General features: G+C 69.5%; 52 protein-coding genes (2 of these 52 cut by a window edge). 28 read left to right on the top strand and 24 right to left on the bottom strand.

Annotated elements, in window-relative coordinates:
* The 3 genes from ABD743_RS06165 to ABD743_RS06155 form a co-directional block, all read left to right on the top strand.
* Positions 1-85, top strand: the 3' portion of a protein-coding gene (locus ABD743_RS06165) for a TetR/AcrR family transcriptional regulator (RefSeq protein WP_344719706.1). 545 nt of this gene lie to the left of the window's left edge; only the last 85 of its 630 coding nucleotides appear in the window; the start codon falls outside the window, past its left edge; its stop codon occupies positions 83-85.
* Positions 86-457: 372 nt separating this feature from the next.
* Positions 458-1750, top strand: a complete 1293-nt coding sequence (locus tag ABD743_RS06160) for an MFS transporter (RefSeq protein ID WP_344719704.1) — start codon at positions 458-460, stop codon at positions 1748-1750.
* Between the two features lie 87 nt (positions 1751-1837).
* Entirely contained in the window at positions 1838-2431 is a 594-nt protein-coding gene (locus ABD743_RS06155) for a GtrA family protein (protein ID WP_344719702.1), read from the top strand.
* A 3-nt stretch (positions 2432-2434) separates the two neighbouring features.
* Here ABD743_RS06155 and ABD743_RS06150 read toward each other — a convergent pair whose 3' ends face one another.
* The 4 genes from ABD743_RS06150 to ABD743_RS06135 all read right to left on the bottom strand — a co-directional run bounded on the left by ABD743_RS06150 (position 2435) and on the right by ABD743_RS06135 (position 5786).
* Entirely contained in the window at positions 2435-3358 is a 924-nt protein-coding gene (locus ABD743_RS06150; protein ID WP_344719700.1) for an ABC transporter substrate-binding protein, read from the bottom strand.
* Between the two features lie 178 nt (positions 3359-3536).
* Positions 3537-4304 (bottom strand): SDR family oxidoreductase, encoded by a 768-nt coding sequence (locus ABD743_RS06145; RefSeq protein WP_344719698.1) that lies wholly within the window; start codon positions 4302-4304, stop codon positions 3537-3539.
* An 11-nt stretch (positions 4305-4315) separates the two neighbouring features.
* Positions 4316-5023, bottom strand: a complete 708-nt coding sequence (locus tag ABD743_RS06140; RefSeq protein ID WP_344719696.1) for a GNAT family N-acetyltransferase — start codon at positions 5021-5023, stop codon at positions 4316-4318.
* A 235-nt stretch (positions 5024-5258) separates the two neighbouring features.
* Positions 5259-5786: a winged helix-turn-helix transcriptional regulator gene (locus ABD743_RS06135; protein WP_344719694.1), complete on the bottom strand. Its 528-nt coding sequence runs from the start codon at positions 5784-5786 to the stop codon at positions 5259-5261.
* 58 nt (positions 5787-5844) lie between these two features.
* On the opposite strand from ABD743_RS06135, the gene ABD743_RS06130 reads away from it, so the two are divergent.
* Entirely contained in the window at positions 5845-6549 is a 705-nt protein-coding gene (locus ABD743_RS06130; RefSeq protein ID WP_344719693.1) for a Crp/Fnr family transcriptional regulator, read from the top strand.
* On the opposite strand, the gene ABD743_RS06125 is transcribed toward ABD743_RS06130, so the two are convergent.
* Entirely contained in the window at positions 6550-7575 is a 1026-nt protein-coding gene (locus ABD743_RS06125; RefSeq protein ID WP_344719691.1) for an NADP-dependent oxidoreductase, read from the bottom strand.
* Between the two features lie 371 nt (positions 7576-7946).
* Here ABD743_RS06125 and ABD743_RS06120 point away from each other — a divergent pair, with 371 nt between their 5' ends.
* The 7 genes from ABD743_RS06120 (at position 7947) to ABD743_RS06090 (ending at position 15777) form a co-directional block, all read left to right on the top strand.
* Positions 7947-8711, top strand: a complete 765-nt coding sequence (locus ABD743_RS06120) for a hypothetical protein (protein WP_344719690.1) — start codon at positions 7947-7949, stop codon at positions 8709-8711.
* Positions 8711-9628: a haloalkane dehalogenase gene (locus ABD743_RS06115; RefSeq protein WP_344719688.1), complete on the top strand. Its 918-nt coding sequence runs from the start codon at positions 8711-8713 to the stop codon at positions 9626-9628. Before ABD743_RS06120 ends, ABD743_RS06115 begins: the two co-directional genes overlap by 1 nt.
* Before the next feature lie 71 nt (positions 9629-9699).
* The gene (locus ABD743_RS06110; protein ID WP_344719686.1) at positions 9700-10608 is read left to right on the top strand and encodes an NmrA family NAD(P)-binding protein; all 909 of its coding nucleotides are present in this window, start codon (positions 9700-9702) and stop codon (positions 10606-10608) included.
* A gap of 68 nt (positions 10609-10676) precedes the next feature.
* Positions 10677-12539 carry an asparagine synthase (glutamine-hydrolyzing) gene (gene asnB, locus ABD743_RS06105; protein WP_344719684.1) on the top strand — a complete coding sequence of 621 codons (1863 nt, stop codon included), beginning with the start codon at positions 10677-10679 and terminating at the stop codon, positions 12537-12539.
* A 405-nt stretch (positions 12540-12944) separates the two neighbouring features.
* Positions 12945-13931, top strand: coding sequence for a 2,3-diaminopropionate biosynthesis protein SbnA (gene sbnA, locus ABD743_RS06100; RefSeq protein ID WP_344719682.1), 987 nt, complete (start codon positions 12945-12947; stop codon positions 13929-13931).
* A gap of 334 nt (positions 13932-14265) precedes the next feature.
* Positions 14266-14754, top strand: a complete 489-nt coding sequence (locus ABD743_RS06095) for a universal stress protein (protein WP_344719680.1) — start codon at positions 14266-14268, stop codon at positions 14752-14754.
* 180 nt (positions 14755-14934) lie between these two features.
* Positions 14935-15777 carry an SDR family NAD(P)-dependent oxidoreductase gene (locus tag ABD743_RS06090; RefSeq protein WP_344719679.1) on the top strand — a complete coding sequence of 281 codons (843 nt, stop codon included), beginning with the start codon at positions 14935-14937 and terminating at the stop codon, positions 15775-15777.
* 20 nt (positions 15778-15797) lie between these two features.
* Here ABD743_RS06090 and ABD743_RS06085 read toward each other — a convergent pair whose 3' ends face one another.
* The gene (locus tag ABD743_RS06085) at positions 15798-16229 is read right to left on the bottom strand and encodes an Ohr family peroxiredoxin (protein ID WP_344719677.1); all 432 of its coding nucleotides are present in this window, start codon (positions 16227-16229) and stop codon (positions 15798-15800) included.
* A gap of 243 nt (positions 16230-16472) precedes the next feature.
* Between ABD743_RS06085 and ABD743_RS06080 the strand changes: the two genes are divergently transcribed.
* Entirely contained in the window at positions 16473-17957 is a 1485-nt protein-coding gene (locus tag ABD743_RS06080; RefSeq protein ID WP_344719675.1) for a GMC family oxidoreductase, read from the top strand.
* 63 nt (positions 17958-18020) lie between these two features.
* Here the strand turns inward: ABD743_RS06080 and ABD743_RS06075 are convergent, their stop codons facing one another.
* From ABD743_RS06075 to ABD743_RS06060, 4 genes are all read right to left on the bottom strand, one after another.
* Positions 18021-18920, bottom strand: coding sequence for an alpha/beta fold hydrolase (locus ABD743_RS06075; protein ID WP_379659358.1), 900 nt, complete (start codon positions 18918-18920; stop codon positions 18021-18023).
* Between the two features lie 273 nt (positions 18921-19193).
* Positions 19194-21950, bottom strand: a complete 2757-nt coding sequence (locus tag ABD743_RS06070) for an ATP-binding protein (RefSeq protein ID WP_344719672.1) — start codon at positions 21948-21950, stop codon at positions 19194-19196.
* A 192-nt stretch (positions 21951-22142) separates the two neighbouring features.
* A complete protein-coding gene (locus ABD743_RS06065) occupies positions 22143-25112 on the bottom strand; it encodes an AAA family ATPase (protein ID WP_344719670.1) in 2970 nt (989 codons plus the stop codon).
* A gap of 58 nt (positions 25113-25170) precedes the next feature.
* A complete protein-coding gene (locus ABD743_RS06060; RefSeq protein ID WP_344719668.1) occupies positions 25171-25359 on the bottom strand; it encodes a hypothetical protein in 189 nt (62 codons plus the stop codon).
* A 53-nt stretch (positions 25360-25412) separates the two neighbouring features.
* On the opposite strand from ABD743_RS06060, the gene ABD743_RS06055 reads away from it, so the two are divergent.
* Entirely contained in the window at positions 25413-28127 is a 2715-nt protein-coding gene (locus tag ABD743_RS06055; protein WP_344719666.1) for an AAA family ATPase, read from the top strand.
* 44 nt (positions 28128-28171) lie between these two features.
* Here ABD743_RS06055 and ABD743_RS06050 read toward each other — a convergent pair whose 3' ends face one another.
* The gene (locus ABD743_RS06050; protein WP_344719664.1) at positions 28172-28771 is read right to left on the bottom strand and encodes a TetR/AcrR family transcriptional regulator; all 600 of its coding nucleotides are present in this window, start codon (positions 28769-28771) and stop codon (positions 28172-28174) included.
* Positions 28772-28795: 24 nt separating this feature from the next.
* On the opposite strand from ABD743_RS06050, the gene ABD743_RS06045 reads away from it, so the two are divergent.
* From ABD743_RS06045 to ABD743_RS06035, 3 genes are read left to right on the top strand one after another with little or no spacing between them, the layout of a single operon-like run.
* Positions 28796-29767, top strand: a complete 972-nt coding sequence (locus tag ABD743_RS06045) for a nuclear transport factor 2 family protein (RefSeq protein WP_344719662.1) — start codon at positions 28796-28798, stop codon at positions 29765-29767.
* The gene (locus ABD743_RS06040) at positions 29764-30279 is read left to right on the top strand and encodes a cupin domain-containing protein (RefSeq protein ID WP_344719660.1); all 516 of its coding nucleotides are present in this window, start codon (positions 29764-29766) and stop codon (positions 30277-30279) included. The genes ABD743_RS06045 and ABD743_RS06040 overlap by 4 nt, the downstream gene beginning before the upstream one ends.
* Positions 30276-30866 (top strand): GNAT family N-acetyltransferase, encoded by a 591-nt coding sequence (locus tag ABD743_RS06035; RefSeq protein WP_344719658.1) that lies wholly within the window; start codon positions 30276-30278, stop codon positions 30864-30866. Before ABD743_RS06040 ends, ABD743_RS06035 begins: the two co-directional genes overlap by 4 nt.
* Here the strand turns inward: ABD743_RS06035 and ABD743_RS06030 are convergent.
* The 3 genes from ABD743_RS06030 to fmdA all read right to left on the bottom strand — a co-directional run bounded on the left by ABD743_RS06030 (position 30841) and on the right by fmdA (position 33644).
* Entirely contained in the window at positions 30841-31716 is an 876-nt protein-coding gene (locus tag ABD743_RS06030; protein ID WP_344719656.1) for an alpha/beta fold hydrolase, read from the bottom strand. The genes ABD743_RS06035 and ABD743_RS06030 overlap by 26 nt on opposite strands.
* Positions 31713-32153 (bottom strand): helix-turn-helix domain-containing protein, encoded by a 441-nt coding sequence (locus ABD743_RS06025; RefSeq protein ID WP_344719654.1) that lies wholly within the window; start codon positions 32151-32153, stop codon positions 31713-31715. Before ABD743_RS06025 ends, ABD743_RS06030 begins: the two co-directional genes overlap by 4 nt.
* Positions 32154-32390: 237 nt before the next feature.
* Positions 32391-33644, bottom strand: a complete 1254-nt coding sequence (fmdA, locus tag ABD743_RS06020; protein ID WP_344719652.1) for a formamidase — start codon at positions 33642-33644, stop codon at positions 32391-32393.
* Between the two features lie 466 nt (positions 33645-34110).
* On the opposite strand from fmdA, the gene ABD743_RS06015 reads away from it, so the two are divergent.
* Genes ABD743_RS06015 through ABD743_RS06005 form a run of 3 tightly spaced genes read left to right on the top strand, consistent with a single transcriptional unit; the run spans position 34111 to position 37741 of the window.
* On the top strand, positions 34111-35550 hold the full coding sequence (locus ABD743_RS06015; RefSeq protein ID WP_344719650.1) for a GntP family permease: 1440 nt from the start codon (positions 34111-34113) through the stop codon (positions 35548-35550).
* Positions 35551-35558: 8 nt separating this feature from the next.
* Positions 35559-36806 carry a CaiB/BaiF CoA transferase family protein gene (locus ABD743_RS06010; protein ID WP_344719648.1) on the top strand — a complete coding sequence of 416 codons (1248 nt, stop codon included), beginning with the start codon at positions 35559-35561 and terminating at the stop codon, positions 36804-36806.
* Positions 36803-37741, top strand: a complete 939-nt coding sequence (locus ABD743_RS06005) for a hydroxymethylglutaryl-CoA lyase (protein ID WP_344719646.1) — start codon at positions 36803-36805, stop codon at positions 37739-37741. The genes ABD743_RS06010 and ABD743_RS06005 overlap by 4 nt, the downstream gene beginning before the upstream one ends.
* Before the next feature lie 3 nt (positions 37742-37744).
* On the opposite strand, the gene ABD743_RS06000 is transcribed toward ABD743_RS06005, so the two are convergent.
* Complete coding sequence (locus ABD743_RS06000) at positions 37745-38530, bottom strand: IclR family transcriptional regulator (RefSeq protein ID WP_344719644.1); 786 nt, start codon at positions 38528-38530, stop codon at positions 37745-37747.
* A gap of 249 nt (positions 38531-38779) precedes the next feature.
* On the opposite strand from ABD743_RS06000, the gene ABD743_RS05995 reads away from it, so the two are divergent.
* A complete protein-coding gene (locus ABD743_RS05995) occupies positions 38780-39385 on the top strand; it encodes a hypothetical protein (protein WP_344719642.1) in 606 nt (201 codons plus the stop codon).
* Between the two features lie 28 nt (positions 39386-39413).
* Here ABD743_RS05995 and ABD743_RS05990 read toward each other — a convergent pair whose 3' ends face one another.
* Both ABD743_RS05990 and ABD743_RS05985 read right to left on the bottom strand, forming a co-directional pair.
* Positions 39414-40676: an MFS transporter gene (locus ABD743_RS05990; RefSeq protein WP_344719640.1), complete on the bottom strand. Its 1263-nt coding sequence runs from the start codon at positions 40674-40676 to the stop codon at positions 39414-39416.
* A gap of 46 nt (positions 40677-40722) precedes the next feature.
* Positions 40723-41268, bottom strand: a complete 546-nt coding sequence (locus ABD743_RS05985; protein ID WP_344719638.1) for a Chromate resistance protein ChrB — start codon at positions 41266-41268, stop codon at positions 40723-40725.
* Between the two features lie 197 nt (positions 41269-41465).
* On the opposite strand from ABD743_RS05985, the gene ABD743_RS05980 reads away from it, so the two are divergent.
* Complete coding sequence (locus ABD743_RS05980) at positions 41466-43154, top strand: carboxylesterase/lipase family protein (protein ID WP_344719636.1); 1689 nt, start codon at positions 41466-41468, stop codon at positions 43152-43154.
* Between the two features lie 311 nt (positions 43155-43465).
* Positions 43466-44836 (top strand): MFS transporter, encoded by a 1371-nt coding sequence (locus tag ABD743_RS05975; RefSeq protein WP_344719634.1) that lies wholly within the window; start codon positions 43466-43468, stop codon positions 44834-44836.
* A gap of 13 nt (positions 44837-44849) precedes the next feature.
* Here ABD743_RS05975 and ABD743_RS05970 read toward each other — a convergent pair whose 3' ends face one another.
* The 7 genes from ABD743_RS05970 to ABD743_RS05940 all read right to left on the bottom strand — a co-directional run bounded on the left by ABD743_RS05970 (position 44850) and on the right by ABD743_RS05940 (position 51984).
* Entirely contained in the window at positions 44850-45803 is a 954-nt protein-coding gene (locus ABD743_RS05970) for a helix-turn-helix domain-containing protein (RefSeq protein ID WP_344719632.1), read from the bottom strand.
* Positions 45804-45912: 109 nt separating this feature from the next.
* Positions 45913-47469 (bottom strand): AMP-binding protein, encoded by a 1557-nt coding sequence (locus tag ABD743_RS05965; protein WP_344719630.1) that lies wholly within the window; start codon positions 47467-47469, stop codon positions 45913-45915.
* Positions 47469-48125 (bottom strand): nitroreductase family protein, encoded by a 657-nt coding sequence (locus ABD743_RS05960; RefSeq protein WP_344719629.1) that lies wholly within the window; start codon positions 48123-48125, stop codon positions 47469-47471. Before ABD743_RS05960 ends, ABD743_RS05965 begins: the two co-directional genes overlap by 1 nt.
* Before the next feature lie 73 nt (positions 48126-48198).
* Positions 48199-49317 (bottom strand): 3,4-dihydroxy-2-butanone-4-phosphate synthase, encoded by a 1119-nt coding sequence (locus ABD743_RS05955; RefSeq protein ID WP_344719627.1) that lies wholly within the window; start codon positions 49315-49317, stop codon positions 48199-48201.
* Positions 49314-49925, bottom strand: coding sequence for an NADPH-dependent FMN reductase (locus tag ABD743_RS05950; RefSeq protein ID WP_344719625.1), 612 nt, complete (start codon positions 49923-49925; stop codon positions 49314-49316). Before ABD743_RS05950 ends, ABD743_RS05955 begins: the two co-directional genes overlap by 4 nt.
* On the bottom strand, positions 49922-50725 hold the full coding sequence (locus ABD743_RS05945; RefSeq protein ID WP_344719623.1) for an alpha/beta fold hydrolase: 804 nt from the start codon (positions 50723-50725) through the stop codon (positions 49922-49924). Before ABD743_RS05945 ends, ABD743_RS05950 begins: the two co-directional genes overlap by 4 nt.
* Before the next feature lie 5 nt (positions 50726-50730).
* Entirely contained in the window at positions 50731-51984 is a 1254-nt protein-coding gene (locus ABD743_RS05940) for an LLM class flavin-dependent oxidoreductase (RefSeq protein WP_344719621.1), read from the bottom strand.
* Positions 51985-52327: 343 nt separating this feature from the next.
* Here ABD743_RS05940 and ABD743_RS05935 point away from each other — a divergent pair, with 343 nt between their 5' ends.
* The 6 genes in view from ABD743_RS05935 to ABD743_RS05910 are tightly spaced (at most 42 nt apart) and all read left to right on the top strand, a layout consistent with a single transcriptional unit that may run on beyond the window.
* Positions 52328-53272, top strand: a complete 945-nt coding sequence (locus tag ABD743_RS05935) for an ABC transporter permease (RefSeq protein WP_344719620.1) — start codon at positions 52328-52330, stop codon at positions 53270-53272.
* Entirely contained in the window at positions 53269-54234 is a 966-nt protein-coding gene (locus ABD743_RS05930) for an ABC transporter permease (RefSeq protein WP_344719618.1), read from the top strand. Before ABD743_RS05935 ends, ABD743_RS05930 begins: the two co-directional genes overlap by 4 nt.
* Complete coding sequence (locus ABD743_RS05925) at positions 54231-55274, top strand: ABC transporter ATP-binding protein (protein ID WP_344719616.1); 1044 nt, start codon at positions 54231-54233, stop codon at positions 55272-55274. Before ABD743_RS05930 ends, ABD743_RS05925 begins: the two co-directional genes overlap by 4 nt.
* A complete protein-coding gene (locus ABD743_RS05920) occupies positions 55271-56320 on the top strand; it encodes an ABC transporter ATP-binding protein (protein ID WP_344719614.1) in 1050 nt (349 codons plus the stop codon). Before ABD743_RS05925 ends, ABD743_RS05920 begins: the two co-directional genes overlap by 4 nt.
* Entirely contained in the window at positions 56317-57360 is a 1044-nt protein-coding gene (locus tag ABD743_RS05915; RefSeq protein WP_344719612.1) for a zinc-dependent alcohol dehydrogenase, read from the top strand. Before ABD743_RS05920 ends, ABD743_RS05915 begins: the two co-directional genes overlap by 4 nt.
* A gap of 42 nt (positions 57361-57402) precedes the next feature.
* Positions 57403-57671, top strand: the 5' end (the start) of a protein-coding gene (locus tag ABD743_RS05910; protein WP_344719610.1) for an SDR family NAD(P)-dependent oxidoreductase. 529 nt of this gene lie beyond the right edge of the window; only the first 269 of its 798 coding nucleotides appear in the window; its start codon is at positions 57403-57405; the stop codon falls past the right edge of the window.

Raw genomic sequence — 57671 nt, 5'->3', positions numbered from 1 at the left:
CGGGCGTACCCCGGAGGAGGTCGCTGTCGTGTCGGCGCACGTCATCGAAGCCTCGCTGGCCGCAGCCCTGGCGGCATTGCGCTGATTCGGCTGCTCGGCCCGTTCGATCCCATACCGTAGGACCGCGCGCGCCCAACGGGTCGATTCGGGTGCAACGAAACGGCGTTTTGCGTATTCCGTGACGGTTTCCGGGCGACTCCGGCAGGCACTCCCCGCCGGCAACGGGGCGCACGCCACATGCACATATCACCACAATATGGCGCCGATCCGCCGGCTCCGTCATCATGGCCGGAAGTCTTCACCGGCGTGCCGCCGGTAGCATTCGTCGACGTCAGCGCAAGCGCCGGCGCAGGACCGATTCGGTCCCCACCGAAAAACCCACAACACGTCAAGGCGGCGAAATCGTGCACCAGCAGCGACCGCTCACGCGGCCCGGCCATCTCGGAGGAGTGTGTTGATGACCAGCGCCACCGTCGACGCCCCGTCACAAAGCAGAATCGCGGTCGCCAGCTTCATCGGCACGGCGATCGAGTTCTACGATTTTTACATCTACGGCACCGCCGCCGCGCTCGTGTTCGGCACCCTCTTCTTCCCCTCGTTCTCCGCGACGGCCGGCACCCTCGCCGCGCTGGCCACGTTCGCGGTGGGCTTCATCGCCCGCCCGCTGGGCGCGATCCTGTTCGGCCACTTCGGCGACCGGCTCGGCCGCAAACGGATGCTGATCACCTCATTGCTGGTCATGGGCATCTCCACGGTCCTGATCGGCTGCGTGCCCTCGTTCGCCGCGATCGGGGTGGCCGCCCCGATTCTGCTCGCGGTGCTGCGTTTCCTGCAGGGCATCGGGCTGGGCGGAGAGTGGGGCGGGGCCGTCCTACTGGCCACCGAGTACGCCCCCGCCGGCAAGCGCGGGCTCTACTCGGCATACCCCCAGCTCGGCCCGGCCATCGGATTCGCGCTGGGCAACTTCTTGTACCTGGTGCTGAGCGCGAGCATGAGCCCTGAGTCGTTCACGTCCTGGGGCTGGCGTATTCCGTTCTGGGCATCGGCAGTGCTGCTGGTGGTGGGCTTCTACATCCGCATGCGGATCGCGGAGACCCCGGTGTTCCGCGCGGCGGTGGTGCAGGCCCACCAGCAAGCCCGGGTGCCGTTCCTCGAGCTGCTGCGGCGCCAACCGGTGGTGCTCATCCTCGCCACGCTGTCGTTCATCCTGGCGTTTACGATGTTCTACACGATCACCACCTTCTGTCTGACCTACGCCACCACCCAGCTGCACGTCGACAAGACCACGATGCTGACCGAGGCAATCGTGGCGTCACTGTTGATGGGTGCGGCGACGCTGTGGTTCGCCGCGGTCTCCGATCGCGTGGGCCGACGCAAGCTGTGCATCACCGCGGCGGTGCTCTCCGGGATCTGGGCCTTCCCGCTCTTCTGGCTGATCCAGACCCGGCAGCCGATACTGATCGGGATCGCGATGACGGTCGGGCTGGTGTGCTTCGCACTGCTGTACGGCCCGATGGGCGCCTACTTCCCGGAGCTGTTCCGCGTGCGCTACCGCTACTCCGGCTCCTCCTTCGCCTACAGCGCCGCCGGAATCATCGGTGGAGGCATCAGCCCGCTGATCGCCACCGACGTGCTCGCCCGCACCCACGCGACGACGGGGGTGTCCTGGTATCTGATCGGGATCGCCGTGCTGTGTCTGGTCTGTCTGTTGTTCATGGCCGAGACCCGCACCGCTGACTTCACCGAGTAGGTCCCCCGTCGTGTATTCCGAGAAGTTCACCCCTGGTCCATACCGCATTTCCGCTTCACACAGGGATCGCGCACTACCAAGGGCCACATGACGACCACCCACCGCCGGAGACGCCGTCGCCGGGGCGAACCCCGGGCCCGCCCAGAGGCGCCTGCTCAGGGCGTACCAGCGCAGCCCGGCGTCGCCGCCGGTGATGGTGGGGCCGAAACCGGCGACTCCGGGATCGCGCTCCGGTTCGCGCGGATGTGCGCCACCGTCGCAGCCGTTCTCCCCTTCGGTCTGTCGCGGGTGGTCGACCCCACCTTCATCGGATTTGCCCTGATCAACGGCTTCACCTTCGGCGTGGACCTCTTGCTCCTGACCGCGATGCACGGCGGGCTCGGCTGGCCGATCGAGGTGTCGATAGCCCTCGGGTACGCGGCGGCATTCGGTCTCGGCTTCGTGCTCAACCGCACCCTGAACTTCCGGTCCCACGCCCCGGCCGGTCGCCAGGTTCTGCTCTATGTACTTGTGGTCGCGTTCAACTTCGGAGTGATCCTGCTCGGCGTCGGGGCGGGGCTCGCGGCCCTGGGAGTGGAGTACCACCTCGCGCGCATCGCAGCGGGGGTCTGCGAGGGGGTCTTCATGTACTGCGCCATGCGTTGGGTCGTGTTCCGCAGGCAGGCCAACGCCCCGGCGTGACCCTCAGCCGAGCCCGCTCTGCGCCAGCCAGCCCTTGGCCACCACCGCGGGATCAGGCTTGTCCGGGGCGGCCAGCCGACGATTCAGGTCGATCAGCGACTGCGTGGTCAACTTCGCCGACACCGCGTTGAGCTCCTGCTTCACCGCGTCCGTCACCTTCGAGGAGTTGATCAACGGCACCACGTTCTGCGCGGCGAAGTTGTTCTTCGGATCAGCCAAGGCCACCAGGCCATCGGACTCCACCGACGGATCCGTCGTGAACACATCGGCGGCCTGCACCGTGCCCCCCGTCAACGCCGACAACGTCAACGGCCCACCGGCGTCCAACGCCCTGTACGAATGGAACGAGCACCCGTAGTTCTTCTGCAACCCAGGAATACCGTCCGAACGCGTCTGAAACTCGGACGAACCGCCGAACGCCAGCTCACCACAGTGCGGCGCGAGGTCCGCGATCGACGTCACGTGCAGGCGCTGCGCCAGATCTCGGCTCACCACCACCGAGTCCTTGTCCTGCGCCTCCGACTCGTCCAGCACCGTCAACGGCGCAGGCACCGCCTTCACCAACGCCGCATACACGTCCCCCGCCGCCGTCTGCGGCGCAGAACGATCCAGATACTGCAACAGATTGCCGCTGTACTCCGGAATCAGGTCGATCGACCCGTCCTCCAGCGCCGGGATGTAGGTCTCCCGGCTGCCCAGGTTCAGATGCCGCTCGACCCTCACCCCCTTCGCCTCCAGCGCCTGCGCGTAGATCTCCGCCACCAGTGTGCTCTCGGTGAAATTCGCCGACCCGATCCGGATCGTGTCGCCCGGTGTCGCGGACGCGCCGCCTGCTCCGTTGCCCAGTGGGTCCGCTCCGCCACCGCAGGCGGCCAAGGTCAATGCCGCGACCGCGGTGGCGGCGAGCGTGGCCAGAACGCGTCTCATGAGTCAACTCCAGTCATCACACAGGCCCAGCCGACAGTTCTCATCGCGTGTTCCGTGCAGCCGCTGCCACAATTATGCCGCCCCGGGTGCAGGCAGCGTAAAGTTGTCGCGAATTGTGGGATGACGTGGAAAATACTCCCGAAACAGCAGGAATGCAGTCATTGCTGCACGAAGGTGGCTACCAGTCGAGCTCGGCCAGCATGAACGGTTCGCTCTCGGGCGCCTCCTTGCGGGCCTTCAGCGCTCGTTCGGCGGGGGCGCCGGCAGGCACACGCAACGGAGGCTCGGCCCGCTCGATCGTGTCGGCTACGACGGCGGCGACTTCTTCGACGGTGATGACCTCGCCGCGTAGGGCGCCGAGTTGGTGATACAGCGGGAGGTAGGGATCGTCGTCCGCGAAAAGCACCTTTGCCTGCTCGGCGCCGTTGGTGGACACCGCTCCGGGTTGCACGATGCTCACCTTGATGCCGAAATGGCCCGTTTCGATGGCCAAGCCCTCAGCGATCGCCTCCAGCGCCCACTTGCTGGACCCGTAGGAGCCGATGATCGGCAACACCAGTCGTCCTTGGATGCTGGAGACGAAGACGAGGCGGCCCGATCCCCGTTTCCGCATCGCCGGGAGAACGCCCTGCGCGACTCGGAGCGCCCCCAGGGTGTTGAGCTGGTAGAGCCGCTCGACCTCCGCGAGCGGAACGCTCTCCAGCGGCGCGCGGAGCGTCGCACCCGCGTTACTGACGAGCACGTCGATCTCGCCGGCGTCCTTGATGGCCTGATCGACGCTGTCCTGATCGGTGACGTCGAGGCGCAGGCGCTGGTCCACGGGGAGGTCGGCCAGGGTCTCCGGTCGGCGGGCGGTGGCGATCACCCGATGGCCGCGGCTCGCCAGTTCGACGGCGATGGCTCGGCCGATTCCTTTGGACGCGCCGGTGATGAGCACGGACGGCATGGTGATTCTCCTCAATGCACGACGGGCGGGCGGGTCAGGACGATATTTTCCGTGCGAAGGCGAAGTCGGAATCCCAGCGACTCGTACAGCCGGATGGCGTTCGTATTGGACGTGAGCACGTGCAGGAATGACGTCTCGCCGCGGTCGCGGATGCCGGCTGCGACAGCCAGTAGCAGACGTGTCCCCAGCCTCTGCCCTCGCCATCCCGGATCGGTGCAGACCCCGCTGATTTCCGTCCAACCCGGCGGGTGGAGGCGTTCACCGGCCATTGCCACCAGACGACCGTTCCGGCGGATTCCCAGGTAGGTCCCCATCTCGATCGTGCGTGGCAGGAACGGCCCGGGCTTGGTGCGTTCTGCCAATTCCAGCATCTCCGGAACGTCCGCCTGGTCGAGGCGGACGGCCTCCTCCTCCGGCGCGGCGGCGATCCCGTCGTCGACGAATTGCAGCAGGGGGACGCGCATCACGACCTCCCAGCCGTCCGGCGGCTCGATCGCAGGTCCGCTCAGGGTGACCCGGGTATCGGGACCGGCGAGTGCTGCGATGTCCGCCCAGTCGGCGTCGTCAGGGCACTGCGGCAGCGCCATGAACGGTGACATGTCGACCGGGTAGCGCAGCGCGTTGCCACGTCGCTGCGCGAGGTGGGCATGCGGTCCGATCAACGCCGAGTAGATCGAATTGTCCAACGGGTGTGACGGCAAAGCGCTGTCCTCACTCATGTCTTCAGCGCGAGCTGGCTTTCACAGTCATAGTTAGTACTCTATGCGACCTGGATTGCCCAGAGAACAGACAGGTTGGTGATGTGGATGACACGACGCGGTCGGCTCAAGGCGAACGCCAGAAGCTCAGAGATACGAGACCGCATTGCGCTGCACCAGGACGGATCCGGAGTGAGCACTGGAGGCGCAATGGGATGCCGACGACTTCGGGTGGCGCGATGCGTTTCCGGCTTCGTCAGCCGCGCGGGGTCGTGAGCGGTTCGAGAAGCCGCCTCGGAGTGTTGAGAATGGCAGACACGCGATCAGGATCAGAGTCGCTCGGCGTGAAACCGGGGCCGGGTTCGATGCGGATCTCCGGGACCGGGATGACCGAACCACACTGCCGACAGCGCCCCTCGTCGTCGAGCAGGCCGCCGTCGTGGTCATGGCGCAGGGCACGCTTCATGCCGGCCGGGGAGTAGAAAGCGTCGCCCCAGCTCATCAGGGAGCGCACGACCGGCCACAGGGCGATGCCCTTGTCGGTCAGCCGATACTCGACACCGCCGGCCGTGTCGTCGCGGGTGAGCACGCCCTCCTGTACCAGGGCCTTCAATCGGCTGGTCAGGACGGCGCGGGGGATCCCGAGCTGGGTGGCGAAGTCGCCGAACCGGCGCACCCCGTAGAACGCGTCGCGGACGATGAGGAGCGTCCACCGCTCTCCCACGACCTCCAACGCTCGTGCCAGCGAACAGTTGCGGTCCGCATAGGTGCTGGGTAGTGCCATGAATCCGATCCTACCTCGTTAGTTCACTCACTGAACCACTGCGTGCTACCGTCGGTCAGTGACCAACCAACGTGGGTCGCTGGAGGCGTGGCGACACAGCCATCTTGCCGAGCTTCCGGACGCCGTCCGGTCGACGATGCTCGCGGAAGCCTTCGTTGACACGGTCCCGGCGGGGAACCTCATCGGCGATACCGAGCGCCCAACTCTCGGCCTGATCCACTCCGGTCTCACCCGCGTCGTGCTCAGTGGGCCCGACGGGCGGACGGCCACGGTGCGGTACGCGGGCGCCGGCCAGATTCTCGGGCTGACATCGGTGATCGCCAACGGATGCCCGTGGTTGGGCTATGCGATCACCGAATGTGAGATCACGTTCCTCAACCCGGAGACTCTCCGTCGCTTCGGCCAGACCGACGCGAGGGTCGCGTGGTCGTTGGCCAGGCAGACGGCCAGGGTGTGTTACGAGTCCATCGACACGCTGGGCGCCAACGTGTTCGGCACGATCGATCAGCGCGTGAGCCGGCACCTGTTGGAGTTGGCCGTCCGGCAACCGGAGGGGCTGGTCGTGCTGGCCGGCCAGCACGAGCTCGCGCAGTCCGTCGGATCGGTGCGAGAGGTGGTCGCACGATCCCTCCGTGCGCTGCGCGAGCGCGGTGCGCTGCGCCGGTTGCCGAAGGGCGGCCTGCTGATCGTCAGACCCGAGGTGCTCGAAGGCATCGCCGGCGGCCAGGACAGTTCGAGGACGCCGGCGGATCATCAGCGGTGATCAGTCACTGCCCAGCCTGATCAGCACCTTTCCGTTGTTGCTGCCACTCAGCAGCACCTGGATCCCCTCCGGCGCGGCCTTCAGCCCGTCGAGGATGTGTTCCTGGCAGCGCAGTTCACCCCGCCGGACCCTGGGCAGGAGGTCGGCCTCGATCTCGGCGAACCGGTCCTTGTGGTCCATGTAGATGAAGCCCTCCATCCGCACCCTGTTGGGCAGCAGGTGGAACCAGTTGTACAGCGGGACCGGGCCGCGGCTTTTGTCGTAGCGGGACACCGCACCGCACAGGACGACCCGGGCGTTCACGGCCATGTGGGGAAGCAACGCGTCGAGGATCGCCCCGCCGACATTGTCGAACAGGACATCGACCCGATCAGGGGCCAGCTCCGCGATGGCCGCGGCGACGTCCTGCTCCCTGTAGTTCACGCACCCGACCGCGCCCAGCTCACGCACGAACGCGCACTTCTGCGGGGTGCCGGCGACCCCGACCACGCGGGCACCGGCGGCCACCGCGAGCTGCACCGCGATGGAGCCGACGGCGCCGGCCGCAGCGGTGACGACCACCGTCTCGTCCGGCTCGGGCTGCCCGATGTCGTGCAGGCCGAGCCATGCCGTCTGACCGGAGATGCCCAGCACGTGCAGCGCGGCTTGCAGCGGCACGCCGTCCGGCACCTTGCTCAGGGTCGAGCCGTGGACCACCGCGTCCTCCTGCCAGCCCACCAGCCCTGACACCCGATCGCCGACGGCGAAGTCCTTGTGCCGCGACCCGGTGACGATGCCGGAGCCGAGTGCGCGCATCGCCCCTCCCAGCGGTGACGGCGGCAGGTAGTTGCGCACGTCGTTCATCCAGCCGCGGGTCGCGACGTCCAGCGACAACCACTCGACCTTCACCAGCACCTGACCGTCCTCGATCGGAGGCACCGGCGCGTCGTCCTCGTAGCGCAACACCCCGTCCTCGATCGGCCCGGTCGTCGTAGCGGGCCGGGCGGCGAGGACGTAGCGCCGGGTGCGCGTCAGGTTCGTCGACATATGGCTTTCCTCAGAGCTCCTCACATTCTTCGCGTGGCGCGGTTGTCAACGCCCGGCGCAGTCTCCGCCCCTACGGGAGAGACCGCAGTGACTTTGGTAGTACGGGCCCACGTAATTGCCCGAAAGAGACATTCACACCATTCCGCCAGCTGGTTCACTCACTGAACCATGCCGTGCTACGCTCGGGCTAGTTCACTGATTGAACCAACCTGGTACGCCCCGGCGTTGCCGCAACCAGATCTTGTCTGCGAGGTAGCGCCGGCATCACATCAAGCTTGAGGAGACTCTGCGATGGCTCATGCGGGGAAACGTCATCGGCGACAATGCTGCCGCCCGGTCCGAGTAGTCCGACAGGCCGAGGAGCCGGCTTCGTGAGCGAGGCGCAGGAAACCGGACTGCTGGATCTGGTGCTGGAAGCGCACGGCGGACGCGAGCAGTGGAGCAGGGCCACGACGGTTCGCGCCCGGCTCCACATGGTCGGTCCGACCTGGACGGCGCTCGGCCAGGCGAAGACATTCGCCGGAGTGGACGTCGCGGTCGAGGTGCATGAGCAACGCACGGTGTTCACCGGTTTCACCGGCCCCGGAATACGCGGGGTGTACACGCCCGACCGTGTCGCCATCGAGGACGAGGGCGGCGCCGTCCTGCGGGAGCGCCACGCGCCGCGGGAGTCCTTCCCGGTCCGGGGTGACGACACCCGTTGGGATTCGCTGCACGCCTTGTACTTCGGCGGTTACGGCATGTGGAACTACCTCACCACCCCGTACCTGCTGACGGTGTCCGGCGTCCGGACCGAGGAACTGGAGCCGTGGCAGGCGGACGGCGATCGGTGGCGGCGGCTCCGGGTGACCTTTCCCCCGCACATCGCCACCCACAGCACCGAGCAGGTTTTCTCCTACGACGAATCGGGACTGCTGCGCAGGCTCGACTACGCGCCCTACGTGATGGGCAGCCGGCAGGCCGTCCACCGCACCGAAGCGCACCGAACCGCGTCCGGCCTGGTGTTCCCGACGCACCGTTACGTACTGCCCGTCGAAGACGGCCGCACGGGACCCGAGCCGGTCATCATCGTCGACTTCAGCGACATCACCGTCGAATTCTCCCAGGAACCGCAGTCGTCCCGAGGAGAGCAATGATGAACACGCGTCCCTACGCCGAGAAGAAGTTCGCCGAGATCAACGGGCTACGGATGGCCTACCTCGACGAGGGTGAGGGCGATCCGATCGTTTTTCAGCACGGCAACCCGACCTCGGCCTACCTGTGGCGGAACGTCATGCCACATCTGAAGGGGCTCGGACGGCTGATCGCCTGCGATCTCGCCGGGATGGGCGACTCGGACAAACTGGTGCCCTCCGGTCCGGATCGCTACTCCTATCAGGAGCAGCGGGAATACCTGTTCGCGCTGTGGGACCGTATCGGCATTGGCGAGAATGCCGTGTTCGTCGTGCACGACTGGGGTTCGGCGCTCGGCTTCGACTGGGCGTTCCAGCATCAGGACCGGGTGGCCGGGATCGCCTACATGGAAGCCATCGTGGCCCCCATGAGATGGGACGACTGGCGGGACGACCCGCGGCGGACATTCCAGGGTTTCCGCTCCCCAGCCGGTGAATCGATGGTGCTCGCCGACAACCTGTTCGTCGAGGAGGTGTTGCCGACGGCGGTCCTCCGGGACCTGAGCGAGGAGGAGATGGCGGTCTACCGCGCGCCCTACCTCACCCCGGGCGAGAGCCGCCGACCCACGCTGAGCTGGCCGCGCCAACTCCCGATCGAGGGCGAACCCGCAGAGGTCGTGCGGATCGTCGAGGAATACGGCCGGTGGCTGGCCACGTCCACGGTGCCCAAACTGTTCATCAACGCAGAACCTGGCGCGATCCTGATCCGCAGCCAGCGCGAGTTCTGCCGAACCTGGGCCAACCAGACCGAAGTGACAGTGCCAGGCGTGCACTTCGTCCAGGAGGACAGTCCGGATCTGATCGGTGCCGCGGTCGCCGATTTCGTCCGCGGCATCCGCAGCACCGGACCGACCGACGGACCGGGCATTCAGGCCCGTTAGCCCGATGAGGAGCACCCCGAGGCGCAGCTCGCCCGTGGATCTCAACCGGTAGTTCGATGAGAGGTGTTCAGATGACCGACGATGACAGGCTGTTCCTGGTAACCGGCGCGACCGGCAGGACCGGAGGCGGCGCGATCAAACTGCTGCTCGAGCGCGGTCACCGCGCCCGGGCGATGGTGCATCGGGAGGACGAACGCTCCCGCGCGCTGGCCGAGGCCGGCGCCGAGATCGTCGTGGCCGACCTGCACGACCTCAACGGCGTGACCACCGCCCTGCAAGGCGTCACCGGCGCCTACTTCTGCCACCCGATCCTTCCGGGCCTGGTGGAGTCGACCGTCATCTTCGCCCAGGCGGCGACCGAGGCCGGCGTTCGGTCCGTTGTCAACATGTCCCAGATCTCCGCCCGCCGCGAGGCGGGCAGCAACGCCGCCCGGCAACACTGGCTGTGCGAGCGCCTGCTGGACCGGACCACCCTGCTCACCGCCCATGTGCGGCCGACGTTCTTCGCCGAGTGGCTCACGTTGTGGTGGGAGAAGCGGGATGGTGAGGGTTACCTCCGGCTCCCGTTCGGCGAGGGCCGGCACGCCCCGATCGCCGCAGCCGACCAGTCCCGCGTGATCGCCGCGCTGCTGCTCGACCCCGAGCCGCACGACCGCGCGGTCTACACCCTGCACGGTCCGGTCGAGCAGAACCACCACGACATCGCCAAGGCCATGTCCGGCGTGCTCGGCCATCCGGTGCACTACGAGCCGATCAGTGTCGAGGAGTTCGCCAGGGCGATGCTCGAGCGCGGGCTGGACGAGCATCTCGTCCAGCACCTGAGCAACGTCGCCGTCGACTACCAGAACGGCGTGTTCGCCGGCACGAACGACGTCGTCGAGAAGGTTGGGGGGCGCCCCCCGCTGTCGGTCGAACAATTCGTCGCCGAGAATCGCTCCTCCTTCGAGACCAGCGGGCCCAACTTCGTTCCCGGCTCCTGATTCCGATCATTATCGGTCTCTACCTGATCGGCGTCTGCTTATCACTACTACGTTAGGAGCGACTGCGTATGTGCGGCATATGTGGATGGGTGTCCTTCGATCGCGATCTGGGCGCGCCGGACGCTCGTCGAGAGCTGGCCGGGATGACCGCGACGATGGCCTGCCGGGGCCCGGATGACGAGGGCATGTGGGTCGACGGGCCGGTGGGATTGGGGCATCGGCGGTTGGCGGTCATCGACATCGAGGGTGGCCGGCAGCCGATGACGCTGACCGAGGACGGGCGCACCGCGCTGGCGTTGGTCTACAGCGGCGAGGCCTACAACTACCGCGAACTCCGGGAGCGCCTGGCCGCAGCGGGCCGGCGCTTCGAGACGAGCAGTGACACCGAGGTGGTGGTGCAGGCGCATCGGGAGTGGGGCCGACGCGACCCGCGTGATGCGGTACGGGAGCTGAACGGGATGTTCGCCTACGCGCTGTGGGACGCCGCGGCGCGGGAGTTGATCCTCGTGCGCGACCGGTTGGGGATCAAACCGCTGTATTACTACCCCACCGAGCACGGGGTGCTGTTCGGCTCCGAGCCGAAGGCGATCCTGGCCAACACCGGCGCCGAGCGCGTGATGGATCTCGACGGGTTGCGGCGCACACTCGGGTTCGTCGCCGACCCGCACAACGCGGTGTTCCGCGGAATGCGCGAGGTGCCGCCCGGCTTCGTCGTGCGCGTGAGTCGCGACGGCATTCAGGAGCTGCGCTACTGGCAGCTCGCCGATACCGGGCACACCGACGACGTGCCGACCACCGTGCGGCACGTACGCGAACTGCTCGACGACACGATCCAGCGGCAGCTGATCTCCGATGTGCCGCTGTGCACGTTGCTGTCGGGCGGGCTGGACTCTTCGGCCCTGACCGCGCTGGCCGCGCGCTTCAGCCCGGAACGCATCCGCTCGTTCGCGGTGGATTTCGTGGGCTACACCGACAATTTCAAGCCCGGCGCGGGGCGTGGCACACCGGATGCCCCGTACGTGCAGGATGTGGCGAAGTTCGTCGGCACCGACCACACCGACATCACGCTGTCCACCAGCGAGCTCGCCGACCCGGACGTGCGGGCGGCGGTGCGCCACGCGCGCGATGTTCCGATCACCATGGGCGACATCGACAGCTCGCTGTATCTGCTGTCCCGGGCGATCAGGCAGCGCTCGACGGTGGCGCTGTCAGGCGAGTCGGCCGACGAGGTCTTCGGCGGCTACCCGATGTTCCACGACCCCGCCTACGTCAAGGCCGACACCTTCCCCTGGCTCGGCGGCGTCGCAGTGCGCACGGAGACGACCCAGCGGCTGCTCGACCCGGGACTGGTCGGCAAGCTCGACCTCGCCGGCTACATCGACGACCTGTACCGCACGGCGCTGGCCGAGGTACCCGAGCTGACCGGTCCGGCCGCGGACGATCCGCACGAGCGGCGGATGCGGGAGATCTGTCACCTGTTCCTGACCCGGTTCCTGCCCAACCTGCTCGACCGCAAGGACCGGATGAGCATGGCCGTGGGGCTGGAGGTGCGGGTGCCCTTCTGCGATCACCGGCTCGTCGAGTACGTGTTCGGCACGCCGTGGGCCCACAAGACCTTCGACGGGCGCGAGAAGAGCCTGCTGCGGGCCGCCACCGCCGATGTACTGCCCCAGTCGGTCGTGCAGCGGGTCAAGAGCCCGTACCCGTCCACGCAGGACCCCGGCTACGACCAGATGCTGCACGACGGCTTCGCCGCGCTGCTGATGAAGCGCGACTCGGCGGTAGCGCCGCTGCTGGACGCCCATGCAGCCGAGTCGGCGCTCACCGCGCCTCCGACGGACGCGGTGTTCGGCGGCATCAGGCTCGCGCTGGAACAGATCCTGACGCTCGAGTCCTTCCTGAGCGAGTACGGCGTGACCGTCTCCATCTGAGCGGGCAATCGAAGGCCCATGGGAAGCTCGGCATCTGGCTTCCCATGGGCCTGACTCGCTAAAGTCTGTTCCCGGTCGGGTAAACGGTTTGACCGACGCTATGGACCGAACCGATTCGACCAACGGGTCAGATCGGTACAACGGCGATGATCGGCGTATAAAACCGGCCCATTGATACAACCAGAACATCTGACAAGTTCTCGCTCACAGTTCCCCATCAGTCACAACGGCTGCAGCGACCGGCTCGGCCCGGTTCCCGTATTCGCTGTCGTGTTCGCCACACATCCCGTGGCTTCGGCCGGAAAACCCGGAGGGAATCTCCGGCGGGTTGAACCGGTTGCGCGGGATAGTCGTTGAAACCAGCAGGCGCCAAGCCGCCAGCCAGCATTGACGAGGGGGACCCAGATGCCAGTCATTTCCGCTCCTCACCAGTTCAACGAAGACGAGCTCTATGTCGACGTGAAGTCCATCTTCGGTCAGCCGCTCTTCTTGAAGTGTGAGGGATTTAACTTCGCCGGTTCGGTGAAGGTGAAGGCGGCCACCGAGATGGTCGAGGCAGCGGAGCGCGACGGGATACTGCGCCCCGGATCGATTCTCATCGAGTCCTCATCGGGCAACCTCGGTGTGGCGTTGAGCATGCTCGCGGCCAGCAAGGGCTACCGGTTCATCTGCGTCACCGACTCACGCTGCAACCTCGCCACCCGACGACTGATGGAAGCCCTGGGCAGCCAGGTACACATCATCACCGAACCCCACCCCACCACCGGCTACCTCGGCGCCCGCATCGACTACGTCCGCGCGCTGTGCGCCTCCGACGACCGGTACGTGTGGTTCAACCAGTACACCAACCCGGCCAACTGGGGCGCGCACTACCGCCGCACCGCCCCTGCGATCGCCCGCCAGTTCCCCCAGCTCGACGTGTTGTTCGTCGGCGCCGGCACCACCGGCACCCTCATGGGCTGCGCCCGCTTCTTCAAAGAATGGCACCGCCCCGTGCGCATCGTCGCGGTCGACACCGTCGGCTCGGTGTCCTTCGGTGGCCCCACCGGACGCCGGATGATCCCCGGCCTGGGCATGGGTGTGCGGCCGCCGCTGCTGGACGAGTCCTACGTCGACGACGTGGTCATGGTCGAGGAAGCAGACACCGTCCGCACCTGCCACCAACTGGCCAAACGCGGCTTCCTCTTCGGCGGCTCCACCGGCACGCAGGTCACCGGAGCAGTCCGCTGGCTCGAACAACACGGCACACCCGACATGACCGCCGTGACCCTCGCCCCCGACATGGGCGAGCGCTACCTCGACACCGTCTACCAGACCAACTGGGTGCAGGAACTCTACGGCGACGACGCACTCCGGACCGACGAGCTCGACACGCTTTCCTCGGTTGCCTGACCTCACGCGCCACGACGGCGCGCATGGGGAACGTGTTCGGGAAAGCGGCGCGCGGCGGCCCCGCAACCCGTCAGCAACGAAGCACCGCCGATCTCGCGAATTGATCTCCTCACACGCATTCTGAGCGCGCCGATCCGCTCCGCATCGATGGAGCGGTCGGCCCGTAGCGCCGTTCACATGGTGGGGCCGGTACGGGAGTGCTGGCCGAGGCCCGTAGCTGCAACACCCGGTCACGTCGACCGAGGCCCGGGCAACCGTCGTCGATTCGGCGCCACGATCGTGGGCCGAACTGCCCGAACCCGGTTGCCCCGACCGCTTCGGGGAACCCCGCTGCATGCCCTCTCGTCCGGTCGTGATCGCCTTCGACGGCTCCCCCGCCGCCCTGCGTGCCCTGCAGGAGGCCGCGGAGCTCCTGGCCCCACGACCCGGTCTCGTCGTTGTGGTGTGGGAAGCGGGTGTCGCCTACGACTACGCCACGCTCCCGAGCACCGGTCTCGACCTCCCGCCGGCACAGTTCGACCTGCGGTCGGCCGCGAAGCTGGACGAGGCCGTCTACTCCGGCGCCCGCGAGCTGGCGCGGAAGGGCGCGGGGATCGCCACCTCACTCGGGATGCCGGCCGACGGGACGGCCGTCGCCGACGAACTGACCGTGGGCGAAACGCTCGTCCGGATGGCGCGTGATGCCGACGCCGCCGCGCTCGTGGTCGGCCGGCACGGGCACAGCGCCCTGCGGGACGCACTGCTGGGGGGCACGACGAAGTACCTACTTCGCAACACCCCGTGCCCGCTGCTCGTCGGACGGCACGCCGAGAACGACACGTGACCTGCGCCGCCTCACGGTGCGCTCGCGTCAGCCGGATGTCCGAAAGACGGCAGCACGACGCCCACCGTCTCGTCCATCGGTCGACGAAAGCCCGGTGCCGCAGCCGGACAAGGGGTGACGGCGGCACCGGTCTCCTGATCCGATGTCCGTCGAAGGCGGCCGCGGTGAAGGAGATGCGTTGTGACAGAGCTGTCCGACTCGATCGTGCTCGTCACCGGGGCTGCCCGAGGCATCGGGCGAGCCCTGACGAACGGGTTCCTGCGCGAGCGCGCCGCCGTCATCGCCGTGGACAGTGATCCGGGAGGCGCGGAGCCGTTCGACGAGCCCGACGCCCGCCGAATCCTGACCATCGCCGCTGACATCACCGACAGCAACAGCATCGCGGCGGCGCGGGACGCCGCGCTCGACCGGTTCGGCCGCGTCGACGTGGTCATCAGCAATGCCGCGCTGCGTCAGCGGAGCTTGTTCGAGCCCACCGGACTGTCCACTGTGCTCGACGCGAGCGACGCCGACTGGCGGGCGATGTTCGAGGTCAACGTGCTTGGAACCCTCACCGTCATCCGCCGGTTCGTTCCGCTGCTGATCGAGGCGGGCGGCGGGAGCATCATCGCCGTCGGCACGAGCGGCGCGATGACACAGACGGTGGCGCCGGGTGTGTGGCAGGCCTCCCGTTCGGCGGGGCTGAACCAGCCCTACGAGGCGTCCAAGTCCGCGCTTGCCAGCATGATCCTCTCCCTCGCCGAGGAGTTGCGCGGCCACGACATCGCGGCGAACGTCCTGATTCCCGGTCCGACGATGACGACGGGTTCGGGCGAGATGGCCGCCGCGCGCGCTGCCACCGGGTTCGTGAACCCGCCGTATCTGCGCCCCGACCACATCGTCCCGGCAGCGTTGCATCTCGCCGCGCAGCGCGGCATGACCGGGCGGACGGCCTCAGCGATCGACGCCGTCGCCTGGAACGTCGAGCACGGGCTCGGAGGCCCGGAACTCTGGCACGCGGACACCGCACCGGAGCACCGCTGAAGCCCGCCAGCGCAAGAAACTCAGACGACGGTCGCGTCGATGGTGACCGGAACGTTGTCGCGGGTGGCCTTCGAGTACGGGCAGATCTGGTGGGCGCCCGCGCCGAGCTCATCTGCGGTCTGCTGGTCGACGCCGCTGAGCTCGATGTGCAGCGCGGCGCTGAGCACGAACTCGTCCAGTTGCTTGTCGTGGTGCAGGGTGACGTCCGCGATCACCGACAGGTTCTGCACGGGCACCTTCTTCTGTGCGGCGGCGCGCTTGACCGCTCCGAGGAAGCACGACGCCCACCCTGCGGCGAGAAGCTGCTCCGGATTGGTGGCACCGCCGGCTCCGCCCATCGCCTTCGGAATGGCGAGAGTGACGTCGAGAAGACCGTCATCGGACAGGGCACGGCCTCCGTTGCGACCCTCTCCGGTGGCGGTGACGACAGCCGTGTACGTGGTCTCGGTCACGGTGAATTTCCTTCTTTGTCTTGTTGTTCCGGGGAGCGGGCCTTTCCGACAGTAGGCAGAACCGACCGGTACGGCGCCCGTCGAATGACGCTGTCGGTGTAAGGCCCCGTACGACGTGACGTACACCGACAGCGGAACCCGGCAGTTGCGGGCGCGAGCCCATCTGCATCTACGGTGCACCGGTGCCCGTGCAGCCGAAGACGCGAGGCACCAGATGCGAGCTGTGGGGGCGGGTGCGCATTGATGTCGACTTATGACTACATCGTGGTGGGCGGCGGCACAGCAGGATGTGTGATTTCTGCACGCTTGTCGTCGAATCCGGATTCGCGCGTACTCCTCGTGGAAGCCGGCGCTCGTCACCCGTTGCCCGAGATGGCCACACCGCCTGCCTGGATCACGCTGCGGGGAGGCTCGGCCGACTGGAACAGCGTCACCGTCGAGCAATCGGGCACCGGCACGGTTCTTCAGATCCCGCGTGGACGTGCAGTGGGCGGTTCTTCGAGCATCAACGGGATGGTTTTCGCACGGGGGCACCGCTCGAGTTATGACGCCTGGACGGCCTCGGGAGCGCCGGGGTGGGGATTCGACGACCTGCTGCCGTTCTTCCGTCGCAGCGAGAGCGCGGCGGGGCGTGCGGCGGACGTTCGGGGGGTGGACGGACCGATGGTCGTCGCGCCGGCGGAACAGCCTCACCCGCTCGCCGCCGCCGGGTTGGAGGCCGCCCTGGAGGCCGGGCACCTGAAGGCCACCGACATCAGTGGTGGACTGGAACAAGGATTCGGCTGGACCGACCTGAACATCGTCGGGGGTGCACGGCAGAGCGTGGCGGACGCCTACCTCCGGCCCGTCGCTGACCGGCCCAATCTCGACGTCGTCACCGACGCTCTGGTACATCGGATCCGAGTCGACAACGGGACGTGCGTGGGAGTCGACTACACCGACGACGGCCGGCAGGTCTCGGCTGCCTGCTCAGGCGAGGTCGTGCTCACCGCCGGAGCCATCGGGACGGCCCAGTTGCTGCTCCTGTCCGGCATCGGGCCGCAGGCGCACCTGCAATCGGTCGGGATCGCTGTCGTCGTGGATCTCCCGGGCGTCGGCGAGAACCTGCACGACCACCCGCTTTCCGGGGTGGTCTACAGCGCCGGCCGTCCGGTCCCGGTGGGCGTCAACAACCACATCGAGGTGCTCGGCCTGATGCGCAGCGCCGCCGACGTGGACGCTCCTGACCTGCAAGCCTTCTTCGTGACACCGCTGCCCGGTGTCGACGACCAGTACATGATCGCGTTCTCCGCGATGGCGCCCCGCAGTCGCGGGTCGGTGCGGCTGGTAAGCGCACGGCCCGACGCGGCGCCGTTGCTGGATCCGAACTACCTCGGCGACAGCGCTGACCTCGAGATGATGGTCACCGGACTCCGGCTGGCCAGGGAGATCGGAAACCAGAGTGCGCTGGTCAGCTGGCGCGACGCCGAGGTGGCGCCGGGCCCGGACGCCGACGGCTCCAGCCCGCGCGACTACCTGCGGGCCACTACGCATTCCTACTACCACCCCGTGGGCACCTGCCGGATCGGTAGCGACGAGATGTCCGTCGTCGACACCGACCTGCGCGTTCGGGGAATCAGCCGCCTTCGTGTCGCGGATGCCTCTGTGATGCCCTCGATTCCCTCGGCCAACACCCTCGCCACCGTCGTGGCCATAGCCGAGCGGGCAGCGAGCCTGATGCAGGATTGACCGTGTCGCCGCACATCAGGGTCGCCGCTGATCAGGGTCGCCGCTGATCAGGGTCGCCGCTGATCAGGAACGATCGACGTCGATGATCGCTTGGGCGAACTCCTGCGGGGCCTCCTGAGGCACGTTGTGCCCGATGCCCTTCAGCACCCGGTGCGAATACTTGCCGGAGAACTGTTTGCGGTACGCGGCCCCGTCCGCGGCGGCACCATCGAAATCACTGGCGATCGTGATCGTCGGCACCGTGATGACCGGAGCTCCGGCGAGTTTCTGCTCGAGTGCGTCGTACTGCGGGTCGCCCTTGGCGAGGCTCAGCCGCCATCGGTAGTTGTGGATGACGATGCCGACGTGATCCGGGTTGCTGAAGGATGCCGCGGTGCGCTCGAACGTGGCGTCATCGAAGTTCCACGTGGGCGAGGCGTTCTTCCAGATCAACTTGTTGAAGTCGTGCCTGTTCCTGCTGTAGCCGCTCACACCGCGATCCGTGGCGAAGTAGTACTGGTACCACCATCCCAACTCGGCTGCCGGCGGCAACGGCTCCAGGTTCGCCTTGAGACTGGTGATCAGATAACCGCTCACGGACACGAGTGCCCTGCAGCGCTCCGGCCAGAGCGCTGCCATCACACAGGCTGTCCGCGATCCCCAGTCGAAACCGCCGAGGATCGCCCTGTCGATCCCGAGGGCGTCCATGAGGGCGATGATGTCGACGGCTACGGCCGCCTGCTGCCCGTTGCGGAACGTCGCCGGGGAGAGGAAGGACGTCGATCCGTAGCCACGCAGGTAGGGGACGATCACCCGGTAGCCTGCCGACGCCAGCACAGGGGCGACATCCACGTAGCTGTAGATGTCGTAGGGCCAGCCGTGCAGAAGAACGACCGCAGGGCCGTCGGCGGGGCCTAATTCTGCATATCCGATGTTCAGAACTCCGGCGTCCACCTGCTTCAACGAACTGAACGACGTATGCATCGGCGGGTTCGGCGGCGTCGGTCGTGCCGCTGCGCAACCGGTGACCGACGCAATCGACGCGGACGTCACTGCTGCCGCGACCGCCCGCGAAAACGCTCTCCTACTCAGCACCCGAACCCCGATCCGCCGGTCCCCACGGCGATACGCAATTACCACTCCCACCTCCCGATGTCATCGACCCGGAAATGGTCTGAATTCGGCGCGTGACACCCGAGCGACCATAGGTACGGGTCAGCCGGATTCGCTACCGTCAGATGACGCTGTCGGTGTACGTCACCGCGCCGCCGTCGACGCGTCAGGGGCTTCGGCGGACGGCCGGAGCGCAGCCCCGAGCTCGGCGCGAGAGCTGATACCGAGCTTGGGGAAGATTCGGTGCAGGTGCGTGCTCACCGTCCGGTGAGACAGATAGAGCCGTTGGCCGATCTCCCGGTTGGTCAGCCCGTCGGCGGCCAGCTGGGCGATGCTCAGCTCGTGCGCGGTGAGCTGGTCGCGGGCGTTCGGACTGCGGTTCGGGCTCGCCTCGCCCGAAGCACGGAGCTCCCCACGTGCCCGCTCGCTCCACGGGATCACCCCGACGGCGTCGAACGTCTCGCGGGCTGCCCGCAGGTGCACACGGGACTCGGCCGCGCGCCGCTGACGCCGTAGCCACTCCCCGAAGGCGAGCAGGACACGCCCGCGCTCGAGCGGCCATCCGGTGAGGTCGGCACCGAGTGCAGCCTTGAACAGATCCTCGGCCTCGTCACCCTGCGCGAGAACGGCCCGCACGTAGCGCAGGCCGATGTGCAGCGCCGGTGACGACGTCGTCGGTGCGAACGTCTCCAGCTCGCGCAGGATCTCGCGCATCGCGTCGGTCTGACCGGTGCGGATGGCCGCCTCCGCCAGCTCCGCGATGGCGTAGCAGTGCAGGGCGAGCTGGTAGGCCGGGTCGGCGGGGTCGTGCATCCGCCGCAGGTCCGCGAAGGCGTCGGCGTAGCGGCCTTCGCCGAATGCCGTCAGGCCGCGCGCCACCTGCACCGTGGCCAGCACCGGACGGGCCCCTGCTGCCAGACCCACCTGCTCTGCCTCCGCAGCCAGGACAGTGGCCGACTCATAGGTGCCGCGCAGCGCCGCGATCTCGGCTTCGACGGCCCTGGCCAGCCCGTACATGAACGGCTGATCGGTCTCCTGGGCGAGCCTTCCGGCCTCCTCCGCCGCGGGCAGCGCCACCGCGAGGTCACCCAGGCGCACCGAACTCCACGCCTGGACCGCCAGCGCCCTGGTCAGCAACCCGAGCCTGCCCTGCGCGCGCAAGCCGGACAGCGCGGCGGCGGAGAACCGTGCCGACAGGTCGAACGCCCCCACCTGCAACGCGGCACTGCCGAGAAAACGCTGCACCTGAGGATCCCCACCGGTGCGGCCTGCCAGTTCGCGCAGGGCCGCCACGACCGTCCCGCCGCGCTCGATCGGAGCGACGTACGCCGAGATCGCCACCATCCGGGGGTCGGCGTCGTCGATGGGCAGTCGGTCCGCCACGGCCACGATGTGCTCACGGGCCGCGGAACCCGGCTCCGTCCAGAAACACCGCATCCCGGCACCCCAGAGAATGCGCGTGGCCAGATCGACATCTCCGTCGGTGGCGACCGCCTCGGCGAGGGTGGCGAGCTCCAGCGGTCCGGCGAAGCCATCGCGCATCCCGTCGTCGAAGCTGCTGCGCAGCCAGGTGGCCCGGGCACGTTGCTGCGCTGTGAGTTCCAACGTCGAGACCTGACCCAGCAACTGTTCCACGACGTCCTTCCGGCCGGACTCGACCGCGAGGTCGGCTGCCCGCAGAAGCCGTTCGGCACGGCGGGCCGGTGCGTCACTCAGCCACGCCGAGCGCTCCAGGGCCGCGACCGCACCGGCCACTCCACCTCGGCGTTGTGCCCGGTCAGCGGCCTGCTCCAGCTCGAAGGCGACGCTCTCGTCCGTGCCCGCCGTGGCGGCCGCCCGGTGCCACGCCCGTCGGTCCGGTTGCCCGCACAAGGTCTCGGCCAACGCCCGATGGGCCGCCTGCCGCTCGCCTGCGTCGGCGGCCTGCGGGATCGCCGAGCGCATCAGCGGGTGCCGGAAGGTCAGCGTGCTCGGACCGAGCTCGATCAGCCGGCCTTCGACAGCGGGAGTCAGAACCGCAACGCCGACGGCGGTTCCGAGAGCCGATGACGTGGCATCCAGCGTCTCGGCGAGGGAGCCGCTGTCGTTGAGCGCGGCGATCAGCAGGCTCGTGCGGGTGTCGCCGGGTAGCCCCGCCACCCGGGCGGTGAATGCCCGTTCGAGGCGCGCGGTCAGCGGCAGGACGGCCGGCAGCATTGCATCGGCACCACCCAGGCACAGCACGGCAGCGGGCAGTTCGGTCAGCGCCAGCGGATTGCCTGCTGCCTCGTTCAGCAGCCGCGACCGTACGGCCGGCGCGAGGCCGGGAGCGGCCGCGTCGAGAAGCGCGGCCGCGGTGTCCTCCGGGAGCCGCTCGACCCGCATCGACGGCAGGCCGGCGTCATCGAGTCGCGACGAGGCACCGTCACGCGTGGTCGCGATCAACACGATGGGCTCGGACTCGAGACGGCGCGCCACGAAGGCGAGTACGTCGGTGCTGGACCGGTCCAGCCAGTGGGCGTCCTCGGCGATCAGCACCAGCGGTGAGTGGGCAGCCGCTTCGGCCAGCAGGTTCAGGACGGCCAGCCCGACGAGGTAGACGTCCGGCACTGCCTCATCCGCGAGCCCCAGCGCGGCGCGGAGTGCATCGCTCTGCGGGCCAGGGAGGGCGCTGATACCGGCACGGATCGGGCGCAGGAGCTGGTGCAACCCGCCGTAGGGCAGATGTTGCTCGCACTCCACCCCGGTGGTGGCGAGCATGCGCATGCCCGAGCTGGCGACGCGCCGGCACGCCTCGCTGAGCAGAGCCGACTTTCCGATGCCGGCCTCCCCCCGGACGATCAGTGCGCCGCCCCGCTTCCCCACCCCGTCGATCAGCTCGGCCAGGCACCTCGTCTCCACTTCGCGCCCGAAAAGCGGCATTCGCCCGCACTCCTACCTGTCGGTTCATCCACTGACCGCCGCACGATGCGGTGCGCGTTTTCGTCAACCGTACCGCCGCCGTGAAACAAGGCGACGACCGACGATGAACGTCGACAGAAAAATGAATCAATCCGTTCGTTCTCACGCGCTTCACAACGATCGTTCAGGTAGGCCACTTCGACGAATCAGCCGCTATGCCGACTCCTCTGCTCCCGCACATCCGGTGCGGTCGAGGGCATTGCGCAGTTGCGCTCGGTTCGCGATGCCGAGACGTGGATAAATGCGGTACAGGTGGGACCCCACCGTCCGGTGCGACAGATAGAGGCGCTCGGCGATCTGCCGATTCGTGAGGCCGTCCGCGGCGAGCGTCGCAATCTGAAGTTCCTGGGCGGAGAGCTGCCCACTGATCCCCACTGTTCGCCGGGAGCTGGCCTCCCCCGTCGCTCGCAGCTCCGCGCGAGCCTCGTCGGCCCACGGTCTGACCCCGAGCTCGTCGAAGACGTTGCGGGCCCGCCGCAGCGGCTCCTTGGCGTCCAACGGTCGCCGTCGGCGCCGCAGGCGCTTGCCGTGATGCAGTTGCAGGCGGGCGCGGTACAGGGACCAGCCGCCGACTTCGCCGAGGAGAGCCTCCTGGTACCGGTCGTCCTCCTCCGTTTCCGGGGCGAGGACGGCCGCCGTGTAGCTCGTCGCGAGGATCAGCATCGGCGTGGACAGCCGGCGGGCCAACGCCGGCAGGTCCCCGAGCAGCTCCCGGGCCTGCGCTGTGTTGCCGGAGGCGACGGCGGCATCGGCGAGATCCGGTGCGAGCCACCAGCGGATGACCGGGTGGTAGCAGTCCTGGTCGACGTCGAAGGTGGCAGCCAGGTGCTCGAACGCCTCGGTGGGACGCCCGTCGAGCATGGCGAGCAGGCCGCGCGCGTGCCTGGCTCCGGCGAGGATGTAGCGCATCCCCGGCACCAACCTGCTGGATGCGATGTTCTCGAGCTGCCGCTGTGCGGTGTGCTGGTCTCCCCGCAGTGCACTGACCAGCGCGATGTTGATTCGGGTGGCGGCTGCGGTGAAGTGCTCGCCGTTCTCCCGGGCGATGCCGTGGGCCTCCTCGGACTCGGCGTGGGCCCGGTCCAGGTCGCCGAGCCAGATCCGCACGTATGCGTTCGCTCCGAGCATCCTGGCGAGCATTCCGGTGCGCTCCTGGATCCGGCACACGTCGGCTGCCCGCTTGAGCTGGTCGACGCATCGCGGGAAGTCACCGAGGACCAGGTGCGCGCTGCCCAGCAACCGCAGGCCGTCGGCGTCGAGTTCCCGGCCGTTCAACCTCTCGAGACGATCAAGGACATCCCGTCCACAGCGCTCGGGCGAGGCGTAGGCGAGAACGGCGAGTGCCAGGGGGTTCTGCTCGACGGAGTCGAGCGCCTCGGCCTGCGCGACGATCTCGGAACGCGCCGACGGCGACGCGCCCTGGAAGAAGCATCGCGTGGCGGCGCGCCACAACAGGCTGCCCGCCAGTTCGTGCTCACCCGCCCCGCTCGCTGTGCCCGCGGCCCGTGTCAGCTGTGCGATCCACCTGTCGCCGTCGTGCGGATCGAACGCCACGGCCTCGGCGACGTTCAGCAGGCGCGCGCGCCCGACCGTGCTCAGCTCGCCCGGGTCGGCCTCGTCGAGCAGCGCTCTGGCCTCCCGGTGGGCGCCGACCTCGGTGGCCAGTTCGGCGGCACGCACGAGCAGGGCGCTTCGGCGTTCCGTATCCGAGGCGAGTGCGGCCGCACGCTGCAGGGCGGTCAGTGCGACCGTCGCCGCCTGCCGCCCACTCGCCGCGCAGGCCAACTGCTCCAGCTCCTCCGCCAGCTGGTCGTCCGGGCCGAGCGCGGCGGCGGCCCTGTGCCAGATCGCCTGTTTGGGACGCCGGCGCATCGCCGTGGCGAGCGCCCGATGGGCGGCAAGCCGGTCATGGAGGCCTGCGGTCGAGTAGATCGCCGACCGCATCAGCGGATGCGAGAAGCGAAGACCGGCATCGGCGTACTCGACGATGCCGACGTCGACGGCCTGTTGCACGGCGTCGGTGGTCACCGGCTCCGGTGAGATCATCGACGCTGCGTCCATGACGACCCCGAGGCCGCACGCGGTGTCGGCCGCGAGGGTGAGCAGGAAGGCGCGCGCGTCCGCGGAGAGTTCCCGGAGGCGCCCTGCGAAGGTCCGTTCCAGGCGTTCGGTGAGCGGGGCGACGCTCCAGTTGCCAGGCAGCAGCGTTCGTGCGCTCGGGTTCGTCCGAGGAAGCTCGATGAGCGCCAGCGGGTGTCCTGCGGCTTGCGTGAGGATGTGAGTCCGCGCGCCGGCGTCGAGGTCGGGGGCCTGTGCGGTCAGGAGCCGTTCTGCGTCGTCCGGCGAGAGCCGGGACAGCGCGCGCTCGGGTAGGCCGCTGCGCCCGAGCGGTTCCCCGTGGCCGGACCGGGCCGCGACCGCCGCGAAGATCCGGTGGCCCCCGAGCCTGCGTGCGACGAAGCCGAGCACCTCGGCACTCGGTTCGTCCAGCCACTGGGCATCGTCGACGAGAAGCAGAACGGGCCCCGCTGCGGCTGCCTCCGCAAGCAGTTCGAGCGTGGCGAGCGCAACCGTGAACTTGTCCTCCTGCATCGCCTCGACGCGGAAGGCACCGAGCAGCGCCCGACGCTGGGCTGGGCTCAGCCGCTCCAGCAGTCCCGCGAGGGGGTACAGCAGCTGGTGCAGCGCGGCGTACGGGAACCGGTCCTCCGCCTCCACGCCAGTGGATACCAGCGTCGACATGCCGCGGAGCTCCGCCTCGGCCCGCAACGTCCGCAGGAGCTCGGTCTTGCCGATTCCCGGCTCACCGCGGATGACCAGCGCAGAGCCCTGACCGGCCACCGCAGAGTCGAGCGTGCAACGCAGCGCGGCGAGCTCCGCGGCACGTCCGACGAACGCGGTGCCGTGATCCCGCACCGTCGACCAGCCGGCCGCGCGCCCGTCCTCCGGCGCCACCGTCGGGCATGCCGCTGTCGCTCGGAACGTCCGGCCCTCGTCGAGCGCCTCGGCAGCGGATCGGGGCCACCTGGCGTCGTCCACCTGCCCGTCGGGTGCGCAGCCACCGGCATCGACGGCGGTGAGAATCGCACGATGCCGGCCCGGCTCGCTGGACTTCGACGACATTGGTGAGCTCCCGACTGTGGACGGCGACGATGCGTCCGGCACCGGGGCCGCGGTCCCCTCACGCGGACTTCGGCCCCGTGACGAACTGTCGCGCGTTCCGGCTCGCCTCGACCCCGGGCGACTCACGGGCAGACACCCTTGAGCCCTGGTGGCACCCGGGCCACGGGACCTCGCGCACCGTCGCGACGTTCTGCTGCGCGTGCCGGCACGCCGCGAGTTCGGGGATGGCGCCCGGATCGTCGCTCACGGATACTCCCCCGATGGTGCGACGAAGGCAGGCCCCGGTGACGGTGTAGCCCGGTGTTGCGAGACCGGCGCAGCGAACGTGAGGCGCTCGATCAGCTCGTCGAGGCTGTTCGGGTCGGCGAGGGCCGGGCACTCGTACTGCGGGGTGAACCGGGTGTAGGCAAAACGGCGCTCCTGGAGTACCTGGTCAGGCAAGCATCGGACTGCCGAATGGCCTACGCCACGGGGATTCAGTCGGAGATGGAGCTGGCCTTCGCCGGGCTTCATCAGCTGTGCACCCCGATGCTCGACCTGCTCGACCGCCTTCCTTCGCCACAAGGCGATGCGCTCTCCACGGTTTTCGGGCTCAGTGGCGGGGATCCGCCGGATCGATTCCTGGTCGGGCTGGCCGTGCTGGGCCTGTTGGCCGAGGCCGCCGGCGAACGACCACTGATCTGTGTGGTGGATGACGCCCAGTGGCTCGACCGCGCCTCGGCACAGGCGCTGGCGTTCGCCGCCCGCCGTCTGGTGGCGGAGTCCGTGGGGGTCGTCTTCGCGGCCCGTGACGGCGAGGTAGCGGAGTTGGCGGGCCTGGCGCAGCTGGTGGTAGACGGGCTGCCCGATGCCGAAGCGCGGGAGCTGCTGCGCTCGACGCTGCGCGGGCCGCTCGACGAGCGCGTGCGCGACCGGATCGTCGCCGAGACCAGAGGCAATCCGCTGGCCTTGCTGGAGCTGCCGCACGGGTTGACACCGGCGCAGCTGGCAGGCGGTGTCGTCGTGAGCGGCACCGGGACGCTCGCAGGTCAGATCGAGGAGAACTACCGGCGACGCCTCGCGGCACTTCCGGCCGAGACTCAGCGGCTCGTGCTGGTCGCCGCGGCCGAACCGCTGGGCGATCCCGTGCTGCTGTGGCGCGCCGCAACGCAGCTGAGCATCAGCGCCGAGTCCGCGGCACCGGCAGCATGCGCCGGGTTGCTCGAGATCGGATCCCGGGTGCGGTTTCACCACCCATTGGTCCGCTCGGCGATCTACCGAGCGGCGGCACCCGAGGAACGGCGGATCGCGCACCGTGCACTGGCGGACGTCACCGATCCGGAGGCCGATTTCGATCGTCGCGCCTGGCATGCCGCGCAGGCCACAGCGGGACCGGACGAGAACGTCGCCGCCGACCTGGAGCACTCGGCGGGGCGCGCGCAGGCACGCGGCGGGCTCGCCGCGGCCGCCGCCTACCTGGAACGAGCCGCCGAGCTGACCGCCGACCCGGACCGTCGGGTGCAGCGGGCGCTGGCCGCGGCGCGGGCCACGCACCTGGCCGGGGCACCCGACGCGGCGCTCAAACTGCTGTCCCTGGCCGAGGCGTGCCCGCTGACCAAGCTCCAACGCGCCCGGGTGGACCTGCAACGCGCCCAGATCGCCTTCACCCTCAACCGCGGCAGAGAAGCCCCGCCCCTGCTGCTGCAGGCCGCGAAACAACTCGAGCAACTCGACGTCGAACTGGCCGGCCAGACCTACCTGGACACCCTGCTCGCAGCCATGTTCGCCGGCGCGCTCGCCGGCGGCGTCAGCGTGCAGGAAGCCGCCCACGCCGCCCGTGCCGCCTCGCCCACGACGCGGACCTCGCGCGCGCCCGATCTGCTTCTCGAGGGCTTGGCGCTGCGGTTCAACGACGGCTACACCTCAGCGGCACCAACACTGAAACAAGCACTCCGCGCCTTCCGCAACAACGACCTCTCCCCACAAGAAGGACTGCGCTGGCTCTGGCACGCCTGCATCACCGCCGCCCACCTCTGGGACTACGACACCTGGGAACTACTCGCCACCCGCTTCGTCCACACCGCACGCGACGCAGGCGCCCTGACCATGCTCCCGCTCGCCCTCAGCCAACGCATCGGCGTACACGTCCTCCTCGGCCAACTGACCGACGCCACCTCGTTGCGCGAGGAACTGAACTCGATCACCGACGCAACCGGGCACCCGCCACCGCCCATCGCCATCCTGCTGCTCGCCGCATGGCAAGGCCACGAACCCGAAGCACGGCAACTGATCGAGACCACCACCACCGAGGTGCTGCAACGCGGCGAGGGCGACGGGCTGGTCAAAGCCCAATGGGCCGCAGCACTTCTCGACAACAGCCTCTGCCACTACGAGGACGCACTCACCGCGGCCCAGCAAGCCGCCGATCAACCGCCGGTGCTGGGCGTGGCCCCCTGGGCGGCGCTGGCCGAACTCGTCGAAGCCGCCACCCGCTGCGGCACACCCGAACGCGCCACCCACGCATTCCGCCAACTCGCCGACGTCACGCGCGCCAGCGGCACCGACTGGGCACTGGGCATCCAGGCCCGCTCCCGTGCTCTGCTGAGCTGCGGTCGCGACGCCGAGCGCGCCTACTGCGAGGCGATCGACCGGCTCGGGCGCACCCGCGTCCGCGGCGAACTCGCCCGCGCCAAGCTCGTCTACGGCGAATGGCTACGCCGGGAAGGCCGACGGCTGGACGCACGCGAACAGCTACGCGCCGCCCACGAAACGTTCACCGCGATCGGCGCCACGGCCTTCGCCCAGCGCACCGCCACCGAACTGCGGGCCACCGGCGAGTCACCGCGCAAACGCACGGTCGAGACCAGCACGGAGCTCACCCCGCAGGAGGCCCAGATCGCGGGTCTGGTCCGCGAGGGACTCTCCAACCCCGAGATCGGTGCCCGCCTGTTCATCAGCCCACGTACCGTCGAATGGCACCTGGGGCGGATCTTCTCCAAGCTCGACATCACCTCGCGCAAGCAGCTCTCCCGCTGAGCGCGGTGGCGGCTGCCGGCTCGTAGGGCCGTACGCTCCTCGGCTCAGTCGCCCCGCAAGCCGGCGAGCATGGCGCCGATGGTTGCGAGTGCGTCGGCGCGGGCCTGGTCGGGGTCGTCGGCCTCAGCGACCTGGATCGCGGCCTCACCGGCGAGCGCGCAACAGAGCCGCGCGAGCAGGCTCACCGAGGCAGGTGCGATCTCTCCCGCGTCGACGAGGTCGTCGAGCAGGCGTTCGAGCAACACCGCGGTGTACTGGTGGTCGAGCTCGCGCCAGCGGCGCCACCCCAGCGCGACCGGCCCCTCCTCGAGGACGATCCGGCGAAACCGCGTCTCGGTGGCGAGTTCGAGGAACCGTTCCAGGGCGGCGCGGGCCGCCTCGCTCGGTGACTCGCAGGCCTCGGCTCTGGCCGTCACCTGCTGGACGGCGGCGGTCTCGACGCGCTCGAAGACCGCACGGAACAGTGCCTCCTTGTCGGCGAAGTGCCGATAGACCGCGCCCTTGGTGAACCGTGCCGCTGCGCCCACGGCGTCGATCGACGTCGCGCGGAATCCTTCGCTCACGAAGAGCGCCTCCGCCGCGACCAAGATCGACTCCTTGGTCTGCTGGACGTACTCGAGGCGCTGGGACTTGACATCCGGCATGAAACCGACAGTACCGTAGATACTGTGAGTATCGCGGATACCAGCGCCACCGTCCCGTCAGCGGTACATCGGCAGGTGGTCGGCCTATTCGCCGCCGGCTGGCGGCAACCGGACCCCCACGCGTGGGACGAGCTCCTGGCCGACGACGTCGACCTGCACCAGCCACTCATGGCCGACGGCGTCGGCCGAGTGCACTGGCAACAGGAGTTCGCCCGGCTCCAGGCGTTCCTGCCCGATCTGCGCGGTGAGATCGCCGGGTGGGCCGCCAGCGACGACACGATCTACGTCGACGTCCACTGCGTCGCGACCGCCGGTGGCCTGCCCCTGCAGTTTCGAGCGCTCGATCGGCTCACCGTCACCCCCGACGGCACCGTCACCCGACGGGACTCCTTCTTCGACCCCACCCCACTCGTCCGTGCACTGCTCATGCGGCCGGCGGCCTGGGCCGCGTGGTGGCGCTCGGGTGTAGCTCCGTTCGCCGGCCGCCGGACACTAGTCGGCCGACACGCGATCAACGGCGGCGACGAACCGGCCCGAACGACCACGCCCGCCGGCAGGACAGAACTCCGGCGACCGCGGCCCCTGTGGCTCGGCGTCATTCGCGGTTGCGTCGGCGTGACCACCCTGGCTCGCCCCAGGCTGGCCTACCGGTGCCTCGGATCGCACGGCGAGCCGTCGGCCGGAGGTTTCCTCGCGCGTGCGTTCGGGGCTCGTGAGCTCGCCATCGCGCTGGCCACCCTGAGCTCGGACCCACGTACCGCCCGGGTCGGCGTCCGGCTCGGGATGGTCGCCGACGCGGCCGACGTCGCCTCGATCCTGCTCGGACGGCGGCGGCGCGGTCTCCCGGCCGGGGCCGCGCTCGTGATCGGTGGCGCCGCCGCACTCTTCGCCACAGCCGGTGCAGCCGTCCTCGCCGACGGTGACATCATCGAGCACCGCGGGCGGCGGCGCGAAGATCGACTCCAGCGACCTCGACAGGAGACCGAGCGGTCATGACCTTCTCCGAGCAAGCATCCAGCCGGAGGTTGCAGATGCCGACCGGCGAGGTGATCGACATCGTCCGCTCGGGCAGGGACAACGGCGGCGCCGCGTTCGAGGTCGAGGCGCTCCTGCCTCCACGGCTCAGCGGACCACCGCCGCACCGGCACCGCCGCGAGATCGAGACCTTCGAGGTTCTCGACGGCGTACTGCGGGTCCGCGTCGGCAACGAGACCCGTGACCTGCAGACGGGCGAGTCCGTGACCGTCAGCCCGTGGACCCTTCACGCGTTCGCCAACCCGAGCGACCGGCCGACCCGCATCCGCACCGTCGAAACCCCTGCCGGCCAACTGGAAGACCAGTTCCGCGTCATGGCGACCGCCGGCCGCCTCCTGCCACTGATTCGGCTCGCCCGGATCAACGTCGCCCACGAGCTCAGCTTCCACATCCATGGCATTCCCGACCCGATCCAGCGGGTGCTGTGGCGCGCTCTCGCCACACTCCCCTCCCGGCACGGGAAGCTGTCGTGACGCGCCCGGACAGCTCGCGGCAACGACCCGACCGCGAGGACATGGATGCGCTGCGTCAGGTGCGTACCCACGACCATGCGGTCCTGGTTCGCGCGATCCAGAACTGGTGGGGCGACTCGCGCACCCCGCAGGAGGCAGAGCAGCTCTCCTTGCTGCTGCCCAGGCTGTTCGTGGAGTTCTTCCGCGAAACCAGCTTCGTCGTCGAACGTGGCGATGCGCTCGCAGGCTTCCTCATCGGGCTGCACCCGACCAGCGACCCGGAGGAGGCCTACATCCACTTCGTCGGCGTGAACCCGAACCTCCGACGCGCCGGTGTCGCCCGCCGCCTCTACGCCACGTTCTTCGAACGGGCGCTCGCCGCGGGACGCCGCCACATCCGGGCCATCACCTCACCGGCCAACTCCGGCTCGATCTCGTTCCACCGCGCAATGGGGTTCGCACTCGAACCCAGTGACTACGAGATCGACGGTGTGCCGGTGCACCGCGACTATGACGGGCCGGGGCAGGACCGGGTATGCCTGCGCCTCACCCTGAGCGCGCCGGACTCCGGTCCAGCAGGTATCACGCGTGTTGCTCCCCCTGGATGACACTCGTCAGGAACTCCAGTTCCGCCCGCTGCGCGGGAATGAAATGGCCGACTCCAGGGAGCAGCCGCACCGTCGCGTGCGGTACGGCGCCGTCGAGCCGCCGCTTGGTCTCGGCGGAATCGACCATGACGTCCAGTTCCCCGACGAGTACGTGCACGGGCATGGTCAGCCGTCGTAACGCGTCGTCGTCGAACACGGGAAGCTCGTCCATGCGGTAGCGGTAGTTCTCCGCAACGAGCATCACCTGCTCGATAATCTCCGCGGCGACCGCGGGTTGCATGGTCGACAACCCTGAGCCGAGCACACCTGTCACCGACTTGCGCCGGCCCCACCGGCCGAGAGGGTTCAGCAGAAGGGCCTTGAGCAGGACTCCCTTCTTCTGCCTGCCGATACCCGAGGGGCACGACAACGCCAGGCGTTCCACCCTGCCGGGCCGCCGCGTGGCGTAGTCCAACGCGAGCCAGCCACCAAGGGAGATCCCCATGATCCGGACCTGCTCCAGCTCGAGGAAATCAAGTACCGCGTCCAGCCACACCGCATACCTGTCCGAGTCCATCGGCGGCCGGGACGGCGCGCTGAGGCCGGGCTCCCCGATCATGTCGACGGCGTACACCCGGAAATGCGTGGCGAGTTCGGGGATGCTGCCAATCCATTGCGCCGAGTTGCCTCCGGAGCCATGGAGCAGCACCAGCGCAGGTGCGGTTGCCGGGCCGGATGCGATGACGAATGTCTCGCCCTCGCGCGTGGGCACGCGGAACTGTTCGTTCTCGACCGGCCAGTGCTCCAGCGTCGTCAGATAGCGCTCGCGGAGCAGGCGGGCCCCGGCTTCGGACCGATAGATCTCACTCATGTTTCCGGCTCCTCGATCACTGCGCTGATCAGCCCGAAGATGTCCGCGCTCGTGGACAAACTGCCGAGCACGACGATCTTCAGGTGGGCGCGCTCTTCGTCGTAGACGATGTTCAGGCGCAACTGCCCGTCGCCGTCGCGGCGATGGGCAGTTGCGGTAGTCAGCACGGTGCTCACGCGACTGACCGTCTCGGGGCTGATCGCATCGATCTCCACGATGCTCGACACCCCGACATGGCGACGGCGGATGACCGTGTCGCGGACGGCGGGCTCGGCGGGCCGCCCGGTGAACGCCTCGAGGTCCGCGCGCGCAATGCGGTACTGCTTGCCGATCCGCACGGCCGTCAGCCGGCCGTCGCGGATGTAGTTGCGCACCGTACGCACGTGCAGACCCAGCCGGTCGGCGACTTCCTCCGCCGTGAACAACTCCTGCGTCACGCAAACGACCGTATCAGACGCCAAGCTTCCCTACATCAGCAGACGATAGGGATGTTTACGGAATTTTAGGGCCAGCCCAGCCGGGCGAAGAGGCTCAGTGACGCGGCAACGGGAGCAGTGGAGCCGGACGGCCGCCCACCACCGCCCTGGTCGAGATCCCCGGCCAGGGGCATCTCGCACACAAGCCTGTCCCGACCCCGGCCGGAGCCGGAGTCGGGACAGAAGGTCGATCGCGTGTCAGAAGCTGGCCTTGGGCACTCCGCGGCCAGGATCGACCTGGTGCGGCCCGCCCTTGCCCGGGCTGACGTCGAAGTCGAAGATCGCGGTCGGGATGTAGACGGTCGAGCACGAGTTCGGGATGTCGACGACACCGGAGAGCCGGCCCTCGATCGGCGCAGCGCCCAGAATCATGTAGGCCTGTTCCGGCGTGTAGCCGAACTTGACCAGATAGTCGATCGCATGCAGGCAGGCCCGCTGGTAGGACAGTTGCGCGTCCAGGTAGTGCTGCTTGCCCTCCAGCGTCACCGAGGTGCCGGAGAAGGCCAGCCATTCGCTGAACTGCGGATCCGTGGTGCCAGGCATGAAGATCGCGTTCTCGGAGACACCGTAGGTCTGCATTCCACCCTTGATCAGGTCGACCCCGAGATCCATGAAGCCACCCATTTCGATAGCCCCACAGAAAGTGATCTCCCCGTCACCCTGGGAGAAATGCAGATCGCCCATCGACAACTTTGCACCATTGACGAAGACGGGGTAGAAGACCCGGGTTCCCTTGGTGAAGTTCTTGATGTCCTGGTTGCCACCGTTCTCCCGCGGCGGCGCAGTGCGGGCGGCCTCACGGGCGACCCGGTTGAACTCGTCACCCTCCAGCGTCCCGAGGATGGCCGAGTCGGGCAGGGGCGGCAGCGCGAGCGGTGGTACCCGGGTCGGGTTGGTATCGATGAGCTCCTGCTCACGCGCGTTCCACGTGGCGAGCAGGTTCGCCGAGGGTGCGGTACCCATCAGTCCGGGGTGGACGATGCCGACGAACGAGACACCCGGAATGTGCCGGGAGGTCGCCACGCCACCGCGGAAGTCCCAGATCACCTTGTAGGCGTCGGGGAACTGCTCGGTCAGGAACCCGCCCCCGTTCTGCGTGGCGAAGATTCCGGTGTAGCCCCAGCCCTGCCCTGCGAGCGGCCCGGAGTCCTCCTGCGGCACGGGGCCGACGTCGAGGATGTCCACCATCAGCAGGTCTCCGGGCTCCGCGCCCTCCACCTCGATCGGCCCGGACAGCACGTGCACGCCCGGCAACGGCGCGTTCAGTACGTCGTCGGCGGAATCGTCGTTGTGGATCGCGCCGTCGAACCACTCCCGGCAGTCCACCCTGAACGTATCCCCGGGCTTGACATGTACGTGCGCGGGGATGTCGGGGTGCCATCGGTTGTGACCGACGATCTGCTGATCGGTGAAGCTCTTGCTGTTGTCCAGCGGGAACACGACCTTGGGCATTGGATCTCTCCGTAATCTCCGATTCGCTGAAGAGAAATGAACGTGTCCGTGACTCCGTGGACGCCGAGATGGCACGGACCACGGAGTGGATCACGTCGGCCATCGCAACGCTCCGATGGTCACACGCCCGTTGCCCGTGACCGGCTCCGCGGGCTGGCCGCACACGGGCAGCGGCGGCCTTTCGTCCACACAGGCTTCTCCGCACGACTCCGCCGGGCCTCACCCGATCCAGGTGAAATCAACCGATCATCAGAGCGGCCCATCCAGCGGCCGGGCCCGATTGCTGCTCACGAACGGCCCGATCCCACCGGATCGTCCGGTACGCCGAGTCTGTCCTGCAGGGCACTCACCACAGCGGGTACCCCGCTTGTTGCCCACATCGTGGATGTGTGTTCATATGGCGAACCTGACGACCGACTCCCCGCACTCGCTCGATGGCGAGCGACACCCGGATGGGATACCACCCTTGTCCGACACCGCGATCATCATCAACACGGCCGTCGCCGTACTCGCAGCTGTCCTGCTCATCGTCCGGTTCCGGCTCAACCCGGTGATCTCGTTGATCATCGGGGCCGCCTACCTGGGGCTGAGCACGGGAATGGGCGCCGAAGGCACCGTCAAGGCGATCACCACCGGGTTCGGCGAGATCATGGCCGAAGTCGGGCTCCTGATCGCGTTCGGTGTGCTGACAGGCGCCATGCTGCAGGAGGCCGGAGCGATCCAGCGACTGGTCAGCACGCTGCTGAGGACGTTCGGCCCCAAACGCATGCCGTACGCGCTGTCCCTCACCCTCGCCACGGCCCTGCAGTCGATCTTCCTCGACGTCCTGCTCGTGATCTCGGCGCCGCTGGCCCGCAACCTCGCGCCGCGGATCGGCAGCGTGGGCACGGCCCGGATGGCGACCGCACTCGCGATCGGCCTCGAGTGCGGGATCGTGCTGATGGTCCCCGGCGTCGGGACCGTCGCGCTCGCCGGTCTGCTCGGCGTGCCGCTGGGCAGGATGCTGATCTTCGGGCTGATCCTGATCATCCCCACCGTCGCTCTGTCCGTCGCGATCATGTCCTTCGTGTTCCGGCACGGTTGGTGGGACGTGGCGAAGGACGAGCAGCCGGGCATGTTCGGCGACGAGGCCACCGGTGCTCAGTCCGAGGCGCACGGCCAGGAGCGGACCCAGGAGCAGACCCAGCCGACGGAATCCGTGCAGCAGGCCGGCGGCGCCACGCAGACCGCGCTGGAACCGCCCGAGGTGCAGGAACGCCGTCACATCTCGCTGATCGTGCTGTTCATGCCGCTGATCGGGGCGCTCCTGCTGATCGGCGCCGGTGCCGTGCTCGACGTCGCAGGCATCGAGAACCCGGTCGTCACGTTCGTCGCCGACCCGGTCATCGCGCTGCTCGCCGGGCTGATCGGCACGAGCCTCGTCACCCGTTACTCAGTGGGTCGCAAGCGGGTGGAGCGGTCGATCGCCACGGGGTTCCGCGAGAGCGGACAGATCCTGATCCTCACCGGGGTGGGCGGCTCCCTGGCCGCCACCATCTCCGCTGCGGGGCTGGGCGACATCCTCGGGAAGTACTTCACGGCCAGCACAGCAGCTCCGTTGCTCGTGGTGTGGGTGATCGCGGCCGCCCTCCACATCGCCGTCGGTTCGGTGAGCATCTCGGCCATCACGGCGGCCGGCATCCTCGCGCCGGTGGCGCCCGCGATCGGGCTCGATCCCGTGCTGATCGCACTCGCTGCCGGCGCGGGCTCGCTGTTCGCCGTGCATGTCACGAGCAACACGTTCTGGCTACTGCAGTCCCTCATGGGGCAGTCGACACGAGGAACATTGAAGACGTGCTCCGTCGGGGTGTCCGTCGCCTCCGTCGTCGCCATCCTGCTGATCCAACCGCTGGCACTCATCGTCTAGGAGTACTCGTGAACGACGGCCCGATCCGGCCCCTGGACGGGGTCCGCGTACTCGAGCTGGGCAACTACATCGCGGCGCCGACCGCCGGCAGGCTGCTGGCCGACTTCGGCGCCGAGGTGATCAAGATCGAGCGGCCGGGGACGGGCGACGAAGTGCGCAACTGGCGCTTGTACGCGGGTACGACGTCGATGCTGTACCGAACGCTCAACCGCAACAAGAAGTCGGTCGTGCTCGATCTGAAGACGGCGACGGGCCGGGACACCGTTCTCGACCTGGTGCGCCACTGCGACGTCCTGCTGGAGAACTTCCGTCCGGGCACGCTGGAGAAATGGGGACTCGGGCCCGACGAGCTGAACGCCGCGAACCCCGACCTGGTCATCTCGCGCATCTCGGCGTTCGGCCAGACCGGCCCGCTCGCCGAGCGACCCGGTTTCGCCGCCGTTGCCGAGGCCATGGGCGGCTTGCGCGAGCTCGTGGGGGAACCGGACCGACCGCCGGTACGTGTCGGGGTCTCGATCGGTGACTCGATCGCCGGTCTCTACGCGGCGTTCGGTGCGGTGATGGCGCTGTACCGGCGCGAGGCAGGCCGCTCAGGACGCGCGACCGGCCGGGCACCCCTGACCGAACGCGTGATCGACGTGGCGCTCAACGAGGCGGTGCTGTCGATGATGGAGTCGCTGGTGCCCGACCACCTGGCCTACGGCGTGAACCGGAGCCGGGTCGGTGGCCGGATGGAGGGCATCGCCCCGTCCAACGCCTACCTGTGCGGCGACGGCTCCAGCGCCATCATCGCCGGCAACGGAGACGCCATCTTCCAGCGCCTGATGGCGACGATCGGGCGACCGGACCTGGCCGACGACCCGTCGTTGAGCAGCAACGCCGGCCGCTGGGCCCGCCGTGACGAGCTGGATGCCGCAATCGGCGACTGGACGGCCACGCGGCCGCGCGCCGAGGTGCTCGAGCTGCTCGACAGGGCCGGGGTGCCGGCCGGGCCGAGCTACACGGCGGCCGACATCTGCGGCGACGAGCAGTACCGCGCCCGCAACATGATCCAGTTCCTCCCGGTGGACACCGGTGGGGACGAACCGCGCGAGGTCGGCTTCCCGGGGATCGTCCCCGTGATCGGCGACGTCTCGCTGCCGGTCCGGACGCTCGGACCGGACCTCGGCGAGCACACATCCGAGGTGCTCGCCGGTCTACTCGGAATGACCGATGAGGAGATCGCGGCGATCACCGCGGGAGAGGAGCAGTCATGACCGACACGACGTCGCAGGAGGTCATACTGCGGGACGTCACCCTGCGCGACGGGCTGCAGCTCACCGGCAAGCTGCTGTCCACCGAGCGCAAGGTGGAGATCGTCCGGGAGCTGCTGCGGCTCGGCGTCCCCAGCCTCGAGATCGGCTCGATGGCCCGGCCGGATCTGGTCCCACCGATGGCCAACACCCTCGATGTGGTCGAAGCCCTGAGCGCCGACGAGCTCGCCAAGTGCTGGATCTGGGTCGCCACGCCCCGGCACGTGGAACGGGCCGTTGCCGCGGGCGCACTCAACGTCCAGTACTGCTTCTCGGCCTCCGACGCGCACAACCAGGCCAACATCGGCCGCAGCACCGAGGCGAGCCTGGAAGCCATGCCCGCCGCCGTCGAGACGGCTCTCGCGGCCGGCGGCCGGATCCAGCTCTGCATCGCGACGTCGTTCACCTGCCCGTTCGACGGGCCGGTGCCGGAGGAGCGGGTGCTCGCCATCGCGCGGGACGCCCGCGCCGAGGGCACCGAGGACATCGTGCTCTGCGACACGCTCGGCCAGGCGATTCCCGCCCAGGTCACGAGCCTCGTCTCCCGGGTGCGGGAGGAGACACCGGCCCGCCGGATCATCTACCACGGGCACGACACGTGGGGACTGGGCGTGGCCAACACGCTGGCCGCGATCACCGCGGGCGCTTCGGTGGTCGACGGGTCGCTCGGCGGGCTCGGCGGCTGCCCGTTCGCACCGGGCGCGAGCGGGAACACCTCGTCCGAGGACATCGTCTTCGCGACCCGGCCGTCGTGGCTCACGCCGAGCGGCCTCGCCCGGATGGTCGGGCTCTCCGAGGACCTGCTCTCCGAACTCGGCGAGCCGAACCGGTCGAAGACCGCGCAGGGCGTGCGATCGACGGCGTCGGCGTTCGAATGGGTGGCCGGGCCGCGGCTCTAGCACTCAGCTCGGGTAGCGCCCGCCGAGGGTCCTGGTCAGCTTCTCGGCGCTCCCGACCAGCAGGTCCACCCACTCCTCACACGTGGCCAGCGGCATCCGGATCGTCGGTCCACTGATCGACAGCGCCCCGACGAGTTCTGCGGCGGAGTTGAACACCGGGGCCGACAACCCGGACGAGCCGTCCTCCCGCTCGGCCGTGGTGATGGCGAACCCGTCGCTGCGCGTCTGCCGGATCAGCTCCCGCAAGAGTTCCGGGCTCGTGACCGTGGTGTCGGTGATCGGCTCCAAGGGCCGCGCCAGCACGGCCTCGGCGAGCTCGGGGTTCCAGGCGAGCAACACCCGGCCCGCCGAACCGGCGTGCAACGGGAGGATCTTGCCGACGTACATGTCACGCCGCAGGACGTGCCGGGTGTCGGCGACCGCCACGCAGACCCGGAACCCCTGCTCCTCACGAAAGAAGCAGCTCGTCTCCCCCGTGGCGTCGCGCATCTCGCGCAGCACCGGGTTGACGATCGTCAGCACGTCGACGCCCTTGACCGCGGGGGCCGCCCAGTACGCCATGCGCACGCCGATCCGGATCTGGTCGCCGACGCGGTCCAGCAGCCCCTGCGCCACCATGTTCGTCACCAGCCGCTGGACCGTCGAGGTCGGCAGGCCGGTGGCCTGCTGGATCTCACTGAACGTCAGTGCGGGGCGGGCGAGGGAGAACGCGTCGAGGATCTCGGTGATCTTGCCGAGCACCAGCAGCGGCGTGTGCCTCGACGAGCCAGAACCCTCGTCCACGGACATGGTCGAGAATCTAGACCGTGCAGTGCCCGGGCTCACGTCACCCGGCTCGGTTGCATGTCAAGAGGGCGTCGTGACGGCGAGACGTGGCGATAACGCTTGCCGGACCGCCAGAACGGGAATGGCAAGACCATACGGCCCGCGCCCGCTCATCGTTTCATGCCGCCTCGGCGCCCGGGCACGGGTCCGGAAGACCGATGCACGTGCACGTAGCCGCCCCTCGCGGGCGGACCGAGAAGGGACGTGACCAGGATGACCGATACCGTGACGCGCACGGCGACACGCGCCACCGGCGGTGCGCGAAAGGCCGCCGGAGGGGCCGGAAGTCGTGTCGCGGGCGAGGTTGCGCGCAAGGCGATGAGCGATGCCGGCACCAAGGTGCTCGGCACCGTGGTCGACATGGCCATCGCGCGGGTCGACAGGGTCGCGAACCGGCTCGAGGACTTCGCGGAGAGCGGGGGCACCGGGCTCCGCGAGGCCCTGACAGGCAAACCGAAGCAGCAGAAGAAACCCCGTACGACCGGCACGGCGATGCGAGCGCGGATGGGTGCGGCGTTCAGTCTCGTCGTCGCCCGCGCCATGGCGCTGTTGCAGTTCCTGCAGCGTCTGGCGATGCAACTGCTCGAGGCGCTGCAGCGGCTCGCCGGCCGACGCCGCACGGCGCCCGCAAAGAAGAAGCAGACTGCCGACGCGGAGGACGCTCAACCCGAGGCCGCGAGTGAGAACGGCGGACCGCGCAAGCGCCCGGAGAGCCGCGGGGAACGCCCCCCACGCACACAGCGCCGTACCAGGCCGGAATCCCAGGCGGAGCGGACCCGCTCCCGGCCGCGCCGCCGTCCGGCGGGAGGCAGCGCATAGTCCGCATAGTCGCTGCCGTGAACTCTGACTACGAGCGGATCCGCTGACGTCCGCCGCGCCCGATCGCGGCCACCCCGATCGCAGCGAGGACGACGGCGAACCCGCCCAGCCCTCCGGCAACCGTGGCGGCAGACGCGAGAGCCCCGACGAGCAGCGGGCCGCCCCCGTCTCCCAGCTCGCGCCCGACCTCGGCCGACCCCATCGTCTGGCCCAGCCGCTCGGGACGTGACCCGGCGGCGAGGTCGGCGAAGGCGACCGGCGTGATCGTCCCGACGCCCAGGCCGACCGCGACCGCGGCGGGGATCAGACCGCCGAGGCCGGGCACCGTCGCGGCGATGACGAACCCGGCCACGGTCAGCGCGAACCCCGCTGCCATCGCCTGCCGCGAGCTCAACCGGCCGCGGTCGTGGGCCCGGCCCGCCCGCGGCTGAACCAGCGTCGAGGCCAGCGCCAGGCAGGCCACGACCGCACCGGTGGCCACCGGGGACAGACCGCTGCTCACCCCGAGCACCGGGAAGAATCCCACCCCGACGGACAAGGCGGCTGTCGTCGCCGCAAGGGCCGACGTCGGCCGCAGGAAACCGGGCTCGAGCAGCCTGCGCCCGAGGTCGGCCAGGGTCTGCCGGCGCCGCGGCAACGGGTCGACCACCGGAACCGCGACGGCGGCCCAGATCGCCACGGCGACCGCCACCGCGCCGAGAGTGGCGAACAGCGCCGCAAGTCCGCCGAAGGTGATGATCACGCCGCCCAGCAGCGGCCCGGCGGTGTACCCGATGCCTTTCCATGCGCCGTAGGACCCGAAGACCCGGCCGCGTCTCGTCGGGCCGACCAGCCTGCCGACCATCGCCCCGGCCGCCGGGGAGAACGCCGAGGCGGCCGCCCCCTGGCCGAGACGCACCACCACCAGCGCCACGATCGACCCGGAAGCGGAGCTCACGAGGCCCAGCAGGTCGACCACGACGAACGCACCGGAGACCAGCGCGAACACCGCGAGGCCGCCGAGCAGAACCGGGCGTGGTCCCCACCGGTCCGCCAGCGACCCGAACACGGGCTTCAGCACCACCTCTGCGATGTCGTAGACGGCGAGTGCGACTCCGAGAGCGAAGAACGACACCTTCGCCGACCCGAACTGCGTGCCGAGGCTCGCGGCGACCGCGTGCGCCCCGAACGCGGTGACGAACCCCGCGCTGTACAGCGGCGCCAGCACGCGGAACGAGGTCACCTCGGCGGTCGCCACCGGCGCGACACCCGGTGACGGCCGTTGCGGGCCGGATGCAGGTACGTCGTTCATCAGGTTCCTGGTCTCCTCGTCCGGCCGAATGCGGCGATCTCGCGGATCAGATCTGGTGGAGGGCGGCGAAGACCTGCTCGGTGTACTCCTCCAGCCGCTCCGCGCAGTGCTTGAGCTGCTGGTCGGCCTCGGCGCTGTTCGGCGCGCCGAAGACGTCCCGGGTACGGATGTCGCGGTGCCAACGGCGGAGCCGCTCGAGGCTTTGTTCCTCTTCCTCCAGCTCGGCCAGGGTGAACTTGCGGGTGCGGATCTCCTTGTCGATCTCGGCGTCGAACTTCCTGCAGTCGGCCAGGAACTCCACCCACTCGGCTGTCCGATCAGCGGTGAACAACGCCACCAGACGGGCGCGGTCCTGTTCCGTGCGACCGGCCCCCACGACGGCGACCGCCTCACCGTCGCCTCGCTCCGCCATGTCCCGCACGCGATCGACGGCAGCGTTCATCGTCTGGACGTCCGGCAGGGCCCAGCACGCCTGCCCGATCGACAGGGCACCAGCCCGCCGCAGCTCGCGCCAGATGGCGACGCGGTGCCGTGACGGCTGCGCAGGCACGCGAACCGACAAGACCAGCCACTGATGCTCCGGCGCCGTCACAGCCAGGAATGTAGCAGCTGTTACATGGCTGAAGGAGAGCCGTCCGGTCGCTGTTCATGCAGCGTGCAGCAGGTGCGCCCGGCCGAGGTGGGGTGCACCCGACCTCATATCCGGAGGGGCTCTGCATGCCTTTCGCCGTCGCAGAACGCGATCGTTCTGAGGCGCCGGATTCGGTCGGGACGAAGGAGAGCAGGGACATGAGCAGCAGGACACGGTCGACGCGGTCGCGGACAGCCCGGTCGCTGGTGGCGGTGGCAGCCGGGGTGGCGGTCGCGGCGAGCGTCGCTTTCGTGGCAATGACGCCGGCGGTCGCCGCCTCCGATGAGCCAGGACGAGTGGCAGCGACGGCGGAGATCGCGCCTGGGGACTCCGCGCTGGTGCGGACGGAGGACGGCGTCGTGCGCGGCACGGTGACCGACACCTACCGCTCGTTCCAGGGCATCCCGTATGCGGCGCCACCGGTGGGCGAGCGCCGCTGGGGATCGCCGCAGCGGCCGGAGTCGTGGCCAGGGGTCCGGGAGGCGACCACCCCGGCGAGCCCGTGCGCGCAGGCGGGCGACTTCATCGGCGACGTGCCGAGCACCCAGGAGGACTGCCTCTACCTCAACGTGACGACGCCACGCGACGCCACCGCCGACGCGAAGCCGAAACCGGTGATGGTCTGGATCCACGGTGGTGGGTTCACGTGGGGCTCCGGTGGGATCTACGGGGCGGAGCGGCTGGCCGCGAAGGGTGACGTCGTGGTGGTGACGTTCAACTACCGCCTCGGGGTGTTCGGCTTCATGGCCCATCCGGCCCTGGACTCCGGGCCCGCGGAGCACCTGTCGGGCAACCTCGGGATCGAGGACCAGCAGGCGGTTCTGCAGTGGGTGCGCGACAACGCCGCCGCGTTCGGCGGCGACCCGGACAACGTCACGATCTTCGGCGAGTCCGCGGGTGGCATGAGTGGCTGTGCGCACCTGAGCGCTCCGGGATCGGCCGGGCTGTTCGAGCGCGTGATCATCCAGAGTGGACCGTGCACGCTGCGCTGGCAGTTCCCGGACACGTGGCGGGCGAAGCCGCGGGCGCAGGCCGAGGCGCAGGGCATCGAGCTGGCCACCGCGGCGGGGTGCGCGGATCCGGCCACCGCGGCCGAGTGCCTGCGGTCGAAGACGACCGAGGAGCTGCTGGCGGCCGACGGTGGTCAGCATGGTTTCGGACCCAGTTACGGCGGCGGTGTCATCCCCGAGGACCCCGCCCGGCAGCTGGCGGCAGGGGCGACGGCGGACGTTCCGGTGATGCACGGCATCACGCGTGACGAGCATGTGACGTTCCAGGCGGGCATCGACACGATGATGGGGCCGGTGGCTCCGGCGGACTATCCGGCGGTGCTCGGGCAGTACCTCGGCGTCGACGCTGCCACCGCCGACCGCGTGGCGCGCGAATACCCGCTCTCCGACTACGCGGGCTCGACGAGCTGGGCGACGGCGAACGTGCTGACCGACTGGGGATGGGGATGCCCGGCCACTGACGTCAACCGGCAGCTGTCCCGGGCGAACCCGACGTTCGCGTACGAGTTCAGCGACCGGACGGCCCCGTGGTTCGCCGGGCCGGACGTTCCGGCCTACCCCACCGGTGCCTTCCATGCCGGCGAGCTGCAGTACCTGTTCTCCGGCGCCTACGCGCGCGCCGAGCTGTCACCGGAGCAGCAACTGCTGTCCGACCGGATGATCGGCTACTGGACGCAGTTCGCTCGCAGCGGTGACCCGAACGGCAACGGCCTTCCGGAGTGGCCGAGTTACGACGAGGGCGGTCACGTGCAGTCACTCGCGGCCGGGCCCGAGGACGTGAGCGGCGTGGACATGGACCGCGAGCACCGCTGCGGCTTCTGGCGCTCCGTCTCCTGATCGTTCGGCGAACCCCCCGCCACGCCCGCGCACCTCGCAATCGCCGAGGTCGCGGGCGCGTCGGCGCGCGGAACATCGCGGCGGGCCTACCCCACCGTCGACATTCACCACCGCTTGACCACCCCATGAAGAGGTCGCTATAAAAAGAGCCCATCTGAATGCTGAATATGGTGTGCTCATTCGACGTCCGCGCAGAGTGTCGATCTGCCGCAGGCCGGCTTCTACCGGCCGTTCGTCCCACCGGGTCCATTGATCTTTCCCGTCCGGGGGCACTACTCGGTGGCCACGCTCTCAGGAACGGAAGCAACGGCATGGATCTTTCTGATCGGACACTGGCCGAGGTACCACGCCTCACGGTTCGGGACGTCAGGATCGCGACGTGGATCTGCTTCTTTGCGTGGACCTTCGCCGTCTACGATTTCGTGCTCTTCGGCAATCTGCTGCCCAAACTCGCCGCCGACCTGGGCTGGACCTCGGCGGAGTCGACCGGCATCAACACCTGGGTGACTGCCGGAACCGCACTTGTCGCCTTCGCCGCCGGCCCACTGGTGGACCGGGTCGGACGCCGCCGCGGCATCGTCATCGCGGTCATCGGCGCCGCCGTCGCCTCGGCCCTGACCGCACTGGCCGGGTGGGTCATCGGGGTCGTCGGCGGGGTCGGGGTGGTGCTCCTGATCGTCGTCCGGTCCCTCGCCGGTCTCGGCTACGCGGAACAGGCCATCAACGCGACCTACCTCAACGAACTGTTCGCCAACGTGTACCGCGACGACCCCGCCATGGTTCGGCGGCGCGGCCTCATCTACTCGCTCGTGCAGTCCGGGTGGCCGGTCGGCTCGGTGCTGGCGGCGGTGTCGATCTACCTGCTCTTCCCGCTCGGCGGCTGGTCGCTCTGCTTCATCGTCGCCGTGTTCCCTGCGGTGTTCATGCTGTGGGCGGCCCGCCACCTCAAGGAGAGCCCCCAGTTCGCCGCCCGCCACCGCGCGGAGACGCTGCTCAAGCACGGGCGTACCGACGACGCTCACCAGCTCGCCGACAGCGCAGGGGTCGACCTGACCGATCGCTCGGCGCCTCTGGCCTCGGCCTTCAAGGGCGAGTCGCTGCGGTCGACCGTCGTGATCGGCACGGCGTTCCTGCTCAACTGGCTCGGTGTCCTCGTGTTCGCCATCCTCGGCACCTCTCTGCTGACGGCGCCGGACGGCAAGAACATCGCTTTCACCAACGCACTCGCGATCCTGATCGTCTCCAATGCCACCGCGTTCGCCGGCTATCTGTTCCACGGCTGGCTCGGCGACCGAATCGGCCGGCGCAACGCGATCGCGATCGGCTGGGTCTTCTCGGCGCTGTCCTTCGGCGCCATGCTCCTGGGGCCGTCCGGGAACTTCGGCCTGACCATCGGTCTCTACAGTGCCGGCCTGTTCTTCCTGATCGGGCCCTACTCCGCACTGCTCTTCTTCAACGGCGAGAGTTTCCCGGTCCACACCCGCGCGACCGGCGGCTCGATCATCAACGCCGCGGGCCAGATCGGCGCCATCATCGGTGGCCTGCTCGTCACCTACTCGTTGAGCAGGGGCGCCAGTTGGACGACTGCCGCATTACTCTGGGGATGCCTGCCGATTCTCGTCTCGGGCCTGCTGATCCTCGGAGCGCGCAACGTGGACCCCCGCAGGGCGCGGCTCGACTGACCGGCCCGACGGCCTAGCCGCGCTGCCGGCGAAGCTGTCCGGGCGGCATGCCGTACCGGTCCCGAAAGACCCGACTGAAATTCGCCGGGCTGACAAAACCCCACCGTCGTGCCACCACGGCCACCGGATCGGAGCCGAAGAGCAGGTCGTCGTAGCTGCGGGCCAGCCGTCGGTGCCGGATGTAGCTGCCCAGGCTCATGCCCAGCCCGTCGACCGACGAATACAGGGTGCGTACCGACACCCCGTGTGCGGTAGCGATCATGGCCGGGCTCAGCATCACGTCGTCGAGGTTGGCGTCGATGTAGTCGAGCACCCGCTCCCGCAGTTGCAGGGCGGGCCGGCGCGCGCGGTCCGGGCCGTCGCCGCCCTGTAGCCGGTCGAGCGGTCTGAGCAGCTCGGTGACGAGCAACGCCGACGCCTCGCGGGCTCCGTCGGCCATCGTGGGCAGCTGACCGTTCAGCACCGACAGCACCTCGATGAGGTTGCGAGTAGGCGAATGGTCGCGAGGCAGGGTCTGAACGAACGACCGGCGGTAGCTCGGCAGTGTGGTGGCGGCCAGCGAGCGCGGCACGATCAGGGTGGTCTTGGTCAGCGGCTCCAGGATCTCGTAGTCGCCGGTGGCTGCGCCGTCCCAGATCATCGCGTCGCCCGGCGCGAGTATCACCCGTTCGTCGTCCAACTCGACGGCCTGGCGCCCGGACTCGATGAAGTGCAACCCGATCACGTCGCGGGTGTTGGCCATCACCTGTCGGCGCGTGCGCCGCCCGCGGTGCGGGAACACCGACGTTCGCAACAGCGACATGACGCCCAGCCGGTTCTCCCGCACATCAGCGGCAAATTCGCGATGCGGATGGCTGACCGTGTCGATGGCGAAGGCCAGATGCGTAGCGGAGAGGAGCTCACACCACGCCCCGAAACGGTCCCGCGGCGGAATCTCGGACATGCTCCACCGCCGCTCCTGGTCCACGACCTCAACGGTACGGACCGACCGGCGGCGCCCCCGCGACATGGACACGTCTCGCGGAACGAGGAGTGTGTCGAACAGCGATAGGTGTCCATGTCGCGGCTACCGGGGCTCAGGCAGGCGTCGCGCGCGCCGTCTCCCGCAACACGTACTTCTGGATCTTGCCGGTGGAGGTCTTCGGAAGTTCGCCGAAGACCACGCGCTTCGGCGCCTTGAACCGGGCCAGGCGACCCTTCACGTGATCGATGATCTCCGCCTCGGTCACCGACGCACCTTCGTGCACGGTGACATAGGCGACCGGGACCTCGCCCCACTTCTCGTCCGGCGCGGCGACCACCGCCACCTCCAGCACCGCGGGATGCTCGAAGATGGCCTGCTCCACCTCGACCGAGGCGATGTTCTCCCCGCCGGAGATGATCACGTCCTTGCTCCGGTCCCGCAGCTCCACGTACCCGTCCGGATGCAGCACACCGAGGTCGCCGGTGCGGAACCACCCGTCGGGCACTGCCGCGGCCGTCGCCTCCGGGTCGTTCAGATAACCGAGCATCACGTTGTTGCCACGCAACGCGATCTCCCCGATCGTCGTCCCGTCCGCCAGGACGTCCGTGCCGTCCGCGGCCACCACCCGAGCGCGGCACGAGATCATGTTCCCCACGCCCTGGCGCGCCTTCAGCCGGGCCTGCTCGTGGGCGTCGAGAGCGTTCCACTCCGGACGCCAGTCGCAGATCATCACCGGCCCGAACGTCTCCGTCAGTCCGTACAAGTGCGTCACGTCGAACCCCAGGTCGCCCATCCGCCGCAGGATCGCCGGGCTCGGCGGCGCCCCGCCGGTCGCCACCCGTACGGGCGGTCCGGACAGCGGGGCGGCCTCCGGTGCGTAGGCGATCATCGAGAGCACCGTGGGCGCGCCGTTGAGGTGCGTCACCCCCTCCTCCCGGATCAGCCGCCACACCTGCGCCGGCTCCACCTTGGGCAGGCAGACGTGCGTGGCACCCGCCGCCGTGACCGCCCACGGGAAGCACCAGCCGTTGCAGTGGAACATCGGCAACGTCCACAGGTGCACCGCCGACGGCGAGAGGCCGGTGTGTGCCACCATCGCCAACGCCTGCAGGTACGCCCCGCGGTGGTGGTACATCACCCCCTTCGGGCGCCCCGTCGTGCCGGACGTGTAGTTGATCGACAGCAGCGCCCGCTCGTCGGTCGGGGTCAGCGCGAGCGGTGCGGCTGCGGCCAGGAGCTCCTCGTACTGCTCGCCCGCACGCACCACCTGCGGCGGCGTCGCCATCCGGCTCAGCACGTCGGTGACCAGCGCGTCGAACGCCGGGTCGTGGACGAGTACTGCGGCCTGTGAGTGCTCCAGGATGTAGGCCACCTCGCCTGCGGACAGCCGGGTGTTCACGGCCACGAGCGGCACCCCCGCCCACGGCACGCCGAAGTTGGCCTCCAGCAACACGTGGGTGTTCGGTGCCAGCACGGCCACCGGCCTGCCCCCGGCCAGCGGCGCCAGCGCACCTGCCAGGCGCCGGCACCGATCGTGCAGCTCCGCGTACGTCCAGCGCTGCTCGCCGTCGACCACGGCGATGCGGTCACCGTGCGCGGCTGCCGCGCGGTCCAGGTAGGACACCGGCGTCAAGGGCTCGAAGGAGAGCGCCTCGAGATCGGTTCCCATCACCCGGCCTCCTCGCGCGGACGCTTGGCGCCCCAGCGGTCCCAGTGCACGACGTCCTCGACGGGGAGCCGCTTCGGCTCTGCCCAGCGCCCCTGCGCCGGATACCCCATCGGTACCAGCGCCATCGTCAGAGCGTCCTCGGGCAGGCCGAGCATCTCTCGCAGCTCGTCCTCGTGGCCGCCGTAGAGCGTGGTAAGCGACGTGCCGAGGCCGTGGGCCCTGGCGGCGAGGCACAGCTGCTGCACCGCCCCGTAGATCGACGACCCGATGCGCGGGTTCGTGACGTCCGCCGCCCCGAGCAGCACCGGGAACACCCAGACCGGGGCCTCCGCGATGTGGTGGGCGAGGTGCTCGGCGCCGAGGAACCCGCGCTTGCTCAGCCCCTGCGATCCGGGCGGAGCGTTGAGGATCTCCTCGCGCCTCCTGCCGTATGCGGCGTCCCAGTTCTCCCGGTACCAGGCCGCGACCCGCTCCTTCACCTCCGGGTCCGTCACGACGACCCACCCCCAGCCCTGCTGGTTGCCGCCGGACGGGCCGCGGATGGCGGCGTTGAGCACCGACCACAGGACGTCGTCGGGGATCGGGTCCGGAGCGAGATACCGGCGTGACGGCGTCGAGTGCAGCGCCTCCATGAGCGGAAGGGACTCCGGCGTCATGCATGACCTCCAGTCGTGCAGCAGTGACGAGACGAGTGGACCACGACGGCAGAGTCCCCTCTCCGAGTGCTCCTCACCCGACCTCGGCCGGGGTCGCGAGCGGGGACTGCACCGGCCGGTGACCAGCGACGATCACCCCGTGGGCGGCGAGGTCGGCGGGCTCCCCGGGATCGTCGGCGAGCACGAGCGCGCTCTGCACCCCGATGTCGAGAAGGATCTTCGCGGCGAGAGCGGCCGCGTGCCGGTCGCCCGTCCCGCATCCGCGCACCGCCTGCACGCGCCCGACTCCGGACAGCGCTCGCCGACGCACGTAGACGAGCACTCCCCGCCCCGCGCGGTCGATCGCCGCGAGCGCTGCCGCGAGATCGGATGCGCAGCCGCACCGCAGCGAACCCAGCACGTCCCCGGTGAGGCACTCGCGGTGCACCCGCACGAGCACCGGGCCGGGGCCCGCCGGCTCGCCACGGACGAGCGCGAGGTGCTCACCGCCGTCGGCATCGCCGTAGCCGACCGCCGTGAACAGCCCGTGCACGGTCGGGAGCGTCGTCGACGGCCCGCGGTGGACGGGCCGCATGGCCGCACGCCAGGCGACGACGTCGGACACGCGCACGACAGTCAGTCCGTGCTGGTCGGCGAGCACGCCAAGGTTTGCGGATCCGGCGACACCGCCGTCCGCGTCGACGGCGGTCGCGAGCGCCGCGGCGGGGGCGAGCCCGGCTGCCAGGCAGAGGTCGACCGCGGCCTCGGCCGGGCGCGGCCGCTCGAGGACACCGCCGTCGCGTGCCCGCAGCGGTAGGACGTGGCCCGGCCGCGCGAGGTCACCGGCCGCCGTCGCCGGGTCGGCGAGCGCGCGCACCGTCGCCGCCCGGTCGCGCGCGGAGATCCCGGTGCTGACGCCGCAGCGGAGATCGACCGACACGGCGAACGCCGCACCGTCGTGCCGCGAGCCGCCCACCGTCGCGATCGGCGGGATTCGGAGCTCGTCCAGGCGCGCTCCGGTCATGGCCACGCAGACGATGCCCGTGGTCTCCCGCACGAGCAGCGACATGAGCGTGGTGTCGGTGTGCTCCGCCGCCGCCACGAGTGCCCCCGACTCGCCGGCCGCGGGACCGGCCACGTCGTCGATCAGCAGCACCGGGCGCCCGGCGGCGAGGCTCCGGATCGCGGCGTCGACGCCGGTCGGGGGTGTCATGCGCCCTCCGCAGGCTGTGGCCCGGACAGCACGCCGTGACGGCGGGCGGAGACGAGCTCGGCGAACCGCACCACCTCGTCGGCGACGGTGTGCAGCTGCTCCACCACCCGAGGCTCACCGCACACGCCGTCGGCGAACCTGGTCTGCAGGGAGTTGACCGCCGCCCCGTAGGGAGTGACCCAGCCCCGCAGCGCGTGCACGATTGCGCGCAGCGCGCTCAGCGTCGTCACCGACGCCTGCCAGCCGTACGCCGTGACGACGAGGCCCACCGAGCGGTCGGCCAGGTAGGGCAGGGCGTCGTCGCGCATCTCCTCGGTGTAGTCGAGGGCGTTCTTCACCAGTCCCGATATCGAGCCGTGGTAGCCCGGCGAGGCGACGATGACGCCATCGGCCCGGCGCAGGTGCGCCACGAGGTCACGGGCGACCGGCCCGCCGTCGCCCGTCTCGGGGGCGTACATCGGCAGCGCGGCCAGCTCGCTCCCGCCGAAGACCCGGGTGCTCGCGCCCTGCGCCGCGGCCCGAGCCACAGCGATCCGCAGCGCCTGCTCGCTCGACGATCCGGTCCGCACGGTGCCGCCGAGCCCGACGACGTGCAGGGGTCGGGTCATGGAGCACCGTTTCCGACATACGCCGTGATCGCGGCGAGCGTGTCGTCGAGGTACTCGAGCAGCATCCCGTGGCCGCCGCGGGGCAGCACCTGCAGCGTGGCGTTCGGCATCAGCTCGGCGATCTCCACCGACTGTGACACCGGCGTCAGCACGTCCTCCGCACCCGCCAGCACGAGGGTCGGGGTGAGTGCCGAGGGCAGGTCCGGCCGCGAGTCGTAGCGGCGCAGCCCTGCGGCCTGGGCCTCGAAGCCCGTGAGCGTCGTCGGATAGGGGTCCTTGCGCGCGAGCTCGGCCTGGGCGGCGGCCACGGTGTGGTCGGACAGCAGCCGCGGTGTGAACGCCCACGGCATCGCGTGCATCCCGATCGCCACGGGGTCGACGCCCGCCCTGCGTAGCGCGAGTCCGGCGTCGAGCCAGCCGTCCTGGATCGCGGTGTAGGACGGGAACGCGTTGAGCAGCACGGCCTTGGAGAGCACCCGCGCGTGCCGGATCAGCATCGACTGGAGCACGGAGCCGCCGAGCGACCAGCCGACGGCCGCGACCGGCCCGAGGCCGAGGTGGTCCACGAGCGCGGCGGTGTCGTCGGCCAGGTCGTCGACGGCGTACGGACCGGGCGGTACCTCGCTGCGGCCGGTGCCCCGGTTGTCCACCGTGATCACGGTGTAGCCCTCGCGGAGCCGCGGGACGGCAGCGGCCCACGCGAGGGAGCTCGATCCGAGGCCGGCGATGAGCAGCAACGGCGGCCCGTCGCCCTCGACCTCGTAGTACAGGGACACGCCGTTGACGGTGGTGCTCGGCATGATGCTCAGCTCCCTCCCACGAGCGTCGACGCGCTCGCTCTCGCACCGACGCGCTGCCTGCTCACCTCGGGCGTCCAGTGGTCCGGCTCGTCGGCCCACAGATCGCGCAGTTGCGGGATCACCTTGGTGCCGAACAGGTGTGTGTTCTCGGCTGCCGTCTCCTCGTCCAGGTCGCCCATGTGCAGTGAGGCGATCAGCTGTCCCACCCGCAGTTCGGTGGCGAGCTCCCGGACGCGCTGCGCGACCCGGTCCGGCGTGCCGGCGATGATGTAGCCCTTCTCGTCGTACTCCCAGAAGCTCATCTCACCGCGGGTCGCGCGGCGCCGGTCCTCGATCGCCTCGGGCGTGGCCGTCCTGCCGAGGAGACCGGCGAGGGACGCCGCGGAGGTGTACCCGGGCGGAGTGGCGAAACGCGGTCCGGGATCGCGCACCCGCTGGAAGTACTTGACGGCCTCGTAGTAGCGGCGCTCGGCCTCCGCGTCGGAATCGGCCACGCAGATCAGTTGGGTGAACGCCATGCGGTGTGGATTCAGGTCGCCGTCGTGCGCCGCCACATAATCCCAGTAACCGTCGACAAGTGGTTTTGCGGCGCGCAGTCCGGAGAATGAGAGGTGACCGTAACAGTAGTTTTCCCGGGTCACCAGCTCCCAGGTTTCCACGCTGTTGGATCCCGGCACCCACACCGCGGGTCGCTCCTGCACCGGGCGCGGCCACAGGTTGACATAACGCAGCTGTGTGAACTTCCCGTTGAACGCGAACGGCTCGCGCTCCCGCCATGCCCGCAGCACCAACTCGCGCGCCTCGTGGAAGCGCTCGCGCAGCTCCACGGGGGGCCGGGCGTACGCGAAGGCCGAGTCCATCGGGGTGCCGAAGACGAAGCCCGCAATCACCCGGCCGTCGGAGAGGCAGTCCAGGTAGGCGAGCTCCTCGGCAACTCGGATCGGGGGGTTGTAGAGCGCGAGCGAGTCGCCGATCACCAGGATCGCCGCGTTCTCCGTGGAGCTCGCCACGCTCGCTGCCAGCAGGTTCGGCGACGGTGTCATCGCGAAGGGCGTCTGGTGGTGCTCGTTGACGGCCAGCCCGTCGAACCCGTCGCGGTCGGCCTGCTGCATCAGCCGGATGAACATCCGGTAGTTCTTCCCCACCCGCCGGGGGTCGGCGAGGCCGACGGGAGCGTCCACCCACGTCCCGGCGCCAGGTGCCGGGAAGGCACCCGGCAGGCCGTCGTACGTGACCTCCGCGAACCAATGGAACTTCACTGACACACCATCCTCGGCCTCGCGCCGGCTCCGACCCGGGGCCATGATGAGCCTCGGCCCGAAATCCGGACAATGGAGATCGGCACACTTGTCCGTGATGCGCGATGGACAGCCTCACACATGCCGGTAAAAGTCGTTCGTTATCCGATCGTTATCTGAAGAGCCGGCACGGGAGCGTTGCCTTCCCGGCTTCCGAGCCTTTAGCGTCTGTGTCCGGCACCACACCGTCCGTACCACCGGAACGTCCGGTGCACGATCTGGAGAACCGTTACCCGGCCAACTGCCGGATGCGCAGTGTTCCCACCGAAAGAACGCACGACGACTTCATCGAGGAGGTACGCCCGTGCTCAAGTTCTTCCTCCTGCGCGTACTGACGACACTGCCGGTACTGGTCCTCGTCACATTCGTCGTCTTCGGGCTCGTCCTGCTGATCCCGGGCGACCCCGCAGTCACGATCGCCGGCCCCGACGCCACTGTCGCGCAGGTCGCCGCCGTGCGGACACGGCTCGGCCTCGACCGCCCGATGGTGGTGCAGTACTGGGACTGGGTCACCGGCGCGATGTCCGGCGACCTCGGCACATCGCTGTTCACCAGCCGTCCGGTCGCGACGTCGATCGGCGACGGGCTGCCGGTCACGATCTCGCTGGCGGCGACCGCGCTGCTGATCTCCCTCATCATCGCGGTGCCGACCGCGATCCTCTCTGCCCTGCGCCGTGGCACCTGGCTCGACCGCGTCGCAACCGTCGGCTCGTCGCTGGGCATCGCCCTGCCGTCGTTCTGGCTCGGACTGATGTTCGTGCTGGTCTTCAGCCTCACGCTCGGCTGGCTGCCGGCCACCGGGTACGTACCGATCTCCGAGGACCCCGCCGCGTGGCTGTCGCACATCCTGCTGCCCGCGCTGACCCTCGGGATCGCGGCCGCCGCCGAGAGCGCACGCCAGCTGCGGGGCTCGATCATCGGCGTGCTGCAGCAGGACTACGTGCGCACCGCCCGCGCGAAGGGCCTGCGCGCCCGGATGGTGATCGGCAAGCACGTCATGAAGAACGCCGGCGTCCCCCTCGTCACCGTGCTCGGCCTGCAGATCACCGCGATGCTCGGCGGCGCCGTGCTCGTCGAGCAGATCTTCGGGGTGCCCGGCCTCGGTCAGGTGGCGATCAACGCGGTCACGACGAGGGACATCCCGGTGATCCAGGGGATCGTGCTGGTCGCCGTGCTGGTCGCCATGGTCTCCAACCTCCTCGTCGACCTGACGTACGGCTACCTGAACCCGAAGGTGCGGCCCCGATGACCCAGCGCGAGCCATCCCCCGCAGTCCCCTCCGTCCCTGACATCGCCGTCGCCCCCGCGGCACCGGCCGCGTCCGCGATGCCGGCGGGGACGCCGTCTGCCACTGTGCACGGAGGCGGCGCCTGGGCCGACTTCCGGCGCCGGGTCGGCAAGAACCGCGGCGCCGTCATCGCGCTGTGCGTCCTGGCATTCCTCGTCCTTGTGGCCCTCATCGGCCCGTACATCACCCCGGCCGACCCGAACGCGCAGAACCTGCGCGCGGTGCTGCTCGACCCGTTCTCACCCGGCCATCTCCTGGGCACCGACCAGCTCGGGCGTGACATCCTCAGCAGGCTCATCGTCGGCACGAGGGTGTCGCTGCTGGCGATCGGACTGGCGCTCGTCGTCGCGATGGTGGTGGGCGTTCCGCTCGGCTTCCTCGCCGGCTACCTGGGCGGCCGGTTCGACGGTCTCGTGATGCGGCTGAACGACGCGGCGATGAGCTTCCCCCCGCTGCTCCTCGCGATCGCGCTGGTCGCGGTGCTCGGCCCCAGCCTGCGCAACGCGATGTTCGCGGTCGGGATCCTCATGGCGCCGCGGTTCCTGCGCCTCGTGCGCGGTGTGGTGATCGGTCTCAAGGAGGAGACGTTCGTCGAGGCCTCCCGCAGCATCGGCACGCCCACCCACATGATCATCCTGCGCCACATCCTGCCCAACACGCTCTCTCCGCTCACGGTCGCGATCGCCGTGACGGCGGGCTACGCGATGCTCTCCGAGGCGGGCCTGTCCTTCCTCGGCCTCGGCGTCCAGCCGCCCGACGCCAGCTGGGGCTCGATGATCCGAGAAGGCTTCCTCTACTTCGGACGCTCGCCGTGGCTCGGGATCTTCCCCGGCGTGCTCATCGCGCTGACCGTCTTCACCTTCGTCACCCTCGGCGACGGCCTGCGCGACGCGCTGGGCCGGGAGGAGCGCACCGAGTCATGACCGGCGCTGCAGAACACGTACCCGTGACCCAGACCCTGCCGCGGGCGCAGGAGAACACCCTGGAAGTCGAGGACCTGGTCGTCGAGGTGCTCACCGAGCACGGCTGGGCCACGGTCGTCGACGGCGTGACGTTCGGCGTGGCCCGCGGGGAGACGCTCGGCATCGTCGGCGAGTCGGGCTCGGGCAAGAGCGTGACGTGCCTGGCCGTCGCCGGCCTGATGCCGCCGCGGCAGACCAGGGTGCGCGCCACGACGCTGCGTGTGCTCGACCACGACCTGACCGCGCTCACCTCGCGCGAGATGGACGACGTCCGGGGCCCGAACATCGCGATGATCTTCCAGGAACCGATGACGAGCCTCAACCCGGCGTTCACCGTCGGCGACCAGATCGCCGAGGTCCTGCGCCGGCACGAAGGGCTGTCGCGCAAAGAGTCGAAGGCCCGCGCGATCGCGCTGCTCGAACGCGTCGGGGTGCCCAATCCGGCGCGCCGGTTCGGGCAGTACCCCTTCGAGTTCTCCGGCGGCATGCGGCAGCGCGTCATGATCGCCATCGCGCTGGCGTGCAGCCCGGACGTGATCATCGCCGACGAACCGACCACCGCGCTCGACGTCACCGTGCAGGCGCAGATCCTCGAGCTGCTGAAGGAGCTGCAGCGCGAGCACGGGATGTCGGTCATCTTCATCACCCACGACCTGGGCGTCGTCGCCGACGTCTGCGACCGGGTGCTCGTGATGTACGCGGGGCAGATCGTCGAGTCCGCGCCGCTCGACGACCTCTTCGAGCATCCCGCGCATCCCTACGCGGAGGGGCTGCTCGCCGCGATGCCGCGGATGGACGACCCGTTCGCGGCGCTGTCCAGCATCCCGGGCCAGCCTCCGCGCGTCGGCGCCATGCCGGAGGGCTGTCGCTTCCACCCGCGCTGCGCCTACGCACAGGACCGCTGCCGGACGGGCGCTCCGCCGCCACTCGAGCTACCCGTCCCGACGCACGCCACCCGGTGCCTGCGGCACCCCGAGCTCACCCTGCGAGGCACGACGTGAGTGCGGATCCGGCTCCCCTCCTCGACGTCCAGGACCTCCAGGTCACGTTCTCACCGCGCAAGAAGCTGTTCCGCGAGCGGGTGTCGGTGCGCGCGGTCGACGGGGTGAGCTTCCAGCTGCACGACGGCGAGACGCTCGGCCTGGTCGGTGAGTCCGGCTGCGGGAAGTCGACCACGGCGCGCGGACTGCTGCGCCTGGTCGAGCCGTCGGCAGGCTCGGTGCGGCTGGCGGGCCGCGAGCTCATCGGGCTGCCGGCGAAAGAGCTGCGGACCGCGCGTCGCGACATCCAGATGGTGTTCCAGGACCCCTACTCCTCCCTCGACCCTTCCATGCTCGTGCGGGAGTCGATCGGCGAACCGATCGACGTGCACCTGCGGCTGGGCCGGGCCGAGCGGATCGAGCGGGTGGCCGAACTGCTGCGCCGCGTCGGGCTCTCGCCGGACTACATGCTGCGCTACCCGCACGAGTTCTCCGGTGGCCAGCGCCAGCGGCTCACCATCGCCCGCGCCATCGCGGCCGATCCGCGGATCCTCGTGCTGGACGAGGCGGTCAGCGCGCTGGACGTGTCCACGCAGAACCAGGTGATCGGGCTGCTCGAGGAGCTGTCCGCCGAGATCGGGCTGACCTACCTGTTCATCGCGCACGACCTGTCGGTGGTGCGCCACATCTCCGACCGCGTCGCCGTGATGTACCTCGGCCGGATCGTCGAGCACGGCGACGCGGCCCGGGTGTTCGACGCGCCCGCTCACCCCTACACGCAGGCGCTGCTGTCCGCGGTGCCGGTGCCGTCGCCCAAGGTCCAGCGCGCCCGCGAACGCATCGTGCTGGCCGGCGACCCACCCGACCCGTCGAACGTCCCACCGGGCTGCCGGTTCCACACCCGCTGCCCCTACGTCATGGAGGTCTGTCGAACCGTGGACCCAATGCTGTCCCCCGCCCTCGGCTCCGGCGAGGTCGCCTGCCACCTGCACACCGAGGGCCCCCGGCTGGGCGGCGCGTCGGTGCGCACGATGCGGTCGGCCCGTCAGGCGCAGGTGCCGGCATGAGGACCGCACGGTGGCAGGGCATCCGCTCGATCGGCCTGATCGAGGAGCAGGCCCCGGTACCAGGCCCACTCGACGTCGTGCTCGACGTCGGCGCGTGCGGCATCTGCGGCTCCGACGTGCACGCCTTCGCCGAGGGCGCCTGGATCGTCGAGGGCTCCGCGATGGGACACGAGTTCGCCGGCACCGTCAGCGCCGCCGGTGCCGGCGTCCGTGACCTGGCGGTCGGGCACCGGGTCGCGGTCAACCCGATGGGCCCCTGCGGCACGTGCGCGCAGTGCGCCGCAGGCCGCACCAACCTCTGCGCCGACCCGCACCGCAGCGCCCGCGGCGGGCTCGGCGACCAGGTGCTCGTCCCGCACGCCGAGATGGACGGCCGGTTGTTCCGCATGCCGGAGGCGATGTCCTTCGAGGAAGGAGCGTTCCTCGAACCGCTCTCGGTGGCGGTGCGCGCGGTCCGGTCGGCCGCCCCGGACCTCGACGCACCGATCGTCGTGGCCGGACTCGGCTCGATCGGCCAGTGCGTGCTGCGCGTGCTACAGGCAGCGGGCGCCCGGGACGTGCTCGGGATCGACGTCTCGCCCGCCCGGCTGGAGGTTGCCGCCGCCACCGGCGCGGCCGTGTTCGACTCCCGCTCCGCGGACGCGCACGAGCACATTCTCGACCGCTGGGGCACGTCGAACTCCCCGTACCAGCCGGGCAGCGGCAACGTTCAGACGTTCTTCGAGTGCTCCGGGGCCCTGCCCGTGCTCGCGCTCGCCACGGCCGTCACGCGCGCCGGCGGCACGGTCGCGGTGGCGGGGCTGACCAGCACCACACCGCCGGTCGACGTCAACACCGTCGTGCAGAAGGAACTGCGGCTGCTCGGCAGCTTCGCCTACACGCCGGTCGACTCCACCGAGGCGTTCCGGCTCCTCTCCGAGGGCCACGTCCAGGTCGCACCACTGGTGTCGCACCGCGTGCCGCTCTCCCGGGTCGCCGAGGCGTTCGCCACCCAGCACGCCGTGGACGGCTCGGTGAAGGTCGTCGTCGTCCCGGACTGAGCCGCCCCCACGTTCATCCACACATTCCGAAGGGAGACACCCATGGGCAACGCGCTCGAGGGCAAGGTCGCCGTCATCACCGGCGGGGCCAGCGGCATCGGCCAGGCCACCGCCGTCCGCTTCGCCGAGGAGGGCGCCGACATCGTCGTCGGCGACCTGGCACCGGCCGACGAGACGCTCCGCATGGTGGAGAAGGCGGGCAGGCGCGGTATCCAGCTCCGGACCGACACCACGAGCTCGGACGACTGCGACGCGCTCGTCGCCGCGGCGGTCTCCGAGTTCGGCAAGGTCGACGTCGGCGTCGCATCCGC

This window comes from Pseudonocardia yunnanensis (assembly GCF_039534065.1).
GTDB lineage: Bacteria > Actinomycetota > Actinomycetes > Mycobacteriales > Pseudonocardiaceae > Pseudonocardia > Pseudonocardia yunnanensis.
This window is presented reverse-complemented; position numbering and strand designations above follow the sequence as displayed.

What these genes read in the sequence shown, in the direction of transcription:
- ABD743_RS06125 (WP_344719691.1), bottom strand. Translation starts at nt 7,575, where the DNA reads ATGTCGACGAACCTGACGCGCACCCGGCGCTACGTCCTCGCCGCCCGG.
- ABD743_RS06065 (WP_344719670.1), bottom strand. Translation starts at nt 25,112, where the DNA reads ATGTCGTCGAAGTCCAGCGAGCCGGGCCGGCATCGTGCGATTCTCACC.
- ABD743_RS05990 (WP_344719640.1), bottom strand. Translation starts at nt 40,676, where the DNA reads ATGAACGACGTACCTGCATCCGGCCCGCAACGGCCGTCACCGGGTGTC.
- ABD743_RS06150 (WP_344719700.1), bottom strand. Translation starts at nt 3,358, where the DNA reads ATGAGACGCGTTCTGGCCACGCTCGCCGCCACCGCGGTCGCGGCATTG.
- ABD743_RS06160 (WP_344719704.1), top strand. Translation starts at nt 458, where the DNA reads ATGACCAGCGCCACCGTCGACGCCCCGTCACAAAGCAGAATCGCGGTC.
- ABD743_RS05960 (WP_344719629.1), bottom strand. Translation starts at nt 48,125, where the DNA reads ATGACGCCGGAGTCCCTTCCGCTCATGGAGGCGCTGCACTCGACGCCG.
- ABD743_RS06030 (WP_344719656.1), bottom strand. Translation starts at nt 31,716, where the DNA reads ATGAGTGAGATCTATCGGTCCGAAGCCGGGGCCCGCCTGCTCCGCGAG.
- ABD743_RS05975 (WP_344719634.1), top strand. Translation starts at nt 43,466, where the DNA reads ATGGATCTTTCTGATCGGACACTGGCCGAGGTACCACGCCTCACGGTT.
- ABD743_RS06145 (WP_344719698.1), bottom strand. Translation starts at nt 4,304, where the DNA reads ATGCCGTCCGTGCTCATCACCGGCGCGTCCAAAGGAATCGGCCGAGCC.
- fmdA (WP_344719652.1), bottom strand. Translation starts at nt 33,644, where the DNA reads ATGCCCAAGGTCGTGTTCCCGCTGGACAACAGCAAGAGCTTCACCGAT.
- ABD743_RS05955 (WP_344719627.1), bottom strand. Translation starts at nt 49,317, where the DNA reads ATGACACCCCCGACCGGCGTCGACGCCGCGATCCGGAGCCTCGCCGCC.
- ABD743_RS06095 (WP_344719680.1), top strand. Translation starts at nt 14,266, where the DNA reads ATGCCCTCTCGTCCGGTCGTGATCGCCTTCGACGGCTCCCCCGCCGCC.
- ABD743_RS06155 (WP_344719702.1), top strand. Translation starts at nt 1,838, where the DNA reads ATGACGACCACCCACCGCCGGAGACGCCGTCGCCGGGGCGAACCCCGG.
- ABD743_RS05950 (WP_344719625.1), bottom strand. Translation starts at nt 49,925, where the DNA reads ATGACCCGACCCCTGCACGTCGTCGGGCTCGGCGGCACCGTGCGGACC.
- ABD743_RS06050 (WP_344719664.1), bottom strand. Translation starts at nt 28,771, where the DNA reads ATGCCGGATGTCAAGTCCCAGCGCCTCGAGTACGTCCAGCAGACCAAG.
- ABD743_RS06040 (WP_344719660.1), top strand. Translation starts at nt 29,764, where the DNA reads ATGACCTTCTCCGAGCAAGCATCCAGCCGGAGGTTGCAGATGCCGACC.
- ABD743_RS05945 (WP_344719623.1), bottom strand. Translation starts at nt 50,725, where the DNA reads ATGCCGAGCACCACCGTCAACGGCGTGTCCCTGTACTACGAGGTCGAG.
- ABD743_RS06075 (WP_379659358.1), bottom strand. Translation starts at nt 18,920, where the DNA reads ATGCATACGTCGTTCAGTTCGTTGAAGCAGGTGGACGCCGGAGTTCTG.
- ABD743_RS06005 (WP_344719646.1), top strand. Translation starts at nt 36,803, where the DNA reads ATGACCGACACGACGTCGCAGGAGGTCATACTGCGGGACGTCACCCTG.
- ABD743_RS06135 (WP_344719694.1), bottom strand. Translation starts at nt 5,786, where the DNA reads ATGGCACTACCCAGCACCTATGCGGACCGCAACTGTTCGCTGGCACGA.
- ABD743_RS06115 (WP_344719688.1), top strand. Translation starts at nt 8,711, where the DNA reads ATGAACACGCGTCCCTACGCCGAGAAGAAGTTCGCCGAGATCAACGGG.
- ABD743_RS06140 (WP_344719696.1), bottom strand. Translation starts at nt 5,023, where the DNA reads ATGAGTGAGGACAGCGCTTTGCCGTCACACCCGTTGGACAATTCGATC.
- ABD743_RS05925 (WP_344719616.1), top strand. Translation starts at nt 54,231, where the DNA reads ATGACCGGCGCTGCAGAACACGTACCCGTGACCCAGACCCTGCCGCGG.
- ABD743_RS06080 (WP_344719675.1), top strand. Translation starts at nt 16,473, where the DNA reads ATGTCGACTTATGACTACATCGTGGTGGGCGGCGGCACAGCAGGATGT.
- ABD743_RS06000 (WP_344719644.1), bottom strand. Translation starts at nt 38,530, where the DNA reads ATGTCCGTGGACGAGGGTTCTGGCTCGTCGAGGCACACGCCGCTGCTG.
- ABD743_RS05980 (WP_344719636.1), top strand. Translation starts at nt 41,466, where the DNA reads ATGAGCAGCAGGACACGGTCGACGCGGTCGCGGACAGCCCGGTCGCTG.
- ABD743_RS06070 (WP_344719672.1), bottom strand. Translation starts at nt 21,950, where the DNA reads ATGCCGCTTTTCGGGCGCGAAGTGGAGACGAGGTGCCTGGCCGAGCTG.
- sbnA (WP_344719682.1), top strand. Translation starts at nt 12,945, where the DNA reads ATGCCAGTCATTTCCGCTCCTCACCAGTTCAACGAAGACGAGCTCTAT.
- ABD743_RS05915 (WP_344719612.1), top strand. Translation starts at nt 56,317, where the DNA reads ATGAGGACCGCACGGTGGCAGGGCATCCGCTCGATCGGCCTGATCGAG.
- ABD743_RS05995 (WP_344719642.1), top strand. Translation starts at nt 38,780, where the DNA reads ATGACCGATACCGTGACGCGCACGGCGACACGCGCCACCGGCGGTGCG.
- ABD743_RS05930 (WP_344719618.1), top strand. Translation starts at nt 53,269, where the DNA reads ATGACCCAGCGCGAGCCATCCCCCGCAGTCCCCTCCGTCCCTGACATC.
- asnB (WP_344719684.1), top strand. Translation starts at nt 10,677, where the DNA reads ATGTGCGGCATATGTGGATGGGTGTCCTTCGATCGCGATCTGGGCGCG.
- ABD743_RS06110 (WP_344719686.1), top strand. Translation starts at nt 9,700, where the DNA reads ATGACCGACGATGACAGGCTGTTCCTGGTAACCGGCGCGACCGGCAGG.
- ABD743_RS05965 (WP_344719630.1), bottom strand. Translation starts at nt 47,469, where the DNA reads ATGGGAACCGATCTCGAGGCGCTCTCCTTCGAGCCCTTGACGCCGGTG.